Annotated in this window: 52 protein-coding genes; 35 read left to right on the plus strand and 17 right to left on the minus strand. The window is 62.4% G+C overall.

Annotated features, from left to right (window positions below; all coding sequences use genetic code 11):
• Positions 1-118 precede the first annotated feature (118 nt).
• Both FRC98_RS06995 and FRC98_RS07000 read left to right on the plus strand, forming a co-directional pair.
• Positions 119-352, plus strand: a complete 234-nt coding sequence (locus tag FRC98_RS06995; RefSeq protein ID WP_146980593.1) for a hypothetical protein — start codon at positions 119-121, stop codon at positions 350-352.
• The gene (locus tag FRC98_RS07000) at positions 337-1,017 is read left to right on the plus strand and encodes a hypothetical protein (RefSeq protein ID WP_146980594.1); all 681 of its coding nucleotides are present in this window, start codon (positions 337-339) and stop codon (positions 1,015-1,017) included. Before FRC98_RS06995 ends, FRC98_RS07000 begins: the two co-directional genes overlap by 16 nt.
• A 121-nt stretch (positions 1,018-1,138) precedes the next feature.
• Here the strand turns inward: FRC98_RS07000 and FRC98_RS07005 are convergent, their stop codons facing one another.
• A complete protein-coding gene (locus tag FRC98_RS07005) occupies positions 1,139-2,044 on the minus strand; it encodes a UDP-glucose/GDP-mannose dehydrogenase family protein (RefSeq protein WP_146980595.1) in 906 nt (301 codons plus the stop codon).
• 481 nt (positions 2,045-2,525) lie between these two features.
• Between FRC98_RS07005 and FRC98_RS07010 the strand changes: the two genes are divergently transcribed.
• The 3 genes from FRC98_RS07010 (at position 2,526) to FRC98_RS07020 (ending at position 4,492) form a co-directional block, all read left to right on the plus strand.
• Positions 2,526-2,864, plus strand: coding sequence for an ArsR/SmtB family transcription factor (locus tag FRC98_RS07010; RefSeq protein WP_146980596.1), 339 nt, complete (start codon positions 2,526-2,528; stop codon positions 2,862-2,864).
• Between the two features lie 157 nt (positions 2,865-3,021).
• The gene (gene arsB / locus FRC98_RS07015) at positions 3,022-4,041 is read left to right on the plus strand and encodes an ACR3 family arsenite efflux transporter (protein WP_146980597.1); all 1,020 of its coding nucleotides are present in this window, start codon (positions 3,022-3,024) and stop codon (positions 4,039-4,041) included.
• A 10-nt stretch (positions 4,042-4,051) separates the two neighbouring features.
• Positions 4,052-4,492, plus strand: coding sequence for an arsenate reductase ArsC (locus FRC98_RS07020; RefSeq protein ID WP_146980598.1), 441 nt, complete (start codon positions 4,052-4,054; stop codon positions 4,490-4,492).
• A gap of 72 nt (positions 4,493-4,564) precedes the next feature.
• Here FRC98_RS07020 and FRC98_RS07025 read toward each other — a convergent pair whose 3' ends face one another.
• Positions 4,565-6,073, minus strand: coding sequence for a hypothetical protein (locus FRC98_RS07025; RefSeq protein ID WP_146980599.1), 1,509 nt, complete (start codon positions 6,071-6,073; stop codon positions 4,565-4,567).
• A 469-nt stretch (positions 6,074-6,542) separates the two neighbouring features.
• On the opposite strand from FRC98_RS07025, the gene FRC98_RS07030 reads away from it, so the two are divergent.
• From FRC98_RS07030 to FRC98_RS07070, 9 genes are all read left to right on the plus strand, one after another.
• Positions 6,543-7,112 (plus strand): TetR/AcrR family transcriptional regulator, encoded by a 570-nt coding sequence (locus tag FRC98_RS07030; protein WP_230467373.1) that lies wholly within the window; start codon positions 6,543-6,545, stop codon positions 7,110-7,112.
• A gap of 77 nt (positions 7,113-7,189) precedes the next feature.
• Positions 7,190-8,281, plus strand: a complete 1,092-nt coding sequence (locus tag FRC98_RS07035; RefSeq protein ID WP_230467374.1) for an SDR family oxidoreductase — start codon at positions 7,190-7,192, stop codon at positions 8,279-8,281.
• 616 nt (positions 8,282-8,897) lie between these two features.
• Entirely contained in the window at positions 8,898-10,223 is a 1,326-nt protein-coding gene (locus FRC98_RS07040) for a hypothetical protein (protein WP_146980602.1), read from the plus strand.
• 226 nt (positions 10,224-10,449) lie between these two features.
• Positions 10,450-11,679, plus strand: a complete 1,230-nt coding sequence (locus FRC98_RS07045) for a hypothetical protein (RefSeq protein WP_146980603.1) — start codon at positions 10,450-10,452, stop codon at positions 11,677-11,679.
• Positions 11,672-12,781 (plus strand): phospholipase D-like domain-containing protein, encoded by a 1,110-nt coding sequence (locus FRC98_RS07050; protein WP_146980604.1) that lies wholly within the window; start codon positions 11,672-11,674, stop codon positions 12,779-12,781. The genes FRC98_RS07045 and FRC98_RS07050 overlap by 8 nt, the downstream gene beginning before the upstream one ends.
• Positions 12,775-13,554: a hypothetical protein gene (locus tag FRC98_RS07055; protein ID WP_146980605.1), complete on the plus strand. Its 780-nt coding sequence runs from the start codon at positions 12,775-12,777 to the stop codon at positions 13,552-13,554. The genes FRC98_RS07050 and FRC98_RS07055 overlap by 7 nt, the downstream gene beginning before the upstream one ends.
• Entirely contained in the window at positions 13,551-17,180 is a 3,630-nt protein-coding gene (locus FRC98_RS07060) for a DEAD/DEAH box helicase (RefSeq protein WP_146980606.1), read from the plus strand. The genes FRC98_RS07055 and FRC98_RS07060 overlap by 4 nt, the downstream gene beginning before the upstream one ends.
• Positions 17,181-17,631: 451 nt before the next feature.
• A complete protein-coding gene (locus FRC98_RS07065; RefSeq protein ID WP_146980607.1) occupies positions 17,632-20,535 on the plus strand; it encodes a TolB-like translocation protein in 2,904 nt (967 codons plus the stop codon).
• 92 nt (positions 20,536-20,627) lie between these two features.
• The gene (locus tag FRC98_RS07070) at positions 20,628-20,987 is read left to right on the plus strand and encodes a DUF6122 family protein (RefSeq protein ID WP_230467375.1); all 360 of its coding nucleotides are present in this window, start codon (positions 20,628-20,630) and stop codon (positions 20,985-20,987) included.
• Between the two features lie 70 nt (positions 20,988-21,057).
• Here FRC98_RS07070 and FRC98_RS07075 read toward each other — a convergent pair whose 3' ends face one another.
• A complete protein-coding gene (locus tag FRC98_RS07075; protein ID WP_230467376.1) occupies positions 21,058-21,411 on the minus strand; it encodes a cupin domain-containing protein in 354 nt (117 codons plus the stop codon).
• A gap of 148 nt (positions 21,412-21,559) precedes the next feature.
• Here FRC98_RS07075 and FRC98_RS07080 point away from each other — a divergent pair, with 148 nt between their 5' ends.
• Positions 21,560-21,982, plus strand: a complete 423-nt coding sequence (locus FRC98_RS07080) for a group III truncated hemoglobin (protein ID WP_146980608.1) — start codon at positions 21,560-21,562, stop codon at positions 21,980-21,982.
• Positions 21,979-22,653 carry a helix-turn-helix transcriptional regulator gene (locus FRC98_RS21385; protein WP_230467377.1) on the plus strand — a complete coding sequence of 225 codons (675 nt, stop codon included), beginning with the start codon at positions 21,979-21,981 and terminating at the stop codon, positions 22,651-22,653. The genes FRC98_RS07080 and FRC98_RS21385 overlap by 4 nt, the downstream gene beginning before the upstream one ends.
• Before the next feature lie 7 nt (positions 22,654-22,660).
• Here the strand turns inward: FRC98_RS21385 and FRC98_RS07090 are convergent, their stop codons facing one another.
• Both FRC98_RS07090 and FRC98_RS07095 read right to left on the minus strand, forming a co-directional pair.
• The gene (locus FRC98_RS07090; protein ID WP_146980609.1) at positions 22,661-22,930 is read right to left on the minus strand and encodes a hypothetical protein; all 270 of its coding nucleotides are present in this window, start codon (positions 22,928-22,930) and stop codon (positions 22,661-22,663) included.
• Between the two features lie 156 nt (positions 22,931-23,086).
• Positions 23,087-23,689 carry a type 1 glutamine amidotransferase domain-containing protein gene (locus tag FRC98_RS07095; protein ID WP_146980610.1) on the minus strand — a complete coding sequence of 201 codons (603 nt, stop codon included), beginning with the start codon at positions 23,687-23,689 and terminating at the stop codon, positions 23,087-23,089.
• Positions 23,690-23,895: 206 nt separating this feature from the next.
• Between FRC98_RS07095 and FRC98_RS07100 the strand changes: the two genes are divergently transcribed.
• The 7 genes from FRC98_RS07100 to FRC98_RS07130 all read left to right on the plus strand — a co-directional run bounded on the left by FRC98_RS07100 (position 23,896) and on the right by FRC98_RS07130 (position 31,040).
• Entirely contained in the window at positions 23,896-24,516 is a 621-nt protein-coding gene (locus tag FRC98_RS07100; protein ID WP_230467378.1) for a YdeI/OmpD-associated family protein, read from the plus strand.
• Positions 24,517-24,654: 138 nt separating this feature from the next.
• On the plus strand, positions 24,655-25,311 hold the full coding sequence (locus FRC98_RS07105; protein ID WP_146980612.1) for an ArsR/SmtB family transcription factor: 657 nt from the start codon (positions 24,655-24,657) through the stop codon (positions 25,309-25,311).
• 2 nt (positions 25,312-25,313) lie between these two features.
• The gene (locus FRC98_RS07110) at positions 25,314-26,612 is read left to right on the plus strand and encodes an MFS transporter (protein ID WP_146980613.1); all 1,299 of its coding nucleotides are present in this window, start codon (positions 25,314-25,316) and stop codon (positions 26,610-26,612) included.
• Positions 26,613-26,692: 80 nt separating this feature from the next.
• Entirely contained in the window at positions 26,693-27,637 is a 945-nt protein-coding gene (locus tag FRC98_RS07115; RefSeq protein ID WP_146980614.1) for a PLP-dependent cysteine synthase family protein, read from the plus strand.
• Positions 27,638-27,737: 100 nt separating this feature from the next.
• Positions 27,738-28,877, plus strand: coding sequence for a cysteine desulfurase family protein (locus FRC98_RS07120; RefSeq protein ID WP_146980615.1), 1,140 nt, complete (start codon positions 27,738-27,740; stop codon positions 28,875-28,877).
• A 36-nt stretch (positions 28,878-28,913) separates the two neighbouring features.
• On the plus strand, positions 28,914-29,423 hold the full coding sequence (locus FRC98_RS07125) for a class I SAM-dependent methyltransferase (protein ID WP_230467379.1): 510 nt from the start codon (positions 28,914-28,916) through the stop codon (positions 29,421-29,423).
• Between the two features lie 276 nt (positions 29,424-29,699).
• On the plus strand, positions 29,700-31,040 hold the full coding sequence (locus tag FRC98_RS07130; protein WP_146980616.1) for an APC family permease: 1,341 nt from the start codon (positions 29,700-29,702) through the stop codon (positions 31,038-31,040).
• Here FRC98_RS07130 and alkB read toward each other — a convergent pair.
• The gene (gene alkB, locus FRC98_RS07135; protein WP_146980617.1) at positions 31,037-31,690 is read right to left on the minus strand and encodes a DNA oxidative demethylase AlkB; all 654 of its coding nucleotides are present in this window, start codon (positions 31,688-31,690) and stop codon (positions 31,037-31,039) included. The genes FRC98_RS07130 and alkB overlap by 4 nt on opposite strands.
• A gap of 91 nt (positions 31,691-31,781) precedes the next feature.
• Positions 31,782-32,771, minus strand: coding sequence for an NAD(P)-dependent alcohol dehydrogenase (locus FRC98_RS07140; protein WP_146980618.1), 990 nt, complete (start codon positions 32,769-32,771; stop codon positions 31,782-31,784).
• A gap of 291 nt (positions 32,772-33,062) precedes the next feature.
• Here FRC98_RS07140 and FRC98_RS07145 point away from each other — a divergent pair, with 291 nt between their 5' ends.
• Both FRC98_RS07145 and FRC98_RS07150 read left to right on the plus strand, forming a co-directional pair.
• Positions 33,063-33,875, plus strand: coding sequence for an SDR family NAD(P)-dependent oxidoreductase (locus FRC98_RS07145; protein ID WP_146980619.1), 813 nt, complete (start codon positions 33,063-33,065; stop codon positions 33,873-33,875).
• Between the two features lie 124 nt (positions 33,876-33,999).
• Complete coding sequence (locus tag FRC98_RS07150) at positions 34,000-34,590, plus strand: hypothetical protein (protein ID WP_146980620.1); 591 nt, start codon at positions 34,000-34,002, stop codon at positions 34,588-34,590.
• 136 nt (positions 34,591-34,726) lie between these two features.
• Here FRC98_RS07150 and FRC98_RS07155 read toward each other — a convergent pair whose 3' ends face one another.
• Positions 34,727-35,518 (minus strand): hypothetical protein, encoded by a 792-nt coding sequence (locus FRC98_RS07155; protein ID WP_146980621.1) that lies wholly within the window; start codon positions 35,516-35,518, stop codon positions 34,727-34,729.
• Positions 35,519-36,298: 780 nt separating this feature from the next.
• On the opposite strand from FRC98_RS07155, the gene mnmH reads away from it, so the two are divergent.
• The 3 genes from mnmH to bla all read left to right on the plus strand — a co-directional run bounded on the left by mnmH (position 36,299) and on the right by bla (position 39,292).
• Positions 36,299-37,351, plus strand: a complete 1,053-nt coding sequence (mnmH, locus tag FRC98_RS07160) for a tRNA 2-selenouridine(34) synthase MnmH (RefSeq protein WP_146980622.1) — start codon at positions 36,299-36,301, stop codon at positions 37,349-37,351.
• Positions 37,348-38,409 (plus strand): selenide, water dikinase SelD, encoded by a 1,062-nt coding sequence (selD, locus tag FRC98_RS07165; RefSeq protein WP_146980623.1) that lies wholly within the window; start codon positions 37,348-37,350, stop codon positions 38,407-38,409. Before mnmH ends, selD begins: the two co-directional genes overlap by 4 nt.
• Positions 38,410-38,485: 76 nt before the next feature.
• Positions 38,486-39,292 (plus strand): subclass B1 metallo-beta-lactamase, encoded by an 807-nt coding sequence (bla, locus tag FRC98_RS07170; protein ID WP_230467380.1) that lies wholly within the window; start codon positions 38,486-38,488, stop codon positions 39,290-39,292.
• 24 nt (positions 39,293-39,316) lie between these two features.
• Here bla and FRC98_RS07175 read toward each other — a convergent pair whose 3' ends face one another.
• The 4 genes from FRC98_RS07175 to FRC98_RS07190 form a co-directional block, all read right to left on the minus strand.
• Positions 39,317-39,808 (minus strand): MOSC domain-containing protein, encoded by a 492-nt coding sequence (locus FRC98_RS07175; RefSeq protein WP_146980625.1) that lies wholly within the window; start codon positions 39,806-39,808, stop codon positions 39,317-39,319.
• A 43-nt stretch (positions 39,809-39,851) separates the two neighbouring features.
• On the minus strand, positions 39,852-40,736 hold the full coding sequence (yghU, locus tag FRC98_RS07180) for a glutathione-dependent disulfide-bond oxidoreductase (protein WP_146980626.1): 885 nt from the start codon (positions 40,734-40,736) through the stop codon (positions 39,852-39,854).
• A gap of 103 nt (positions 40,737-40,839) precedes the next feature.
• A complete protein-coding gene (locus FRC98_RS07185) occupies positions 40,840-41,760 on the minus strand; it encodes a hypothetical protein (RefSeq protein WP_146980627.1) in 921 nt (306 codons plus the stop codon).
• A gap of 118 nt (positions 41,761-41,878) precedes the next feature.
• On the minus strand, positions 41,879-43,801 hold the full coding sequence (locus tag FRC98_RS07190) for a hybrid sensor histidine kinase/response regulator (RefSeq protein ID WP_146980628.1): 1,923 nt from the start codon (positions 43,799-43,801) through the stop codon (positions 41,879-41,881).
• Positions 43,802-44,321: 520 nt separating this feature from the next.
• Here FRC98_RS07190 and FRC98_RS07195 point away from each other — a divergent pair.
• The 3 genes from FRC98_RS07195 to FRC98_RS07205 all read left to right on the plus strand — a co-directional run bounded on the left by FRC98_RS07195 (position 44,322) and on the right by FRC98_RS07205 (position 46,638).
• Positions 44,322-44,939 carry a glutathione S-transferase family protein gene (locus tag FRC98_RS07195; protein ID WP_146980629.1) on the plus strand — a complete coding sequence of 206 codons (618 nt, stop codon included), beginning with the start codon at positions 44,322-44,324 and terminating at the stop codon, positions 44,937-44,939.
• A 210-nt stretch (positions 44,940-45,149) separates the two neighbouring features.
• A complete protein-coding gene (locus FRC98_RS07200) occupies positions 45,150-45,758 on the plus strand; it encodes a TetR/AcrR family transcriptional regulator (protein ID WP_146980630.1) in 609 nt (202 codons plus the stop codon).
• Between the two features lies 1 nt (position 45,759).
• Entirely contained in the window at positions 45,760-46,638 is an 879-nt protein-coding gene (locus FRC98_RS07205; protein ID WP_146980631.1) for an alpha/beta fold hydrolase, read from the plus strand.
• Here FRC98_RS07205 and FRC98_RS07210 read toward each other — a convergent pair.
• A complete protein-coding gene (locus FRC98_RS07210; RefSeq protein WP_230467381.1) occupies positions 46,635-47,714 on the minus strand; it encodes a CE1 family esterase in 1,080 nt (359 codons plus the stop codon). The two genes, FRC98_RS07205 and FRC98_RS07210, sit on opposite strands and share 4 nt — an antisense overlap.
• Positions 47,715-47,886: 172 nt before the next feature.
• Here FRC98_RS07210 and FRC98_RS07215 point away from each other — a divergent pair, with 172 nt between their 5' ends.
• The 4 genes from FRC98_RS07215 to FRC98_RS07230 all read left to right on the plus strand — a co-directional run bounded on the left by FRC98_RS07215 (position 47,887) and on the right by FRC98_RS07230 (position 51,289).
• The gene (locus FRC98_RS07215; protein WP_146980633.1) at positions 47,887-48,390 is read left to right on the plus strand and encodes a GNAT family N-acetyltransferase; all 504 of its coding nucleotides are present in this window, start codon (positions 47,887-47,889) and stop codon (positions 48,388-48,390) included.
• A gap of 153 nt (positions 48,391-48,543) precedes the next feature.
• Positions 48,544-49,914, plus strand: a complete 1,371-nt coding sequence (locus FRC98_RS07220; protein ID WP_230467382.1) for an FAD-binding oxidoreductase — start codon at positions 48,544-48,546, stop codon at positions 49,912-49,914.
• Positions 49,915-49,945: 31 nt separating this feature from the next.
• Positions 49,946-50,683 carry an SDR family oxidoreductase gene (locus tag FRC98_RS07225; RefSeq protein WP_146980635.1) on the plus strand — a complete coding sequence of 246 codons (738 nt, stop codon included), beginning with the start codon at positions 49,946-49,948 and terminating at the stop codon, positions 50,681-50,683.
• Positions 50,684-50,728: 45 nt separating this feature from the next.
• Positions 50,729-51,289, plus strand: a complete 561-nt coding sequence (locus FRC98_RS07230) for a DUF1697 domain-containing protein (RefSeq protein WP_146980636.1) — start codon at positions 50,729-50,731, stop codon at positions 51,287-51,289.
• Positions 51,290-51,296: 7 nt separating this feature from the next.
• On the opposite strand, the gene FRC98_RS21390 is transcribed toward FRC98_RS07230, so the two are convergent.
• The 4 genes from FRC98_RS21390 to FRC98_RS07250 form a co-directional block, all read right to left on the minus strand.
• Positions 51,297-52,403 carry a TPM domain-containing protein gene (locus FRC98_RS21390; protein WP_230467383.1) on the minus strand — a complete coding sequence of 369 codons (1,107 nt, stop codon included), beginning with the start codon at positions 52,401-52,403 and terminating at the stop codon, positions 51,297-51,299.
• Between the two features lie 81 nt (positions 52,404-52,484).
• Complete coding sequence (locus FRC98_RS07240; protein ID WP_146980637.1) at positions 52,485-53,594, minus strand: TPM domain-containing protein; 1,110 nt, start codon at positions 53,592-53,594, stop codon at positions 52,485-52,487.
• Positions 53,595-53,673: 79 nt separating this feature from the next.
• A complete protein-coding gene (locus FRC98_RS21395; protein WP_230467384.1) occupies positions 53,674-54,723 on the minus strand; it encodes a TPM domain-containing protein in 1,050 nt (349 codons plus the stop codon).
• Positions 54,724-54,807: 84 nt separating this feature from the next.
• A complete protein-coding gene (locus tag FRC98_RS07250) occupies positions 54,808-55,404 on the minus strand; it encodes a hypothetical protein (protein WP_230467385.1) in 597 nt (198 codons plus the stop codon).
• Between the last annotated feature and the right edge of the window lie 52 nt (positions 55,405-55,456).

Consider the following 55,456-nt stretch of genomic DNA (forward strand, 5'->3'; position numbering starts at 1 on the left):
CGAGCACAACTTGCCCGTGAATGGCTGGTCGATCGTCTACGTTTCAAGCGGTTTCTGGGTGAACTGATCAAGTAGTATTATTCACCCACTCACGCTCGAATCAGTGCGGCGGCGGGAGGTGCGGTTACTCAAACCGTTGGTCAACTGGAAGTACGCCCTCACTACGCTTGAGCGGATGCGCCGCTACGCCGAGGAGCTGTCGTTCTCTGTGCCTTTCGACGAGGAGGCCGAGGTCTGGCGCGTGTTTGAGTCTCAGAATCCTGAGCTTCGCGCAGGGCTGATTGAGCGCTACCAACGCACGGGCTCGGGCGGCTACGGTATTCTGGAGGAGGTTGCATGTCGGTTCCCATGATTGCCGGGCTCTATCCGTACACCCGCGGTGGGATCACGCACCCGCCCAGGTTCACGCTGCGGGAGATCCCGGCCAGCCTCCGCGTTAACCCGGGTTACCTGGAAGATCTATTGATCCTCGCCGGCGATCGCCTCGCGGCTGAACAACTCTCGTCCTTTGGTCTGCAGGTGCATCGCGTGTTCGATGATGCGCCGGCCGAAATACAACGGGACACGGCTCATAAGATGAAGCACTGGATGTGTCTCTGGGCGCTCCGTGAATTCGGGGAATTCCTGTGGGTCGACTGGGACACTGTTCTTCTGCGTCACCCGGACGAGGACTTCTGGTCCTATTGCCGAACTGCAGGCACGCCGAAGTTCCTTCGTATCCCGAACTACTGGGCAACAGTCAACTGCGGCGTGTACTACGCTTCGCAGGCTTGGCTGCCTGATATGGAGCGAAGCTTCGGGGCCGATATGGCCGAGCCTAACGACGAGCTTTTGTGGATGAGCGTTCTTCCAAAAGACGTCGACGAGCGAGGCGAATTCTGGTGGGGCGACCGGGTGGCCCAGATATGGAATAGAGATGACTTCGAGTCGGTGACAAAGCAGACCTACTTCGCGCACGTCAAGCATCTGGATTGGGCGGACGATCTGCGAACTATCCATCGGTCGAAGGAAGCCTGATTGGTCGACCGTCAGTAACGCACGGGCTGTATCGGTGAAGAACCGCTTTGCGCACGTGATCGCACTACAGCACCACACGTTGGGGTTGGTCGAACGTCGGTTTCGCTGACGGTCCGAATCTTTAAGATTCTACGAGAACCTCCCGAGGTTTAGTCGATGGCGCGTCGTCGGGGTAACCCGCGCCCCGGATACGCTCATTCGATGCCACCACCGCCTCCAGTATAGAGAGATTCGCGCCGACATCACGAGCCAGTGCGAGCAACGCGCGCGTGTCCTTCGGGAAGCAGCTCCCGCCAAACCCTCGAAGCCCATCCGGGCCGGGCACTTGCAAGTGTGACGAACCAATACGTTGATCCAACGCCAGGATGGCTTGGACCTCGTCGTAATCCACGTCGATGCGCTCGGCCAATTCGTAGAGTTCGTTGGCAAAGGCTACGCGACTCGCCAGCAGAGCGTTCGACGCGTACTTCGTCAGCTCGGCGGTGCGGGCGGTAGTGACCACTACGCGCGCGTCGGGCAACGCTCGACGAAATAAAGCGAGAGCCACGGCAAGACACGGATGGTTGGCGCTGACCTCTGTGGTGCCCACAATGACGCGTTCCGTACATCGCAAGTCGTCGATGACGCATCGCTCGCGTAGAAACTCTGGGTTCGCTAGTAACGGAACCTTTGGGTAGATGCGTTGAAGTTCATCGAGGGATCCGGGAGGGACGGTGCTTTTAACGATCACGCCGGGCGCGCGCGATTCGTTCCATACATCCCATACATCGGAAAGCTCGGAGAGCACTGCGTGGACGATGCGAAGGTCGGCGTGACCGTCGTCGCCTTTAGGAGTTGGAACGCAGACGAAGATCAAATTGGCGTTGGTGGCGAGCTCAGCGAGCGTCGTTGATTCATGAATTGCCGGGTCGTTGATTAGCGTCAAAATATCGGCAGCAATAACCTCGTGGACTGCACGGCCAACAAAGCCATAGCCACAGATGCCGACCTTTATGGTTTCGATATCAATATGAGTCGTATCGATCAAAATTCGTTCTCTAGCTTGGGCATGAGTGTCGAGGTGAAGACCTTATAGTCGATGATATAGGACCACGGGAAAGCAAAAAATCTGCCATCCACGAACTCTCTGAAGCTGCGCGCCGCTGCTCAATGTCGGTGTTTCTCACCTCCCTAAAGTGCCATCAGCACCTTTAGCTCTGGAGGGGCTAGGCTGGCATGTCACGCGAGCGCTGCGGTGAAGATGATGACCTAAGGAAGGTACCAACGGAGGCCGTGTGAGCTTATGGAACGCGCTTCATGGAGTTCAGTGGCGGTGTCTTGCTGAACGCAACGAAGAGATTCCGCGTGGCGCTGCACTCCCTCCCCACATTCCCCCGAGTTGTCTCGACGTATTCGGCAGTCGTGCAATCGTATCACTCATTCACGGAACGTCTTCAATAGTGTGTGCGTTGACGAGTAGAGATCTATCGTTTAATTGCGATAAGGTCTAGTTCTTCAGAGAGCCCTCTATGACACGATACGCCTCAGAATGCTGCCCACCCTCCGAAACCTCCAGCGAGCCTCTGCGCGATGAAGATGCCGCAAACGCCCAGCTCGCTCGCCTGGCCAAAGCGCTGGGGCACCCGGCTCGGGTGGCGATCATTCGACTGCTCTTACGGCGCGACGCGTGCATTTGCGGCGAGATTGTCGAGGAGCTTCCGCTGGCCCAGTCGACGGTGTCGCAGCATCTGAAGCAGCTTAAAGAAGCCGGGCTTATCCGCGGCGAAGTGGACGGGCCGCGAGTCTGTTATTGCGTCGATGAAGGAGCGATTGCGTTGCTCCGGGCATTGATTGAGGGGTTGGGCTGAGCTGCAAGGGATACCGGGTTCGGTGCCAGATCGTCATAAAGCTACGGATCGCAAATCGTAATTCGACGATGGGCGATGGTGTCGGTGAGGAAACATCCACGGTTGCATTGACGCGGTGGTAACGACCGCTCACGGTCTACAAACTACGCAGGACATCATGGGAATCTTTGAGCGTTTTTTGTCCATCTGGGTCGCGTTGGCCATCGCTGCCGGTGTGGGGCTTGGCTTGCTCTTTCCGGGAGGGTTCGAGCTGATCTCTCAATTGGAGATCTTTCGGGTGAATCTGGTCGTAGCGCTGCTCATCTGGCTGATGATCTACCCGATGATGCTTAAGGTGGAGCCCTCGTGTTTGAAGGATGTGGGCAAGAAGCCAAAGGGGTTGGCGCTAACGCTGACGGTCAACTGGCTGATCAAACCCTTTACGATGGCCGCGCTGGGCGTGCTCTTCTTCAAGGTCGTGTTCGCGGGCATGGTGCCGGCCGATGATGCCTCGCAGATCATTGCGGGCATGATTTTGCTGGGGGTTGCGCCGTGTACGGCGATGGTTTTTGTGTGGAGTCATCTCACCGATGGGGATGCCAATTACACGCTGGTGCAGGTCTCTGTGAACGACATCATCATGGTGTTTGCGTTTGCGCCGATCGCCGGGCTTTTGCTGGGCGTCACCGACATCACAGTGCCCTGGGGCACGCTCTTGATCTCGGTACTTCTCTTCATTGTGGTGCCGCTGGCGGCGGGCATTGTGACGCAGCGCGCGCTCACACGGGAGCGGGTCGAGGGGCTGGCACACCGGCTCAAACCCACTTCCATTCTGGGGTTGCTCCTGACCGTCGTGCTGCTCTTCGGCTTCCAGGCCGAGACGATCATCGCACGTCCGCTGCTGGTGGTGCTCATCGCTGTGCCGCTCCTGATTCAGAGCTACGGGATCTTCGCCATCGCTTACGGGATGGCGCGGGTGCTCAAACTTCCTTTCAACGTCGCCGCACCGGCCGCAATGATCGGCACCTCCAACTTCTTCGAGCTCGCCGTCGCCGTGGCGATCAGTGTTTTCGGACTCTCGTCGGCGGCCGCCCTGGCCACGGTGGTGGGGGTTCTGATTGAGGTGCCGGTGATGCTCTCGCTCGTCGCTTTTGCCAACCGTACCAAGCAGTGGTTCCCGACCACCGCTTCAGCCTGAGATTTTTTCAATGAGTGGACTTTACTTCGAGAGCGTTCTCTTTCTCTGCGTCGCCAACTCGGCGCGCTCCCAGATGGCCGAGGGCCTGGCGCGCCAGATCTTTGGCGACAAGGTGCGGGTGCAGTCGGCGGGCTCAGAGCCCTCGAGGGTCAATCCTCTTGCGATAAAGGCGATGGCTGAGCTCGATGTCGCTCTGGAAACTCACAGCTCCAAGTCGGTGGACACCATCGACCCGGAGAGCGTGGATCTTGTGATCACGCTCTGCGCCGAGGAGGTCTGCCCGGTGTTTTTGAGCGAGGCGCAGCGGATGCACTGGCCGCTTCAGGACCCGGACCGCAAGAACGAAGATCTGAGCGATGAGGAGCGGTTGCAGTATTTTCGCATCGCACGAGAGCAGATTCGGGAGCGTCTTGAAGCGTTGGCGGCGATGCGGGAGGTGGGAGATCTCTGAACTCTCTGAACCTCCGAGACGAGCCGGGCGCGTTATCTGGCAGGTGTTTTAGGGCGCAGGGTACGCCGGGGGCTACGTGTTCGGCGCAGCGTGCAAGCGCGCGCGTTGCACCTCGAACTCGTCGATGAGCATGCCGTGCGCGTCGATAAGCCATGTGCGCCAGCCGGAGTCATCGCGAATCACCGAGACGGTCCGGGCCGTCGACCAGGGATCATCGTCCCAGGAGGGGGCCTGACCTACGACCACTTCGAGCCATGTATTTGTCTTGAGCGCGATATCCTTGAGATGAAAGAGCACGTATTCGTCGCGATAGACCCAGGGAGCCGCAATGAGCTGATCGTGTGAGCCTTTTCGAACGCGCACAACCCCGTGCACCTTCCCATACATGTAGAGCGCGAAGAGCGACTTGATGTCTGCTTCAAGGCTGGTGCGAAGTTTGTCCCAGGACTTCTCGGCGACGTAGGACTCGAGCTTCTTCGGATCCGTAAAGGGTTTGCGAATCCCACATGAGCTGCGCACCAAAAGCTCGGTCGTAAGTGTCAGTGGGCGCCCGCGCTCGCTGAGTTTCAGCGTTTGTCGAGGGGGGCCGAGCTCGGCCAGACGCATGGGGGTGGGGTCGAGATCCAGTGAACGAAGAAGCGTGCGGACGTCTTGCGCGCCGATATAGTCGTACCCTGCGATCTGCTGACGCAGGGCATCGAAGTTTTTGGCAACGTAGGTGTCGATACGCAGCTCGCGGACATCGAGTAATGCCACGGCTTGAGGCGCTTCGGGCGGAAACGCCAGCAGAAGGGCGCGCGACAGGGACGCGAGTTTTTGAGCGCTTGCGTGCTGGAGTTGGGCGGCGGCCTTGCGGTTTGTCTCAATCACCTCGGCGCTCATGCGCGGGTATGGATTGCGTCGAGACGACTTGATGCGTTCTCGGACGTCAATTCTTGTCGCTTCAAGGGTGTCTTTAGCGTCTTCGGAGAAAGCCCAGCGTCCGTCGTCCGTGATGATGACGGCGCTGTTCTTGCGACGGAATTTGACCGGTTCGCTGTCGAGCGTGTGGTAAGGCGTGCGCCTGGAGACGACGTCAACGATGTCCTCAGGGGCCATGGGTTCGCCGCCATGGGCATCGAGGACCGCAAAAACCAGGCGTGTGGCAGACCACTGGTTTAAGATCGCGCCGCTCCAGGCCTCATCAAGCTCGGGGGGGCTCAGCGGGACTTGTGGGGCCGGAATCGGCTCGGGGTCGGGCTGGGGGGGCGGCGGGGAGGCGATCTTGGGTGGCCGCAGATCAAGTCGAAAGCACCAGAGATCGAGCTCGTCGTCGTAAGGATCCAGGGTGTAGCGGTCACCATCGCGGTAGATCGGCGGGCGAGCCGGCTTGCAGCGCTGCAACGAGAGCAAGGCGCGTGAGCGCGAGGCAATTCCGGCCTCCTCGAAGCGTTCGGCGACCTCGTCGAGTGTCATGGGCTCGCCGCGCTCCAGGAGGGCGACGATGAGGCGCGAATAGGTGTTTGCGTCGCGGTGATCCTTGACCTTCTCCAGGCTGGGGCGGTCCATGTTGAGAGCTTTGCACCAGACGTTTACGGCCATCGAGGGGTCCTCAAAAGAATGGGTATGAACGTCGAAGGGGGGCTGGGCAATCAGACGAACATCCGGGCCGCGTTTGACCGCGCTGGAAACGGCTTTCGGGCTGATGAGCGTGTGTATGCGCCCCTGGCGAGGCAACCTCAACAGGAGTTTGGTCCTTGTGCGCGTTTCTTTCAACCGTGTCGACGGCATCGCTCTCAACTCCGGCCTTATTGCGCCGTGAGCTATCGTTGACGCCGTAGCTGCTGCGTTGAGAACTCCTCGGGCAGCGGTCCCAAGCCTCGACGATGCGAAAGCATCGCCTGTGTTTTGCGCCTTGCCCGAGAAGCTCTCGACTTCGCAGCTATCGACGTCAACTTCTGCTCGCGGCGTAGTACCAAAAAATCGGGACGACGAACTTGATCTTAATATGATGACCGGTCTACATTGTGGCCGAGCATGCCACAGATATTCGATCGACAGGGAGATCCGTATGAGCAAAGGCGACGAAACGCGCGAGAAAATGATCGAGACGGCAACTCGCCTCTTTCAGTCCCAGGGGTATGCGGCGACGGGCCTCAAGCAGATCCTCACGGAGAGCGGCACGCCCCGCGGTTCGCTCTATTTTCATTTTCCCGAGGGCAAAGAAGAGCTCGCTGCGGAAGTCGTGGCGCGGCATGGCGAGGTCTTCGGGCAGGCTCTGGAAGAGGTGATGAACGCGTCGCCAGATGCCGCCCAGGCCGCTCAGCAGATCGTCGATCTTCTGGCCAGGCAGTGCGAGGCCACCGGCTGTCAGACGGGCTGCCCGGTGGGGGCGATTGCGTTTGAGATGGCCAACACCTCGGAGCGTCTTCAACGCGCCACGCGCGAGGTTTTTGAGCGCTGGAGCGCTATTTTCGCCAGGTGCTTGAGCAATGAGGGCATGTCTTCTGCGGAGGCTCGCCAGCGGGCGCACGCCGTGATCTGCGCGATTGAGGGGGCGCTGATACTCAGCCGGGCCTACGGTGATATCGGCATTTTCTATGACGTGCGTGAGCGACTTCCGGCGCTGCTTTCCGACTAAATTCACGACATCGTTTCGGTCCGTGTCAGGGGCCATCACATGACCTGCCATGCAGGTCCAATCTTATGGTATATAATATGACGACCAGTCTACAGATCAATGCGGCCATCGTTACCGGCGCTAACGGATTCATCGGGCGCTGGTTGCTGCTTGAACTCACAGCACACGGGGTCGAGGTGTGCGCCTTGATTCGCAACCCCCGGGTGCGACTTGCAGAGCTGCGCGCCTGGGTGAACGCGCGGGGAGGGGATGGCGAGAAGTTGCACGCGTCTGCGTTCGACTTGAGCCACCCCGATCTTGGTCTTGATGATGAAGGCCGCGCCTGGCTTGCGCGCGCAGACGCCGTCTACCACCTCGCCGCACGCTTCGACTTCGGAATGCCGCTCGAAGCCACTCGCCGCGACAACGTCGAGGCGTCGGTGCGCCTGGTGAAGATGCTCGCCAGCAGCAAGCGGCTGCGCCGGCTGGTGCACCTGAGTGGCTACCGGACCGAAGGGCAGGAGGCACGCGATCTGGACGTGCATGACGCCGCGGCGCTCGCCAGCTTTTACCGCGTGCACGGCCCTTACGAGGGGTCGAAAATCGAGGCGCATTACCGCGTGGCGGAGGCTGCGGCGGCTTTTGATGTGCCGCTGACCCGCATCAGCCCTGCCTCAGTGATTGGTGACAGTCGCAGCGGTGAGACCACGCAGCTAATCGGTCTGGCGGAGACCGTGCAGCGCTTGCACGCGCGCAAACTTCCGGCGCTTCCGGGCAATCGCGCGAGTTGGTTGCCGGTCATCTCCGTCGACACGCTGGCTGCATTGCTCGCCAGGGTGCCTGGAGATTCCGAGTCCCTCGGCGGGCATGTTGTGGTGTTGGACGAGCACACGCCGAGCTTACGAGACCTCATGGGTCTGGCCGCGCAACATCTGGACGTGCCTGCACCGCGTTTTTCGGTGCCGGTGGGGATCTTGCGATGGTTGCCGATGGCGCTGACCGGCGTGCATCCGGAGGCGCTGACCTTTGTGAGCAGCGATCGTTATGACGCGCGGCCGGTTGCCGAACTCGCGGCGCGCGTGGGCGTGGAGCTGCCGGAGATTGAGACGAGTCTGAAGCGGTGGATCGACTTCCTTGTAGCGCACAACTTTAGGCCGGGAGCGAGCGTCGTGAAGGCAGAAGCAGCGTAAGAGGCGACGACGTCGGGTAACGCGGTGCGTCAAACGAATGAATAAAAGAGGCCACGGTAGCATGAAAGTGCGAGGGAGGTGGCCGGTAGGTCGGGCGCTTTCCCCTGTATTTCTAAGCTGTGGCGCCTCTTTTTGACAGAGCGTCCGCAGATTCTAAATGGTCTGAGCTTTTCCAGAATAGGGTGCGAAGCTATGCGCTGTTGGAATAGTGTTGTGTGGATGGTGGGCGGTTTGGCGTTATGCCTGGGGTGTTCGGGGGATTCAGAGACTGAGGGGCCCGTTGAGGAGGATCCGCAGGGCTTTGAGGTCGTGGACTGGCGCGACGTGCGGAGGGAAGTTGAAGCCCAGGAACTCTTTACCCGGCGAGGGCGCTTGTTTAGTGCAGCCGGTGAGCATCTGGTCTTTGCGGAGGGTGAGGCGTGCCAGTTTGATGAAGATCCCCGGGGGTGCACGTTGCGCTGGGTGGACCGGCAGGGGGCAAGTACGGCGGCTTATGAGTCTGTGATCGCGAGGCCGGGCCGGGGGTATACGGCCGTGAACCACGGACTGCAGGCGGCCTGTACGCATTGTCCCTGAGAGTGCGTTCGATGGCGACATAACCCGATGGGAGGGCTCGATGTCGCTGGTCGGCCCGGATGGAAGTGCAGTCTGGCAGAAGGAGTCGGGATATTTTCGAAACTGGGGGCTGGCGCCGGATTGGAGCTCGCGCTCCAGGACGGCCTTCTTTGATTACGCCACCAGGGAGCATTGCGACGAAGATTCGATGGAAGACCCAGACCACGATGTCGACGGTGAGGTTATCGATCCTCAGACCGGCGAGGTTTTAGAGCGATTCGACGGGATCGTTCGCTATTTCAAACACGACTTCGAGAATGGCTCGGCGCTGGTCGATCGGCAGGATTCATTCAATGACGACACGCTGGAGATTGTCGGTCCCGATCACGCTGCTGAACATGTGCTCGTCGAAGGCTCTGTGATGGTACTACGCGACCACGACGATCGCTGGATCCATTACGTCAGCAGCGCCGCTGGCGAAGGGCAGTTTAGCTACGATCGCACCGAGGACGCGCTCTATCAGACGGATTTGATTGAGCTTGCCGATGGCTCCCTCAATGTCCACGGCCGGACAGGGCGGTGGATCTGGGCGACAGTTGATCGGGATGCCTATGAGCGCGAGTTCTACGAGGTGGTTCCCGTAGATGGGACATCTGAGCCTGTCGAGTTGGAGGGGTCGAGCTTTAGCGCCCACGGTTTTCTTGGCCACAACGATCATGGTGTTCTGATCGACACGGATAGGGGGCGCGCATCGGTGATTGATCTGCGAAGCGGTGAGGCTGTCGTGACGGCGGAACGCGCCGCACGTGAACATTTCGACGGGATTCTCGTGGATGGAGAGGTGGGCCTTCTGCACGTGACCTCTGGTGGTGAGCTCGTTGTGCATCGACGCTCGGGGAGTGAGACCGTCTTTGAGCGTGCCGGCAGCATGGACCAGGTGTTCATGGGGTACCCGAGCCACGTGCAAGCGCCGCAGTTGATGCGCACGCTTGCTCCAGAAGGGGCGCCTACCGGGGGCATCGCGCTCCTGCTCCGAGAAGAAGCCCGGATGGCCGAGGTTGCGCATCGCTACACCAAGCCCTCTACAGGTGGGGGTCAATGCGACTCCGTGGCGTTCGTTTCCGGCACGAAAGACTTCGACGTGCCGTGGATCTACTTTGCGGAGATTCCCGATGATAGGGATCCCGACACGATCACGCTGACGATTGTGCCTTCTGATCTTTCTGCCCCGCCGGTGGAGCTTGGGACGATGTCGCGCGAGGCCTGCCAGCGGCCGGTAATCGACGCGGACGGCGCGCGGGTCTACTGGACGGAGATTCTAAGCGGGGATGGCACACGATACGGGACCGACGCCGAGGTGAGGGTGTATTCGGCGGATCTTCCCTGAGGGGACGCGTTAAAGGTGATGGCCGATAGCTCCGCCTCTGGTGGTGGGGCTATCGGTCGGGTAGGTTTGCGAAAGGTATTCAGGATTGGGGGGGGCACGTTCAGACCGTGGTGATCGCGATCTCAGGCCGGGCGGGGAGCGGAGGTCTTCGAGCATCGACGTAGTGCGACTTTGGCGAGGCTCGCCGTCGCGATGCGTTGGAAAAAGATGCAGTCAGGATTTTGATGTGCTCTCCCCACTGATGATCAGCCAGAAAGACGACGAGCTACTCGGCGTGGCCAATCGCGCTGATGCGATGGGTGTGCTGGCGGTGTGGTCGCGGCGGGCGCGCGATCTGGTGCCGCATCTGAGCGCGCAAACCCACGAGGTGCGGGGCTTTCAGATGCTTGTGGAGGCCTATCGCCTCTGGGAGAGCTTTGAGGCGGAGCATCCCCGGTATGCCGGGCGCCTGGAGGACTTTTTTCTGCTCGTGGAGCAGGTCTTTGCGCGCACGGCGGGAGCGCAGGATGGAGGATGGCCGCTGCCGGGTTCGCGGCGAGTGATGCGGCAGCATGGTGGGGCGGTCTGGGTGTCGGTAGTGGATCCGGACTGGCATCTGCTCGATGCGCAGAAGGCCAACGGCGTGTGGGGGTTGTATCGGGGATCGGCGCAGCGTGCGGGGCTGCTCAGTGAGGATACGCGTCGGCTCTCCGAGGCGACGCTTAAGGCGGCGACGCGGGCACCGGGGCTTGGTCTGCGCGCTCAAAACGCACTTTTCAAGATGGCGGCCAGGGCGATGGAGGGTGAGTCGGTGCGCTACTCGCCAGCTCGGACGGCGCCGCTGGCGGCCGATGTGTATCGAACCTTTCGCGAGGTTCCGCTGGCCGCTCATCTTCGTGAAGCGTTGATTGAGAGGCATGCCCTGAACAGGGCGCTGGCGCGTCGGTTGGTCGGCGTGGCGCACCTCGAGCACCGAACTTTTCTGACGCAGGCTGCCGAGGCGTTGCCGGAGCATCGGGAGGCCATTTTAGGGGTGGTGCGCTGCGAGAATCTGCTCGGAATCGTCGAGTCGATCTTCATGTGGCTATGCGCCTGCAACGGACAGATCCTGGCCGCGGCGGTGGCGGAGCTCCCTGTCGACCTGGCGGCGCTGGAAGATGCGCGTGCGGGGTTTGCGAGGTCGGGGAACTATGCGGGTGAGACGGCGCTGGCTCGCTATACGCGATTGCATGAATGCCTGGAGACGTCTACGAAGATGGCGCTTACGCGTTCGGTGCTGGAGCTGCATCGCAGGGTCAATGAGGAGCGGGGGCGCGCGCCCTGGGTCTGGGAGGAGGCCGGAGTGGTGCGCAGTGATGTGGAGGTGGGCAGGCCCAGAGCCCGGGAGCTTGAGGTCGGGGTGGTGTGGCGAAATAGCTACTACCTCAACGCCTTGCACAGCATCACGAACCAGCTTGCGGGGCTGCTCGATGGGTGAAGTTTTGACGATTCGCGAGCGGGTGGAGCGAGCCGCAGCTTTCTTTCATCGGCAGGAGGGGGTGGTCCTGACGACCTTCAACCTCAACGCGCCATTTCTGGAGGCGCAGGTGTTGCCGACGGTGCTCGGGGTGGAGGCAAAGACCGAGGCTGCCCGGCGCGCGCAGACCCATCAGCGGCTTGCGATGACGCCTTGCACGGTCTTCTACGACCCGGGCGTCTCGCCGAGGCTCTCGGGGCATTATCGGGTGGTGGCGCGCCCGGTGCCGTTGCAGCGGCGCTTCTTTCACCCGAAGCTCATCGTGATGGCGGGGCGCTGCGAGGAGGGCGTCACCTGGGTGTACCTGGCGGTCTCCTCGGCGAACCTCTCGATGTCGGGCTGGGGACGAAACGCGGAGTGTTTTGGGGAGACGTGGATTCATACAAAACATCAGCAGACCTGGGGGGCGTTGGATGCCTTATTAGAATGGTTGCAGGAGTATGCGCCGCTCGACGAGGGCGCCGGGGGTGATGCGGTGGCGCGAGTTCTGGAGGCGTTGAGGCGCATGCCGGCGCGAAAACGCTTTCAAAACGACCCGTCACAGCCCTGGGCGGGCACCTTGCGCGCCAGGTTTTATACCTCGGTGATGCACCCGGCCGGGTTTGCGGATTTTATGCAGCTCGGGCGCTCACGCGCACCGAAGGAGCTGCGGGTCTACAGCCCTTACTGGAGTGAGGTGGCCGAGGGCCTGGCGAGTTTCGGGGCGAAGCGAAACGTTGTGGTGCCGGCGCGCCGGGTGGATGGGGTGTCGTTGGGGCTCTCGCGTGAGCAGGCCGCGGAGCTGTCGGAAGATGTGGCGATTCTGAAAAACACCGAAGATCGGGGCACGCGCTTCTGGCATATGAAGTTGTATCGGATCGTGCACGGCAAGCATGTCTATACGGCGGTGGGAAGTTGCAACTTCACGCGGGCCGGATTTGCGGGGGCGTCGGGCAATGTGGAGGCGGCGCTTGTTTACAGGTCAAATCCAGGCTGGTTTCCAGAGGGTGAACCTGCTGACGATGCCGACTTTGCCGATGAGGCGGCTCCGGAGGAGGGGGGCCTGAGCCGACGCCGGTGGTGATTGTGGTGGCGTACGACTGGCGCTCGCGAAGTTGGCGGTGGTGGCTGGAGCCGGGGGGCGGGCAGAGCGACTTTGTTTTGCATCTTCCCGGGGGTGCGCCTTTTGCGATCGAGAAGGGGACGCATCAGCGCGGCGGAGAGCCGCCGGGGCGCGGGGCGATGTATGTGGTGACGTTTCGCGAGGGAGGGGAGGAGCGGCGATGGGAGGGGCACGTTGTGGAGTTGAACCTCGACCACAGCGAGCGGGTTTACGGGCGAGCGTTGAGCGCCGATGAGATTCTGGGGAGCTGGCGCGGGCGAGCGCTTCCGGTGGATTCGGAGAGCAACGAGCGAGGTCCTGGCGAGGGAGATGGCGAGGAGGTGCAGCGAGAGCTTGCGGCGGCCTTCGATGCGGTCAACCTCTACGACCTCTATCGTTCGATGCGGGCGTTGCGAGCGAAGCTTCAGCGGTTGAACGATCATCCGGAGCGTCAGCGCGCGCTTCTGGTGGGGAGGCCGGACAGTGTGATGGCGCTCGCCAGGCTGGCGAGCGGAGATGGCGCGGTGCCGGTGGTTCGCTATCTGGTGTTGAGGGAGCTCTGCGGCGTGATGCGGGCGTGGGACGCGTTGCTGGACGAGGCGTTGGTCGGGCGTGTGGAGGAGCTGGCCTCGGACGCGCGGGCGCGCACCCGGGGGCGGCTCAGCGAAGAGCTCGGCGCGGAGCGCGGGGCAGCGGACGCGATGCTGGGGTGGTTTGAAGATCGGCTCTCGGAGATCGATGGGGTGAAGCGATGAGGCCTTTTCAACATCCCATTCGGCCAGAAGATGTAGGTGCGCTCATCGATTTGCGGGTGGAGGGTGTGCCCGAGACCGGCTCCATGGCGACATTGCAGCTCGAAGGGGTTGCCGCACTCTACAACATCCTCTGCGAACGCTCCTTCGCTTACCTGGCCGACGAGGTCGGGATGGGCAAGACCTACCAGGCGCTCTCGCTCGCTGCGCTGGTCTGGAACGAGAATCCCCGCGCGCGAGTGCTCTTTTTGAGTCCCCGCGAAAATGTGCAGACGAAGTGGTTGGGTGATTATTGGCGCTTCTTTGCCTCAAATTTTCGCAGATCTCAGGGTGTGGGCGATGACCGCGTGACATCGGTGCTCTTTGAAGATCCACTGCACCGGCCCCAGCGCTATGAGAATCTGCGCGACTGGGCCGCATCCATAGGACGGCCCTGGCGCGAGGCGGCGTTTTTGAGGCATTCGAGCTTCACTCGCCCGATCTATGTAACCCGGGCGGATCGGCGAGATATTGAATCGCTCTGGAGGCGCACAGAGAGCAGCCTTCGGAGGTGCGGGCTGATGTCGGATGCGGAGCGGCCTGAGGAGTTCGGTAGAGACAACGCTTCCGAGCAGTTGAACCTTGCGTTTGCAAAGGCGCTCAACCGGAAGTTCGCGCGCGAGGCCGGGTCAAAGCCATATTTTGATCTGGTGATTGTGGATGAGGCGCAGTGCCTGCGACATCCGGACAATCAGACCAACCGCGTGCTCTTTGAAACCCTGCGCGGGCAGGTAGGTAAGTGGCTATTTATGAGCGCCACACCAGCGCACAGCGGGCCGGAAAATATCCCGAGAATTCTCAATCATTATCCCGATGCGGGCACCGTTCTGGACCCCGCGCTGGTGCAGGATCTTCGGGCGATGCAGCGGGAACTTCAGACCTTTATGGTGCGGCGTCAGCGCAAGTATTGGTCCACGCCAGCCAACGCGATGGTGGAGAAAAAGGACTATCGCCACCACGACCGGGAAGGGTGGGGCGTGCAGGACGCCGACATGAGCGCGCTGGAAACCCTGGCGGTGGGCCTTGTGCAGAAGGGGCTGGTCGAGGTTTTAGAGGGGCAGAACAACCGCTACCGTATCGGGTTTTTATCGTCCTTTGAGAGTCTTCAGAGCTCGCTTGGTCGCACGCTCCGAAACGAGGACGAAGACGGTGATGACGAGGTTGAGCAGGCCGGCGACTGGCATCGCGACAGGGCCGAGGGGAGTCGGGAGGCCAACGCTCCCGATAGCGACTTTGTGGGGGAGCTCGCCCGCGACTTTGAGCGGCATTTCGGTATGGCGCTGCCGCATCCGAAGATCGACGCGGTGGTGCGTCAGGTTTCGACTCCGGCGTTTGGCGATGATGAAGTTGAGGGTGGCGAGAAGTTTTTGATCTTCACCCGGCGGGTAAGCACGGTGGCCGCGCTCCGTGAGCGTTTGATGGCGCGCTATTTGAGTTCTGTCGAGGCGCGTGTGCGGCGCTGCTGGGACGATGATTTTGATTGGAGCGGGGCCAGCGCTGAGGTGGAGCAGGTCGATGCTGGCGAGGATTTTGAAGCGCTGGAGGTTGAGCCTGGCGACGATCCTCTACGCGAGGCGATGTCGGAGAAGGGCTGGCTCTACCGATACCGGCAGACCTTTCGTGCCAGCGGGCGAAACGCGTTGTTTTTTGAAGATGGGTGGTTGGAGCGCCTGTGTCAGGCCGGGGGCGTGGACCCGCTGGATGCGGCAGCCGCGCTTTCCGACGCGATCTGGGCGGAGAGTTGGACGCATGCCTCGCGCACGTCGGGGGTAAAGAGTCAGCAGCATCGCGCCGCCAGGTTGCGTTATCTGGCGGTGCAGAGTGTGCGTCGCGAGCCCCGGGTTTTTGGTCTGGATGAAGCGCGCGCCGCCCCCTGGCGAGCGGCGTATGAGGCGGCGCTTCATGAGCATATTGAGCGGGCGCAGCCTGCCGACGAGCCTCATCGCGCGCCGGAGCTTTTTGCTTCCTCAACACTATGGACGGCCTGGGACCGGCGATTTCCAACCGGGCCGCTGGCGTTGCCCGGCGCAAGTGCCGCAGAGGTTGATGGCCAGGGAGGGGCGGCTGAACTCTGCAAAAGGCAGGTCGCGCGCACCTTGCTCGGGCAGACCTTTCGGCTCACCGATACCTTGCTCGACCTCTACTTTGCGGATGAGGCGGCGAGGAGGGAGGGGGGCGATGTTGCCGAGGGATTTGTAGATTGGCTGGTCTGTGATGATCCGGCGACGCGACGCTTACGCCGGGAGTGCGGGCAGTGGCTTGCGCATCTGCGCCTCATTGTCGATGGGAGCCTCGATGGGGCGGGGCGCTCCTGGCGCGAGCTTGCGGCGCGGGAGACCTGGCCAAACCTGTATAATCCGGTGGCGGTGATGGGCGTCACCGGCGGCGCGAAGGGGCATCTGAGTGCGACACGTCAGTTTCGCACGCCCTCGATGCCGCGGGTCATCGTGTGCACCGACACGTTGAAAGAGGGTGTGGATCTGCATCTTTTCTGCGACCGCGTGCTGCATTACGGCGTGGCCTGGACCTCCGGCGACCTGGAGCAACGCGTGGGGCGCGTGGACCGGTATTTTTCGCAGATCGAGCGGAGGTTGATGGAGGGAGCATCTCCCGAGGTGCGGCTTGAAGTGGGGTATCCGCACGTCGTTTCCTCGTTGGAGCAGGGGCAGGTTGAGCGTGTCATCGCGCGCCAGCGACTCGCCGAGCGGCTGATGGATTCTCCGATCGCCGGCAGCGCGCAGGAGGCGCGCGAGGTTGTTGTGGGCGCAGCTTACGCGCCCGAAATCCACCCGCACCTGGAGCCCTATCGCCCCCGGGAGTTTCCCGAGAAAGGGCGCGATCTCGAGGTGGTGTCGGCGCACGATGCCGCGCCTGTCGTGAGGCATTATCACGCGTGGTACGGGGTGTTTCTCCAGGCGCTGACCCGACAAGGCTGGCAGGTCTTACCGGGGGATGCGCGCCCTCGTCGTCGCATAAAGATCATCGGTCATGGGCAGCACTTCGGGGTCGAGTGGGCGTTTGACGCGGAGCTTCGGCGCTACGTTCTTACGGTGTGCGTGGAGGTGGTGCCTGGCGAGCACGTACAAGAGGGCGCGATGCGCCGGCGTAAGGTGGGGCGAAGGTGGCGTGTTGAGCGTTTTGTACGGATGCTCGTGCCCTCGCCATCGGAGGGTGTCGACAGCACGGTGGTGGATGCGCTTCTGGCGCACCTCAGCGGCACATCGCCTTTGTGGTGTGAGCAGGATGCGCAGCGCTGGGACTTGTCCGCGGCCGAGGGGAGGTTGCCTGACGAACGCTGGAGCAACTTTGAATGCCGTGCGAGCAACGCGCGATTTTGCCTGCGGACTGTTATCGGTGCAGGCAAGGGATGGGATGCGCAGGGGAATGGTGGTGAAGATGTTTTGAGCGAGCGGTTCCAGGCGCGGGTGCTGAATCTCAATCGGAAGCTGACTCTGGGGTCTTTTGATGTGGATGCTCAGGGCCGACTGCGCTTTGGCGTGGATGTGCTGCACGGTGCGTTGAGTGACGACGTTCGCCGAGGGTTGGTGAGTGAGGTCGTCGAGCGCGCGCGAAGGTGGAGGTTTTCGTAGGTCTCTGGCCAAGGGGAAGGCGGAGAACGACGATCAGACGTCTCGATCAAAGCGGCAGGATGTAGAGGCAGATTTTCAATCGCGACGTAGCCTTGCAGTGAGTTCAAAGGGCGGCGACGTCGCTCCCGGATCGTTGTATTCGCCGCGACATGGGAGTACATTACGTTACGCTTTTTAGTCGCCTGTTTCGCACACAGCGCGTTGTTCTCACCTGGCGTGTCTCCGACCCGTCGGATGCCCACTTCGTTGTAAAAAGGAAGTCATGTTTTGGTCGCACGCGTGTCATTCGTTCTGCTCGCTACTCGTCGTCGCGGGTGTGTCAGTGAGTGTCGTCTCAGGCTGCTCAGGCGATGCGTCTGACCCCGGGGAGGTCGTCACTTCGGTGGAGACGACGCCGACCGACGGGCTATTGCTGCTGTCTTTTGGCAATGTAAATCAGCAGATCGCTCTGATGGACCCGTCAACAGGCAAGCTCTCGCCCATGTACGCCACGCGTTCTGCGGCGGGCGTCGCCATCTCGCCAGACAGCTCGCGGGTGGCGTATCTCACTGACTACGGCATAACGATCGCGCGCGTCGTGGTAAATGGAAGTGGTCCCGCGCTGGTTGAGGAGAAGCAGTTCGCGCAGACGCGGGATATCATGTCGCAATGGACCCTGCGTTGGACCCCCGATGGACGAAGGCTTTCCTTCGACGACGGCTATATTGATCCCGACCAGGAGATCGTTTACCGGTGCCCCGATATCGACTTTCTCCGAGTTCGTTACGCGACGCTGATTCCCGGCAGCCATGATGTTGTCTGTGAGACCGATTACACGTTGCGGCGTGACGATCAGATCATCACCTCGGGGGCCTTTGGCTTTCCAACTTCCGATGGGCAGCTGCTTCAAAACGGAACCGTCGTCGCCCATGGTGCACAGCCGGAGCCGCCGGTTGGGGTCGGGGCCGGCACAGTCCCGGCCTTGCCGGAGGGCTCCTTCGCCAACTTCCCGTCCGGGGTTCATGGCGAGTACGTCGTCGCGGAGGCTGCCGGGTTCGTGACGCTCTATAGGGTTGAGGAGAACCTGGGGGAACCGGCCGCCGGCAGCATCATCTACACCGGGGTCGAAGACTCCGGGGCATCCGCAGGCAGTGCATCGGAGGCCTGGCCTCTGGCCGAGGCGTTGATGCCCTGGTTCACCGACGGCGTTGGCCGGCGTTACGCGCATCTGGGAACCTCGCCAGATGGGGAAGAAGCCTTTTACGGGATCGTCTCGTACGTCATTGAGTCCGACAGCCTCACCAACGTGCTGCGGACGATTTCGGTGGAAGGGGCGCTCGTCGGGGTTCGTCGCGACGGCACCTCGCGCGGCTTTCGGACATCGACCCTGGGGCGAGGGACCATCGCCGGCGGTGGTTTGCCCGATCCCGGTGAGAGGCTGAATCACATTCCGCCACATTTGATGCCTGGTCTGGTGATTTCGTTTAAGAATGGCGACACGCTTGTTCCCATCGATATTGATATCAACGGGCGTCCGGACTCCTGGATTGGATGGCGCGATGGCGACCCCTGGCTTGGCGATCGCATCGGCATGATGTCCCCCGATGGCCGTGACTTTGCGACGGTCATCGGAGATGGCACGACGGAGCCACGCAAACTCTGTGTCTCCCGGATCTCCGAGGGGCTGCGCACGGAGTGCCTGGATGTTCCCTACGACTTCACGCATGCCCGTGTGCTCGGCATCGTGGGCGCTGATACCGACGCGCGTTATGCCGATGATGCCCCGCGTATTCTGCATACCTCACGGGCCGCGGCGTATCCCGGAGCCACGGTGGAGATCTCTGGCGTGCGCTTTGGTGAGAGCGGAGAGTTGTTCATCGGGGATATGGCGGTCCCGCAGTCGGCGATCGTCGAATGGTCCGATCGCCGCGTTGCGTTTGTGATGGATGCATCGATGCCCCTGGCGGGTCCGCTGATGGTGCGCACTGACGCGGGCGACACGGCTGCCCAACGCGAGTTCTGGCTCCATCGAACCAGGCAGGTGCAGACGCCCTTTGATGACGTTCCGATCGGGCGCATTGAGCTGGGTCAGGGGCTTAATGCGCTTGATCTGGGATCGCTCACGGAGTTTGAGTTTCAAACCGAAGGCGGCCATCGACGCTGGGTGTTTTCGCAAGAAATGTACGACGACGAAGGCGACTTCTACGCGTTTGCCGAGGGCAGTGCGACGGTCTACCAGGATAGCGCACGGCTTGTGGCCGGCGATTACAGCCGCGAGATCTACTTCGAACATGGCACGGGTTTGAGCGATGATTCGCGCTGGCAGCCGGTGGCACTGCAGTACCGCCAGCCCGGACAGCAGACGATCATCGCCCGCGAACTCGGAGAACTGCGCGCGCTCGGCCCCAACGGTCGCTTTATGGTGCCCCAGGATGAGCGCGTTCTGCTGGTGGAGCCCTCGACCCAGGACCGCTGGTCCTTCTCGTGCCCCGTGGAGGATGGCAGCGGCATCTGGCGAGTGCGTGAAAATCGCGGCTACCCGTCGCGTCTCTTGCGTCAGACCGGGTGGAACAGAATTGAGCAGCCTCCGGAGATGCGCGCCGTGTACGCGCAGGAGGTCACGTCCTTGCCGATCGGAATGTCGGCCGTGGAACAGGCCGGTGATATCATGATCGCGACCGGGAGCGTCGATGGCGTGGGCGCCTACGCGATGAGCACCGACCGGGGGGCAACGTTTGGGGAGCCGGTCGTCGTGCCGACGGTCGAGGGGAAGCTGCGAGAGCCGATTCGCGTGCAGGCTTCAAGCGGCACGTTCTTTCTCGTCTTCAGCAGCCCGGCGAACGCCCCGGGGTTGACCGGCGTCTATGCGGTGACGCTCGAGGGGACATTCGTTGAGCTCGTCGGTGATCTTCCCAACGGACGGCTCGGTGGCGGGCTTGCGCCTGATGTTCTACCCCTGACCTACGCCGAGCGCGACGGGGAGGTGCTCGTCTACTTCCCGCAAACGAAGGTCCTGGTTCGGGCCGACCTTTCCGGATTTTCGCCCACAGGTAACACCATCTCCTGGGAGGTCGTGCCGAGCGCTGCGGCCGAGGAGCAGGTGGCGAGTGTGCACTACGATGAGGATAGCGAAACGTTCTACGCGCTTTTGGACGATGGAACGGTCATGAGCGCAAGCGACGACTGGGGTGTCTGGTCTGTTGAGGACCTGGGGATCGATCTGGCGTTGCCGACGCAGGTCGCCCCGAGCGGCCTGGGCCGAATGAGTGATGGCCGCTGGTTGATCCAGGCCAGCCTCTTTGACGCGCGGGCTGGCGTGGCGCCGCAGACACCGAGTCCGCTGCGCCAGGAGGCGTTTCTGGTTTCTCCTCGCTGATCCAGTGTGGGGGGGAGATGCACGCAGCGTCTTAGGGTTTTCTAGCTCCCCCCTGGTGTTGGACCGACAGGTTTGCGTCATAGGCATCGACCATGCAGGACATGATGCTCGAATACCTCCACCTCGCGCAGTCCCTTGTGCATTACAGCTTGCACTTTCTTGCACCGGGCCTCCTCGCCTGGCTCTTCTTCCGGGAGCAGTGGAAGAAGGCCTGGCTGATCATGCTCGCCACGATGCTGGTCGATCTCGACCATCTTTTGGCGTGGCCCGATGTGTTTGTGCCGGACCGCTGCGGCATCGGGTTTCATCCGCTGCACTCCTATCCAGCGATAGGTGTGTACGCGGTGGGGTGTTTCATTCGCCCGCTGCGCATCGTCGCGGTCGGGCTTCTCTTTCACATGTTCACGGACTTTCAGGATTGCGTGTGGATGACGTGCTCGAGTGGGGTGTGAGAGCACTCGATCTGCCGGAGTTGAGTTGTCATAATTAATAATATCACCGATCCATGACTTTCAGAGGCACTCAGGACGCGCCCAGGGTCAGCACAAACACACTGTCTTGGAGCGCGTGCACGTCGTGGGAGAGATCTGCACCCAGCGCCAGAAGGTTGCCCGCCACAAGCTCGACCTGACGATCGGGGAGCTGCAGACGGAGATGACCGCTGAGGCAGTGGATGGTGACCGTGGCGCTGGCGTGGTGTTCGGCGATGGTGCGGTCCCGGGCCAGGGCGATGATGACCACGCGAAGATCCGGGGTATGCACCAGGGTGCGGGCGAGCTGCCCTTTTCGCTGATAGCGGTCATCGGTGATGAGCTCATCGTAGAGAGCGTTGAGGTCGATGAGGTGTCCGTGCTCCGGGGAGTTGAGGCTGCTCATGGGGTTCTCCATTGAAGGTGGATGATAAAATCTACTTGTATAGATTAAATTCGAGGCTAGTCTGGGCAAGGGGGGGCAACGTTTCGCCGCGTCGGAGGCCAGACCGGCTTCCGTCATGTGTTGGAGAACCTGAGCGCAGGTAGTGAGCATGCTACGACCCGTTACCCCGAAAGTTGAAGAGCGCCGCGAGCGCTTTTCCATCGCCGATATCAACCTGATGGTGCAGACCTTCTACGCGCAGGTGCGCGACGATGAGGAGTTGGGGCCGATCTTTGAGCGGCGCATCGACAGTTGGCCCGAGCACCTGGAGCGGATGGTGTTTTTCTGGCGCGCGGTGCTGCGCTCCGAGCCCACATTTACGATGTCGGAGCGCGGGGCGCCGCCGGTGTTGCATTGGGGGATGGAGGAGGTTGAGCGCCATCATTACCAGCGCTGGCTCTCACTCTTCTCGGAGGTGGTCGAGGGCATCTTTGAGCCTGACGATGCCGAACAGGTGTTCGAAGCGGCCAGCCGCATCGCCGAGGCATTCTCGCGTTATCTGCCCGCAGATTCGACCGAAGGTGAGCGATGACCACCGAGGCGTTGAGCGATTCGCGGCGAGTGATTCTGGGGGTGTTGCGTCGCCAGAGGGTGTGCACGATTGACGCGCTTGTGGAGGCGACGGAGCTCTCGAAGACGGCGGTGCGGGCGCATCTGGTGCGTCTGGAGCGGGACGGGGCCGTGGAGCGAGCGGACGTGGGGCATGAGGGGCCGGGGCGGCCGCCGGCGGCATTTTCGCTCACCGAGCAGGGCGCCGAGCTCTTTCCGAGCAGTGATGCGGCGATGCTCTCCGGGTTGGTGCGCTATCTGGACGGGCAGGGGGCAGGGGAGCTTGTGGATGGGTATTTTGCCGATGTGTGGGCGGAGCGTGCAGTCGATGTGTTGAAGGAGCTCGGCGCTTCGGATTTTCGCGCGTCAACGCTGGCCGAGAGGTTGCGGGCGCTGGAGGCGGTGCTCACGCGCACCGACTTTATGCCGCGCATTGAGCGCGGCGAAGATCAGGATGGCGAAAAGGTGGTGCGGGTCTGTGAGTGCAACTGCCCCTTGCCGGCCGCCGCGCGGGCCAGCCGCGCGCCGTGCCGGCTGGAGGTGCAGTTTCTCTCAGAAGTCATCGGCGCGAGGCCCTCCTCGGTGAGGATTTGCACCGAGCGTCGGGAGCCCTGTGTGTTTGAGTTTCGGGTCGCCGGAAGCGCTGCCGAGTGAGGGGGCACTAAGGGGAAGTCATCGCCTGGAGGCGTGCGAGCGCCTGGCGAAGTTCGTGGCGAAGAGCCTCGGGGCGCTGCGCGGCGCAGAGCTGAAAATGCATCATCTCCAGACGCGTAATGAGCGTCTGGAGGGTCTCTGTGAGCTCGCCACCGTCCTCGCTTAACCCGGGAACAAGGGCTTGAAGCCGCGACAGCAGCTCCTCCTCGTCAACGTCATCAAAGCGCTCAACCTCTCGCAGGATGGCGATGGCTCGCGCTCGGATGTTAACTACCATGGGTGTGTCGGGGGCAGGCGAAGAGGTCACGGGCTCGTCCGGTGAAGAGAGGGAAGGACGCTGCGAGGATCGTGGCGCGCCGAGCGGCATCGCGCAAGCCCCGGTCGCCGATGCCCCTCCGGCTGTGCGCCGCTATACCCTCAGGCTGACGACGGCTTATATCGACCCGGGCGAAGCCGAGCGTCCCCCCGACTCCGAGGCGGTCTGACCCTCATGCTTGCCCTCGCCGAACTCTTCGATCGTTTTCGCGATGAAGGCTTTGAGGTCGCCGGGGTTGCGGCTTGTCACAAGTCCCTCATCGACGACGACTTCTTCGTCGACCCAGTTGGCACCGGCGTTTTTCAGGTCGGTTTTGATCGAGGGGTAGGAGGTGAGCTTGCGGCCGCGCACCACGTCGGCCTCCACCAGCATCCAGGGGCCGTGGCAGATAGAGGCCACCGGTTTGTGCTGCTCAAAGAAGTCGCGTACGAAGCTCACGGCGTCGTCGTTCTGGCGTAAGAAGTCGGGATTCATCACGCCACCGGGGATGAGCAGGGCGTGGTAGTCGTCCGCGTTGGCGTCGGAGACGGCGACGTCGACCTTTATGTGCTTACCCCATTGATCCTGATCCCAGGCTTTGATCTGCCCCTCTTCCGGGCTGACGATATGCACGGTGGCGCCCTCGTTGCGCAGGGCGTCGACGGGCTCTGTGAGCTCCACCTGCTCGAATCCAGTGGTGGCGAGTACGGCGATGGTTTTGTCGTTGAGTCTCCTGCTCATGGTCGAAACTCCTCTTGAAAAAGACAACTCAGGTGCCCTGTGTGGGCAGCCCTGAATGTGAGTGCGAACATCGAGAAGTCCAGTATTTGAGCCGTGATCGCGGTGTGCGATGAGCGGGGAGGCTGTGGTAGGTTGAGGGATAGAGCGTGCGCCGGGGGATGATTTCCTGGCGAGCAGAATCAGAGGGTTGGGAAGGGAGGTTTGTGGTGAATACCGGTGATGTGGATTCCTATCTGGAAGATGGTTGCGGGCGTTGTAAGCATTATCAGACGCCGGAGTGCAAAGTGCATCAGTGGGCCGAGGGGCTTCGGGCGCTTCGGGAGGTGGTGCGCGCCACCGAGCTCGAAGAGCAGCTCAAGTGGGGCTCTCCCTGCTACTCGCTGGAGGGGCAAAACGTGGCGATGATCGGTGCGTACCGCGATAACTTCGTGCTGAGCTTACTGAAAGGTGCCGCGCTGCCAGATCCGGCGAAGATTCTGGAGAAGCCGGGGCCGAACACCCGTTACGCGCGGGTGGTGCGGTTTCGCTCGGTGGACGAGGTCGTGGAGCGGCGCGACGCGCTGGCGCAGCTTCTTCACGAGGCGCTTGTTTTTGAGCGTTCCGGTAAGGAGGTGGAGGTCGATGCCGACGACGCATTGCCCGCGGAGTTGGAGGAGCGCCTGGAGGCCGACGCCGACTTCAAAGAGGCCTTTGAGGCGCTGACGCCCGGGCGCCAGCGCAGCTACCAGATCTACATCGGAGGGGCGAAGAAGCGGGAGACACGCGAGGCGCGCGTGGAGCGCGCCGTGCCGAAGATCATGGAAGGCAAGGGCTGGAACGAGCGCTGAGAGCGAGGGGCCAGCAGGGGGCGCGTCGCCACGTGACGCTGGCCGGGGGGAGTTATTCAAGAGGTTGTTTGAATAACTGCCTGTGCGCATTGTTCAAGTGTTTGTTTGAACGCTTAATCTTTGCGCGCGGAGTTTTATATGGCCTCATCCTCTTCTCGACACTTTAAAGACACGGCCTACGCCCATCTGGCACAGGTGGGTAAGGCGCTCTCCAGCCCGGCGCGGCTGGAGATTCTTGAGCTTCTGGCTCAGGCCCCGCGCACCGTGGAGGTGTTGGCCGGCGAGATCCATCAGTCGGTGGCCAACACCTCGCACCATCTTCAGTCGTTGAAGCGCGCCGAGCTGGTGCGCTCTCAGCGTGATGGGCTGCACGTGCACTACTCGCTGGCCGGCGATGATGTGGCCGCCCTGCTGGTGCGGCTTCAGGCCGTCGCTCAGCATCATATTGCGGGGTTGGAGAAGTTAACGCGGGAGTTTTTCGACGAGCCGCAGGGACTGGAGTCGCTGGACGCGGCCATGCTTCGCGCGCGCATGGATGCGGGAGAGGTCGTGTTGATCGACGTGCGGCCCCGGGTGGAGTTTGAGGAGGGGCATCTTCCGGGGGCGTTGTCGATTCCGCTCTCCGAGCTTGAGGCTCACCTCGATGAGTTGCCCTGTGATCGGTCGATTGTGGCGTACTGTCGCGGACCCTTCTGCACCTTCTCGGCCGAGGCCGCGCGTCGGTTGCGGGAGCTTGGGTTTGACGCTCATCGCTCGGACATCTCCGTGCACAGCCTTCCTGAATCCGGGGCGTGAGCATGAAGAAGTCATCGAGGAATGCTCCCGAGGTGCGATTGGGCCTGCGCGAAAATCTCGCGCAGTTCTCATTGCTGGTGCTCGTCAACGCCTTTGTGGGCGCGATGGTGGGTATGGAGCGCAGCATTCTGCCCGCCATCGCCGAAGAGGAGTTCGAGCTGGCGGCGCGCACTGCGATCCTCTCGTTCATCATCGTTTTTGGAGTGACCAAGGCGCTGACGAACTACATGGCCGGGCGCTGGTCGGACCGGTTTGGGCGAAAGGCGGTGCTGATTGCCGGGTGGCTTGTGGCCGCGCCGGTCCCCTTTTTGCTGATGTGGGCACCCTCGTGGTCATGGATTCTGGGGGCCAACGTGCTGCTGGGCGTTAGCCAGGGGCTGACGTGGTCGACGACCGTGATCATGAAGATCGACCTGGCGGGCCCCAAAAACCGCGGCCTGGCGATGGGGCTCAACGAGTTCGCCGGTTATTTCGCGGTGGCCATCAGCGCGCTGGCCACCGGGTTCATCGCTGCGGAGTATGGGCTGCGACCGCAACCTTTCTACCCGGGTATTGTGTTTGTGGTGCTGGGCACCTTGCTCTCGATTTTTGCGGTGCGGGAGACGAAGCATCACGTGACCCTGGAGTCGTCTCAGACCACGACGACAGACGCCGACACGCTATCGGCCTCGGAGGTCATCAAGCGCACGAGCTTGAGCGACCCGGATCTTTCGTCGGTGAGTCAGGCCGGGTTGGTCAATAACCTCAATGATGGGATGGCCTGGGGGCTCTTTCCGCTGGTGTTTGCGGCGGCCTCGATGTCGCTCGGTGAGATTGGCACCCTGGCGGCGATTTACCCGGCGGTCTGGGGACTGGGGCAGCTCTTTACCGGCGCGTGGAGCGATAAAGTGGGCCGAAAGGGGCTGATTGTGGCCGGGATGTGGACGCAGGCCGCCGGCATCGTGGTCATCGCTTTGGGCTCGACGTTCTGGGTGTTTGCGGCCGGGGCGGTGCTGCTGGGGCTGGGCACTTCAATGGTCTACCCGACGCTGCTGGCCGCCATCGGTGATGTGGCCCACCCGAGCTGGCGGGCATCTTCTGTCGGCGTTTATCGCCTCTGGCGAGATATGGGTTACGCCGTCGGTGCGCTGCTGGCGGGCATCGTGGCTGATGCGTTTGGGCTTTCCGTGGCGACGCTGACGATCGCGGCTTTGACCTTTGCGTCAGGTGTTGTGGTGGCGGTGCGGATGCGGGAGACATTGAAGCACGACGCTCAATCTTCAAGTGGCGCTGAACCCACGTCGCCTAACCGACGTCGATGAGCGGCGATGTTCACAATGTTCCAAGGGAGTGATGACATGACGAGTCCTGGTGATCGGCCCCCTTTTACTAAGGTATTTGCATGAAAAGCCTGCTCGATAGCATCGGCAACACGCCACTTATTCGCCTGAGCCGCATTGGCCGCGAGCTCCCCGTGCCCGTCTTTGTAAAATGCGAACACATGAACCCGGGAGGTTCAATCAAGGACCGCATCGCGTTGGCGATTATCGACGAGGCCGAGCGGCGCGGCGAGCTTCGGCCGGGAATGACGATCATCGAGGCCACTGCCGGTAATACCGGCATCGGGCTCGCGTTGGTCGCCGCCGCACGAGGTTACCGGATCGTGTGTGTGATGCCGGAGAAGATGTCGGAAGATAAACGCGCGTCGCTGCGTGCGATGGGAGCCAGGGTCATCGTCACGGCCAACGCGCCACCGTCGAGCCCGGAGAATTTTCAGAATGTGGCGCGGCGATTGGCCGAGGACGAAGGTTGGTTTTTGAGCGACCAGTTCAACAACCCCGCCAATATTAGCGCGCATGAGGAGGGAACCGGCCCGGAGGTCGTCGAACAACTCGGAGCTCCGGTCGGAGCTTTTGTCTCCGGTGCGGGCACCGGTGGCACGATCACCGGGGTTGGGCGGTACCTGAAATCCGTCGATACGCGTACGCGCGTCGTGCTGGCGGACCCCATCGGATCTGGGCTTGCCGACTGGGTCGAGACGGGGACGCTCGGAGCGGATGGACCCTATGAGGTGGAGGGCATCGGCTCGAGCAAAGTTCCCAAAAACCTGGATAGGAGCGTCATCGATGCCGCCGAACGCGTCAGCGACGCGGAGAGTTTTGCGATGGTGCGCAGGCTTGTGCGCGACGAAGGTCTTTACGTGGGCGGCTCGGCCGGGGCGAACCTCGTGGCGGCGCTGCGGGTTGCGTCTCGGGGGGACGTGCACGGTCCGGTGGTCACGGTGATGTGCGACAGTTGGGACCGCTACCGGGGCAAAGCCTGGATGCAGGGCTGGGAGGATGCGTGAGTTCGTCGACTCAGCGTTTTCCAAATCGTTTGCTCTCTAGACCTCTCGTTATCAGGGCGGCGTTTTTCGTCGCCTCTGCCCTTAAAGTCTCGGAGCCAGGATGACGCCCCACGAACATATTTACCTTGATCATAATGCCACGACGCCGCTGCTCCCGGAGGTGGTGGAGGCGATGTTGCCCTATCTCACCGAGCATTTTGGCAACCCCTCCAGTGGTCATGTTTTTGGTCAGCGTGCGGCGCGGGCGGTGGAGGCTGCGCGCGAGCAGGTTGCAGAGTTGTTGGGCTCCGACCCCGAGGAGATCGTGTTTACGTCAGGGGGGACGGAGGCCAACAACCTGGCGATTCGCGGTGTGATGGAAGAGGTCGGCTACCGGGGCGGTGTGTTGACCTCGGTGATCGAGCATCCCGCCACGCGCGAGCCCTGCACCTGGTTGGAAGAGCGGGGGACGAGGGTGATTCGACAGGGTGTGGATGGGGAGGGACGCGTATCACTGACGGGGCTGGGCGAAGTGCGGGACGATGACGTGCGGCTGGTCACGGTGATGCATAGCAACAATGAGACGGGTGTGTTGCAGCCCATCGAAGAGCTGGCGCGTTGGGGGCACGAGGTCGGGGCGCTGGTGCACACGGATGCGGCGCAGAGTGTGGGGAAGGTGCCCGTAAATGTGCGCGCACTTGGCGTCGATCTTCTCTCGGTGGCAGGACATAAACTCTACGCACCCAAGGGCGTGGGGGCGCTTTATGTGCGGCGCGGTGCCGGGTTGGCTCCGCAGATGCTCGGAGCGAGCCATGAAGGGGGGATGCGCGCGGGGACGGAGAACGTGGCGTCGATCGTGGGGCTGGGGGCGGCGTGTGCGGTGGCGCTGCGCGACCTGGAAGATGCTGGCGCACGTATGCAGCGGCTGCGCGACAGCCTGTGGGAGCGGCTGGCCGAGGACGTTGCGGGACTCAAGCTCACTGGCGAGTTGGCGCCGCGGCTTCCGAACACGCTGCACGTGCGTTTTCCAGGTGTCAGTGGGGATGCGCTGCTGGCGGCGGCTCCTGAGGTCGCGGCGTCGACGGGCTCGGCCTGCCATGTGGGACACACGCAGGCTTCGGCGGTGGTGCGGGCGATGGGGGTGGAGGAGGCCGACGCGCTGGGGTCGGTGCGCCTGAGCCTTGGCCGCGGCAGCTCGGCAACCGATGTGGAGCGAGCGGCTGTCGCGCTGGGTCGCGCGTGGCGCCGGCTGATGGGCTGAAACGATAAGGAGGAGATGATGCGAAAAGGAGAGCCGATGGGTACCCATCAACACTGGGACGACGTGTATACCAGGAGGCCTGCGGAGTCGGTGACCTGGTACCAGCCTCATCTGCAGCAGTCGCTGGCCTGGATTGAGCGTCATGCACCGGAGCAAGCTGCGCGTATCGTCGATGCTGGAGCAGGTGCGTCGACACTGGTCGATGATCTTCTGGCGCGCGGTTATAGCAACCTCGCGCTCGTGGATCTCTCGCAGGAGGCGCTGGCGCAGAGCCGGGCGCGCCTGGGCGCGCGGGCCGAGGAGGTGGACTGGGTCGTCGATGATGTGCGGGAGGCGCACTTTGAGGCGCAGAGTGTGGATGTGTCGCATGACCGCGCCGTGTTTCACTTTTTTGGCCGACCCGGACGCACAGAACGCCTATGTGGACGCGATGCACAGGAGCGTGCGGCCAGGCGGGCTTGTGATCATCGCGACGTTTGCCCCCAACAAACCCCAGCGTTGCAGTGGCTTGCCTACGCTGCGCTGCTCGCCCGAAGACATCGGTGAGGCGATGGGCGCCGGCTTTACGCTCGTGGATCGCGCTGCCGAGGAGCACATGACTCCCACGGGTGCGACGCAGAAGTTCTCGTACGCGTTACTACGCCGCAGCTCCCGGGTGTGAGCCGCGCCTGTGATGCTGCATGACGCGTGCGCATTGGCGGGCGCCTTCTTTACCACCCACCATGGGAGGGGGGATGTGTGGCTAAGTTGGCGTCGGTGCTCAGGATTTGAGCGTAAACACAGGAGTGGCCAGAGGTTGACGTCCCCGGATGATGAGGTGCAATGAGCGATCGCAGCGCGAACTACGAGCAGGACAGTCTGGGGCTGTGGCAGACCGTGGCCATGGGGACCGGCGTGATGATCGGGGCGGGGATCTTTGCGCTGACCGGTCAGATCGGGGAGTTGGCCGGCGGGCTCTTTCCGGTGGCCTTCATCGTGGCGGCCATCGTCAGCGGGTTCAGCGCTTACAGTTATATCAAGGTGGCCAGCGCGTACCCCTCGGCCGGGGGGATCGCAATGATTCTCAAAAAGGCCTACGGGAGTTCTACGGTGACCGGGGCTGCGTCGCTTTTGATGGCGCTCTCGATGGTCATCAACGAAAGTCTCGTCGCACGTACCTTCGGTACGTACACCCTGCAGCTCTTCGAGGGGGAGGTTTCGCAGATCTGGGTGCCGGTGCTGGCGGTGGGGCTGATTGTGCTGGCGTTCGTGGTAAACTTGGCGGGAAACAAAGTGATCGGCACCGTCTCCAATGTGAGCGCGGTGTTGAAGATCGGGGGGCTGCTGGTTTTTGCGGCCATTGCGGTGGTGGCCTCCGGGGTGGAGTTGCAGGTTGCGGTGTGGCCGCCCGCAGGGGAGTCCGGCCCTGCGGGGTTCGTGGGTGGGGTCGCGCTGGGTATTCTGGCCTTTAAGGGGTTTACCACGATCACCAACAGCGGCGATGAGGTCAGCGACCCGGAGAAGAACGTGGGGCGAGCGATTGTGATCTCGTTGCTGATCTGCCTGGTGGTGTACCTGGCGGTGACCTATGCGGTGTCGTCGAGCTTAAGCCTGGACGAGCTGCTCGCGGCCCGGGATTACGCGCTGGCCGAGGCGGCGCGTCCGGCGATCGGGGGCTACGGGACGCTGTTCACCGTGACTATCGCGATCATCGCGACGGCCTCGGGCTTGCTCGCGAGCACCTTCGCGGTCTCGCGAATGCTGGCGATGCTCACCGATATGGACCTGATTCCGCACCGGCATTTCGGGATGCCGGGCGACATTCAAAAGCATACGCTGGTTTACACGGTGGTCGTCGCGGCGCTGCTGGCGGCGATTTTCGATCTGTCGCGCATCGCGTCGATGGGGGCGATCTTCTATCTGGTGATGGATATCGCCATCCACGTGGGGGTGTACCGCCACCTGCGCGGCGATGTGGGCGCGCGTGCGTCGGTGCTCCTGGCAGCCGTCGTCCTCGATGCGGTGGTACTCGCCGGATTTTTATGGGTGAAGATCGAGAGCGACCCGTTGATCGTGGTGATCAGCGTTGTGGGGGTAGGTGCCGTCTTTGCCTTTGAGCGCTTTTATCTGAGACGACTTCGAGAAGGCGATGACGCGTCGGAGTTGGAAGCCGCTGAGGCCTAACCGGCACGCCGAAAGGTCAGGTTGATGCGTCGCGGGCCTACCAGTCGATGGTCGTTGTGTTTGAGGGGAAGGATGCCATGGAAGCGCAGGCGATCTTCGCCGCCCCAGACGACGACATCGCCGTGGCGAAGGTGAACGCGCTCGGTGGGATCGCTGCGCTGCATGCCGCCGAAGAGAAAGGTCGCCGGGATGCCAAGAGAGACTGAGACGATCGGGGCGCCGAGATTGCGCTCGTCGCGGTCCTGGTGCAGCGACATGCGCGCTCCCGGCAGGTACCGGTTGATCAGACAGGCGTCAGGCGTGAAGTCGGCAAACCCCGCGGCGAGGGCGGCTTCTTGCGCCAGGTTCAACAGAAGATCGGGCATCGCCGGCCAGGGCTTGCCGCTTAAGGGATCGAGGGCGCTGTAGCGGTAGCCGCGCGCATCGGAGATCCACCCCAGAGATCCGCAGCTTGTCATCGCGACCGACATTGTGTGGCCGCCCGGCGTTCGCATGTTGCGAAAGGGGGAGAGCGTCTCCACACGGTCGATGGCCTCCAGAAGCGCGGAGGCCCGGTCGCGCGCGAAGGCGCGTAACACGAAGGAGGCCGGGCCAAGCTGCTCGGTGGTGGGGCCGCCGAGGGCGTCGTCGTCGAAGAGGGAGAAGGTCATGAGTAAGCGTAGCGAGGTGGCGGGGAGGGAAAGAAGCCTTTCGTACGGTCGGGGGCGATCGTTGTCGTGAACAAAGCCCCCGACCGAAGATCTACTCGGCGATTGAAAGGACAGTCTTTCCAGCCACCGAGCCTCGCTCCACAATGTCGTGTGCTTGTGCGACTTGAGCAAGGGGGAAGACCTTGCCGACGATCGGCCGCATCAGCCCATCTTCAAGAAGGTCTGCAATTTCCTGAAGATCTTCACCGCGCGGCTCGACCCAGACCTGTTCAAAACGTTTCTTGTAGCCGAAGAAGCTCGCGGCCGGATGAAGCAGGGGGAAACAGAAGCCGGCCAGCGTGGCGACGTTTCGGACGTAGACGCCCTGCGGAGTGAGCACGTGACAGCACTGCCCAAAGGTGCGGTTGGCGACGACGTCGTAGATCACGTCGTAACGCTCTTCCTGATCGCAGAAGTCGACGCGCGTGTAGTCGATGACCTCTGCTGCCCCCAGAGCCGTCATCAGATCCGCGTTGGAAGGACCGCATACTGCGCTGACCTCCGCGCCAAGGGCGACGGCAAGTTGAAGCGCGAAGGTGCCAACACCCCCGGAAGCGCCGTTGATTAAGACACGGTCGCCCGAGCGAACCTGAGCTTTGTGCACGAGCGCCTGATAGGCGGTGAGGGCGGCCAGCGGGACGGCGGCCGCCTCGGTATGCGAGATGTTTTCGGGCTTGAGGCTCAGCGTGTCGGCGCGCGTGACTACGTATTCAGCGTGGCTGCCGCTGAGCGCAAAGCCGTTGCATGCCGGTGACGCGTTGGCGTCGACCATGCAGAAGACCTCGTCCCCAACTTCAAAGTCAGTGACCTCCGAGCCCACGCGTACGATGGTCCCTGAGGCGTCGTTGCCCAGGATGAGCGGAAAGTTACGCGGTGCAAGCCAGCGCAACTCCCCGTTGCGCGTCTTCGTATCGAGCGGGTTCAGCGAGGCTGCAGCGACTTTGATCACCACCTGGTTCGGGGCACATGCCGGTTCGGGGGCGTCGTCCACGAGCATAAGTTTTGACACGTCGCCGTAACCCTGAAGCGTGACTGCTTTCACGTTGGAGTCCTGGAGTTCATCGGGGGAAGTGAGGTCTGGCGCCAAACCATGCGATGAGCGCCAGCTCGCGAGCCCCAAGAGTTAAGCGCGCGCCGGGCGGAGTCAAACCAGTCGCGTTTTGTTGGCTTGATGGAGCCCAGGGGTGTTGCGGGGAACGCCAGGGCGTCGGAGGGAGCACCCTATGATGAGGAGGTCTCGGACTTACACTCTTTTCATATCGCGAGTAGCCCCCCGACGCCGTGAGGTTGTTCGGGACCGTTCATTTATAGGAAGCAGACGAAAGGAGCAGGCATGAGGGTGTCAGGTAAGGTCGTGGTCGTGACCGGTGCGGGCAGCGGGATAGGACGAGAGTTGGTCGTGGCGTTGCTTGCGCAGGGGGCGCGGGTAGCGGCGGTCGATCTCAAGGAGGAGGGGCTTGAGGGACTTGTGGCGTCGAGTCAGGGAGGCGAAGGGTTGTCCACCCACCAGCTTGATGTCACGGACCGGCGTGCGGTGCGGGCACTGCCTGAAGAGGTTATCGCGCATCACGGGGCGGTGGACGTGGTGATCAACAACGCCGGAATTATTCAGCCCTTTGAGCGTGTGCATGAGTTGAGCGATGAGGTGATCGAGCGCACCATGGACGTGAATTTCTATGGCACGTTGTGGATGGTGCGAGCGTTTTTGCCGCACTTGTTGGAGCGCCCGGAGGCCTATCTCGTGAATGTCGCGAGCATGGGGGCCTTTTTGCCGGTACCGGGCCAGGCGATCTACGGGGCGTCGAAGGCGGCGGTGAAGCTGATGACCGAGGGGCTCTACGCTGAATTGATGGAGACCTCCGTTCGCGTCTCGTTGGTGATGCCTGGCGCTGTGGCTACGGACATCGCCGCGAACTCGGGTGTCTCGATGAACGACGCTGACGGCGGGAGTGAGCCCGACGAGGGCTATCACGCCCTCGCTGCGGATAAGGCCGCCGCGATTATTCTGGAGGGGATCGAGGATGAAGACCTCCACATTCTGGTGGGGTCTGACGCCAGGCTCATGCAGCTCGCGAATCGCATCGCTCCGAAGAGCTCTATTCGTTTGATCCAGAGGAAGATGCGCGATCTGCTCGGGGATGCATGAACACGACGCGTTGCGGAAGGCGGTCGTTGAATACTATGAGTGACTGGTGCGTCATTCGCGCGTGGATGGTCTCGAAGAGTGGCTTCGAGCTGTCAATGAGGACACCGGTTTGAATGGAGTATGTATGAAGTGGAAGACGCTGTTGCTGATGATGTGTGTGGGCCTGGCTTGCGCGTGTGGCGAAGCCGAGGGTGATGATACGACGAACGATCAGCCCGATGCTGGCAATGAGGAACAGGACACTTCCGATGACGAGAACCCGGCCAACGCCGGTACGTTCGACCTGACGGTTCAGGAGACGAATATCGGTACGCCGCCGGCCGTGGAGCTTGAGGGGCAGACGAATGAAGCCAGCGCGGAGTTCGGGGCGAGTGTGTCGGAGGGGCGGCTTCGGGTGGTTGCGAGCGATGATCGCTTTAAGCTGACGATTGGTATCGACACCTCGGAGAACAACACTCTTCCGGGGGAGAAAGCGACCACCTCAGGGTTTGCGGTTGATACCTTCGCTATTCTCGAGATCGATAACATCTACCACGGTATGCAGGGCGGAGGGTCGGTGAACTTTGACGCCTGCCCGCAGGAGGTGGGGGATCGTGTGACGCTCACCCTCAACGAGGTGCGTTTGGCCTCGGATACGAGTGACCACATCAAGAACACCTCGGGAACCGTGGAGGTGGAGGTCTATGAGAGTGATGGATCGCTCTATTGTGAGTGAGCGGGAATGAAGGGACCGAGGGGGTACGGGCATATGGTCCTTTCAAAGAGCCAAAAGCCCGGGGGGACCGACGCGGCACGTCGGTCCCCCCGGGCTTTTGCGTGCGAAGGTTGCCGGTAAAGGCAACGTATCGCGTTTAATGCGCCGAGGGCTGGGGGGAGCCAACTTCGTCGGACGCCGGGAGGGTGCCGTCGGTCGTGGTGATCTGCGCAGGTGCGTTGTCTTCAGGGACTTCCTGGCCGGACGACCTGGAGACGGTAGGGCGTACGCGCTCCGCAAGCTCGTGAGCGTCGGCCATGCGGAAGACGTTCTCCAGAGTACTGGCGGCGATCTTGTAGGTCATCGCCCAGTCGTCGAGCGCGCGGTTGCGGCGAGTGAGGAGCGCTTCGGCCTTACGCTGCTCGTGAACGACACAGGCGGAGAGCTCTTTGTAGCGCTTGTGAAGCGCGGCGATCTCGCGGGCGAGGTTTCGGGTGTGGATCTCATTGCCGATGACGGTGAAGGTTTCGTCGGCGTCGGCGAGGCTGCGGGCGACGTTGTCGGCGAAAGCCTCAAGTTCGACACCGGAGCGAGGAGTTCTCCCGTCCAGACCAAAGCGTTTTGGAAGTTCGGAGTCGACCAACGCCAGGGAAGCGCGCGAGGTCGCCAGCGTTCCGGCGAGTTCGGCGCCGCAATCGTCGCGCTGGGAGCGTAGTTCTTTGTCTCCCGAGCGTTCGCGGGCCAACTCAATGGCTGCCTCGTAGAGTCTGGCCGTCTTCTCTTCCAGCGTGTCTCTCTGGAGAAGGATCCACCAGCGCCAGTCCTCCTCTCGGTAGCCGGTGAGGGCAACCAGCGCCGCCAGGATGGTCTTGAGGTTGGAGTCAACCGCAGAGATGACGTAACGAGCGCATTTGACGCGGTTTTCGGTCGTCTTACCCACTTTGTTCATCACAGCCTCCTGTAAGGAAAAGGTCGATGTCGCGGTGAGGCTGCAGGCACACCGGTGCGTGCAGCAACAGCGTGTTGCGACATCAGAAATCCCCGTACGACAGGACTGCTCGGGTTGAGTGCGCTACGCTAACAAAGACGAGGAGCGGCTGCCAGACAAATCGAGCGTCTTGATGGGGGAGCGTGCAGGAAACAGGGGTGTACGCGCGTACACCCGTGATTTTGGCGCGTGAGTAGTTGATGTTCGCAGGAGCACCTGCGTTCATCGTCATCAAAGTCGCGGAGGTTTCGCGTTGGGAGGCGTTTCTGGGCTCAGACAACCTGATTGGCGCAGTGACGAGTGGAATATGGCAGAAGCAGGTTGAGACGAACGCGGGTTCAAGGAGCCTGGTTTGTGGGAGAGGCAAGGATGTGCCTGGGAGCGGCGCGGTGGTGCGTTGGCATTGAAGGGATGAACGCGCGCGGATGTTGGCAAGGAGCGGCTGTGCTTGCAGGGGACGCGCGGGAGAAGGGGGCGCTGCGGGGGAGCGTCGTTATGTGCGCCGCTCAGGGCCGATGCCTGGTGAGCGAAAGGGCAAGGCGTCCGGACGAGGAGGGCATCCGTCAGCGGCCAGAAGGCCGACAGGCGGCGATGCGAGGGATGAGTGGGGCTGGCGAAAGACACGGCGACGTGGGATGGATGGCGTGGCGCGCGCCAGGGAAGGTGAGGCGCTTGCCGGAGGTTTGAAGTTGGACCGTATCGGCGATGGGTGTGATGCGGTGAGTCTGGTGTGAGGTTGTGATGAGAGAGCTTGGGATAGAGGCGTTTCTGGGGGCGATGGAAGATGGTGCAACGGCCTTCGATGTGCGCACCCTGGCGGAGTTCGAGAAGGGGCGTATCCCGGGCGTACTCAACTTACCCTTGTTTGAGGACGAGGAGCGCGTGGTGGTGGGCACGCTCTATAAAGAAGAGGGGCGTCAGCGCGCGATTCTAGAGGGCCTAGGATATGTGGGGCCGCGAATGCGCGAGCTTGTGGAGCGGGTGGAGGCTGAGGTCGGTGCCGCCTCTGGTCCGGTGCTGGTACATTGCTGGCGCGGAGGCATGCGCAGCCAGAGCGTGGCGTGGTTGTTGGAGTTGTACGGCTTTGATGTTTGCGTACTAAAAGGTGGATATAAGTCGTACCGGCATTGGGCCATTGCGCAGATGGAGGAAATCCCACCGCTGCTTGTAGTGGGAGGGCGCACGGGGGTGGGCAAGACCGAGATTTTGTGGGCTCTTCGGGACATGGGGGAAGAGGTCGTGGACCTGGAGGGGCTGGCGAACCATCGAGGCTCGGCCTTTGGTGGGCTTTTGCTCGGAGAGCAGCCGACCCAGGAGCATTTTGAGAATATGTTGGGAATGGCGCTGGCGCGTGCGCGGCGCTCCGGTCGGCCGGTGTGGGTTGAGGATGAGAGCCGGATGATCGGTTTTCGACATCTTCCCAACACGCTGATCAAGGCGATTCATGACTCGGTTTGTGTGGTGGTGGATGCGCCGCTGGAGCAACGTCTTAATCGCCTCGTTGATGTCTACGGTGATGCAGCGAACACGTTGCTTGCCGACGCATTTGAGCGCATTAAGAAGAGCCTTGGTGGTCTGCGGACTGCGCAAGCGAGAGGGGCGCTCGAAGGGGGAGATGTTCGCAAGGCGGCGGCGCTGGCGTTGGAGTATTACGATAAGGCCTATGCCAAGGGCATTGCGCGTCGCGCCAGCGACCGAGTTATTGAACTTGATGTGCAGGGAGCGCCGCATGAGGTTGCGCGCGGCCTGATCGAACTGCGCGACGCGATCGCGCTTACGGGAGAGGCGGTATGAGTGAACGTTCTGAAGGGATTCGACTGACCCAGTACAGCCACGGGGCCGGCTGCGGATGCAAGCTCTCTCCGGCGGTGCTCGATCGGATTCTTGCCAACCGGGTGACCACCCCTGATGCGATGAGCAAGCTGCTGGTCGGTAACAGCTCGCGCGACGATGCCGGGGCGATGGATCTGGGCGATGGCCGTGTGCTTTTGAGTACGACGGACTTTTTTATGCCGATCGTGGATGATCCCTATCAGTTCGGGCGTATCGCATCGGCCAATGCCATCAGTGATATCTATGCGATGGGTGGTGATCCTGTGATGGCGATTGCGATCCTGGGGTGGCCCATCAACGTGCTCTCGGCTGAAGTTGCCGGGGAGGTGATGGAAGGAGCGCGTTCGATTTGTGCGGAGGCAGGGGTCGCGCTGGCGGGAGGGCACAGCATTGACAGCCCGGAGCCGATCTTCGGGTTGGCGGTCAACGGGCTGGTGGAGCTTGAGCACCTTCAGCGTAACGACGCCGGTCTGGCGGGTGATGTGCTCTTTCTGACGAAGGCGCTGGGTGTGGGGATTCTGTCGACGGCCGAGAAGAAGGGCGTATTGCGAGAGGATGACCGCGGGCTGGCTGCAGAGTCGATGATGCGGCTGAACTCGGTGGGGGCGGCCCTGGCCAGGATCGAGGGCGTGCACGCGATGACGGATGTCACCGGCTTCGGGCTCCTGGGGCATCTCTCCGAGATGTGTGCCGGGGCCGGTGTGAATGCGCGGGTTGAGTTGGGGGCGGTGCGTCAGCTCACCGATTTATCGTATTACCTCGATGCCGGGGCCGTACCCGGTGGCACCGGTCGCAACTGGGAGAGCTACGGCCATCACGTGGTCGATCCGGGAGAGCGGGTACGCCAGATTCTGTGTGATCCTCAGACCAGCGGCGGGTTGCTTGTGGCGGTGGCACCGCAGGCGGTCGAGGCGGTGCAGCGCGTGTTGGTTGAGGCCGGGTTGGAGTTGCACGCCGAACCCATCGGTGAGCTTGTGGCACGCCAGGGTGAGGGGGCGCACATCCGGGTTGAGATGTAGTGCTGGGCCGGGGGGGCGGAGTGCCTGCGTAAGAACGAGGGCCAGAAAAAATGGCTGGGCGATGGTGAGGTTCGAGATGCCGGGGCGATGGAAGCGTGGCCTGGCCATGTTCATCATGGTGGGGCTGGGGAGTTCGGTGGGCGCCTGTGCAAACCCAGGGAAGGCAGCGCCCGATACTCAGGCTGTCGGGCGTGTGCCCGGGGGGGAGCGCGCGGAGGTTGTGTTTGAGGAGCTTGTGCCGGGCGTGTGGCTGCATTTGAGTCACCGCCGAGTGGAGCCCTGGGGGGACGTGCCCTCGTATGGCCTTGTTGTGGAGCGCGAGGATGGGGCTCTGTTGATCGACAGTGCGTGGACCGATGCGCAGACGGCGGAGATCCTGGCGTGGACTGAGGATGTATTGGATTCGCGTGTGACCGATGCGGTCTTTACCCACGCGCATGCGGATAAGATGGGTGGGGTGGGGATGTTGCGCGAGCGGGGCGTGAAAACCTATGCGGCGTACGACTCCAACCAGCTGGCCGTGGAGCGAGGGTTGGTGCCGGCGGAGCATGCTATTGCGTTTGGCGCGGAGGGGGAGTTCAGGTTGGGACCGGCGGTGGTGTTCGACCCGGGGGCGGGTCATACGGAGGACAACATCGTGGTGGGGCTGCCGGAGCATGGCATTCTGTTTGGGGGATGTTTGATACGTCCGGCTGGCGCGACGGACGCCGGAAACACCGCAGACGCCGATCTGGAGCATTGGGATCGGGCGGTGGAGGCGGTCGCGCGTCGCTTTGAGGGGCTTGAGGTTGTGGTGCCAAGCCACGGGCCGCCGGGCGGTCGTGAGCTTCTCGCACTTACGATCCGTCTCGTCCGGGAGACTCGCGCCAGAGATAGTCGGTGAGGCGCTTTCCCTGGTCGTTTCTGCTTAGAGGGGCAGGCGGCCCTGCAGCGGTGGCACCGGGAGAATGGTGGTGCCGGGGGAGAGGTCGCCCCCGATGAGGATCTCGGCGTTGAGGCCACCGCGGTGTACGAATGCTTTGATGGCGTTTTTTTCGCCGGAGAGACGAGCCATGCGGCTGCAGGGCTCGCAAAGCTCGACACCTTTCAGGCGCACGCTGCCGACGAGAAACTCCTGTCCTACGAGGTCATTGAGGGGGACGCCGTTGACGACGAGTTGTCGGCGGTGTCGGCCATCGCGCAGATCGATTTTGTGATGGAGTGCGACCTCGTCGAGGACTTCGGAGGCGATGAGGGTGACCTGGCGGGCGGGGTCGCGTTGCAGGGAGGGGGAAAAGTAGCGATCGCCGCGCAGTCCGGTTCCGGCCACGGCCTGGGCCTGCTCGGTGGCCGCGGGAGTGCCACCGCGCTCAGCGCAGATCCAGATTTGTTGGAGGGTTCCCTGCCAGTGTTCAGACATCGTCATGCTCCATCCGGACATGCGCGTTGCGCGTGGGGTTGGGTTATTCAGCCGGTTCGTTTGTGGGGAGTTTGTCGGCGGTGCGCAGGTCGAAGTCGCTGGCGTCGTGGCGCTCGTGGAGCTGCTCTTCGGCCGGACCCCAGGTGCGGTTGACCATGACGCCACGTTGAACGGCGGGGCGAGCCTCGATGGCGTTCGCCCAGCGCAGGACGTTTTTGTAGGTATCAACGCTCAAGAACTCGCCGGCGTCGTAGAGTTCTCCGAGCGCAAGTTTGCCGTACCAGGGCCAGGTGGCGATGTCGGCGATGGTGTACTCGTCGCCAGCGAGGAAGGTGGACTCGGCCAGGCGTCGATCGAGGACGTCGAGTTGGCGTTTGGCCTCCATCGCGAAGCGGTTGATGGGGTACTCCATTTTTGTGGGGGCGTAGGCGTAGAAGTGGCCAAAGCCACCGCCGAGGTAGGGGGCGGAGCCCATCTGCCAGAAGAGCCAGGAGAGGCATTCGGCGCGGGCTGCGGCGTCGGTGGGGATAAAGGCACCGAAGCGATCGGCCAGGTAGAGCAAGATTGCTCCCGACTCGAAGACGCGGGTAGGCGGGGAGGTGGAGCGGTCGAGGAGGGCGGGGATCTTTGAGTTGGGGTTTATGTCGACAAAGCCCGAGGAGAACTGGTCGCCTTCGAGGATGTTGATCAGAAAGGCGTCGTATTCGGCGTCGGAGACGCCTTTTTCGAGGAGTTCTTCGAGGAGGATCGTGACTTTCTGACCGTTGGGGGTGCCGAGAGAGTAGAGTTGAAAGGGGTGGCGGCCTAGGGGGAGTTCTTTGTCGTGGGTGGGGCCGGCGATGGGGCGGTTGATGCTGGCGAAGCTGCCGCCGCTTTCTTGAGCCCAGGTCCAGACGGCGGGCGGGGTGTAGGATGAAGACTCGGACATGGTGGTACTCCGGGGCAAAAAGAAAAGGGGCGCCATAGAAGCGCCCCGGAATATGTTATGCAGAAGGAAAAGGCATAAGCGCGAGCGCGCATTCCTCGTGAGCTCAGAACTCATCCCAGTGGAGATCTACACCGATCATCGCCTCCCATCCGGCATGGGTGGCAGTGCGTCCGTCCCAGTAGAAGCGGTTATGGCGCCAGCCCACCTGTACTGAGGGCGTCACGTAGGTGAAGTTCCAACGCCAGCTGGCCTGTGCGCCGTAGTCGAAGTTGTCGAAGAAGCTGTCTTTTTCTTCGCCGTAGTTGGCGAGGGCAGACGCGCCATCGGCTCCGCCCCAGAGGGTGAGACCGAGTCCGAAGAGGTACCAGGGGTTAAACGTGATACCGGTGGCGATGGGGATGACGAAGAAGCCACTCTTCTCGTCGATGCGCTCGGGGGAGGGGGAGGCCGGGGCGATGGGCGCGCTGATGGTCATGCTTCCCAGCGAGAGGCGGAAGCTGAAGAGCCATCCCAGGCCGGAGCCCTCGAAGATGGGGCCGCGACCGCCGATGTGGAGGCCGCCTTCGGTGATGCTGTGGTCTGCCCCGGTGTGGGTGAAGAGGCCGTAGCCGCGGTTGTCGTAAGGAGGCTGTACCTGCGAGTAGTCGGTGAGGCCGGTGTCGACACCGGAGCCCCAGCGGAAAAATCCCCCGCATTCGATTCCGGCGTACTCGCTGGCGTGGCGCTCTCGCCAGGAGTATTCGCCGCGCATACGCCCCTCTTCGGCCATCTCACGCTCCTCGGCGATGCGGGAGGACGCGCGATCGCCGGCCTCAAGCATGCCGGCGCAGAACGCGCCGCTGCGGTCGTAGAGGTTGAGTTCATTGAGGACGAGGTTGTACTCGTGGCGAGGTTCGGTGGGCTCGAAGTCGGAGTATTCGGTGGTGGAGCCGCTGACTTCGGCGCGTTGGTAGGAGAGGTGGGAGCAGGCGGTAGATGCCAGGACGGTGAGGAGGAGCAGGGCTCGCGAAAGGCTGGAGACCATCGACACACTCCGATTTAAGAGGGGCACAGGCCGGTGGGACAAGGATGGACGTCGCAGGGATACATGGCGTTACATGTTGGCGGCGGTGGATGGGCTCGTCAATGATTAAACCGAACGATTAGTTTTCTTCGGAAGGGGGAGCGAAGCGTTGCACAAGCTCGCAAAGGGCGTTGAGATCGAAAGGTTTATCCAGGGCGAGGTTGGGGACGTGCTCCAGGAAGTTGCGGGCTCGTTCGGTGAAGGCGCCGCCGGAGATGAAGACAACGCGAGGGGCCAGGTGCGGGTGGTGGTGTTGGATGTGTTCAAAGAGATCGATGCCTGACATCTCGGGCATCATGAGGTCGGAGAAGATAAGATCGACGTTCGAGTCCTGTTCCAGTAGCGAGATGGCCTGTTCACCTGAGGTCACCACACGTACCTCGTGCGGGCTCAACGCGCGTTGAAGTGCTCTTCCCACGGCAGGCTCATCGTCCACGACGAGTATGGCGATGCGCGACGTTGTCGGGGCCGGGGTCTTGGATGCTGGCGATGGCGCGACGAGGGTAGCGGGTTTGTTTGTGGCGGGCAGGGTGAGGGTGAAGGTGGAGCCGCTGCCTGGCGAACTCTCGGCGGTGAGGGAGCCACCGTGGGCGGTGGCGATGCTGTGACCTATGGAGAGGCCCAGACCGGTGCCACCGGCGTGGGGGCGGGTGGTGAAGAAGGGATCGAAGACGCGGGAGAGGTGTTCGGAGGCAATGCCAACGCCGGTGTCGCGGATGGAGATGTATGCGGCGCCTGAGGAGGTGGTGCCGGCGGTGAGGGAAATCGAATGGGAGGCTGCGCCGACCTCAGGGATAGCCTGTGCGGCGTTGAGCAAAAGGTTGACGAGCACCTGTCCGATGCGCGCCGGGTTGCCTTCAATGAGAGGGATGGGGCCGATGTTGGAGGAGAGGCGGGCGCGATGACGGACCTGGTTGGCGGTCATGGCGATGGCGCGCTTAATGACCGCAGCGAGGTCGACGATTTCGAGGTGATCGTCTTCTGCGCGCGAAAAGGTTTTGAGTCCACCGACAATCGAGCGGATTCGGTGGGCTCCGTCGCGAGCTTCGGTGAGCATTTCTTGAATTTCTTGCCGTTCCATGTCGCGGAGCGTGGAGGTGTCGGGGGCTAAGTTGGACACCATCAGCGCGATCATGTCGATGTTGGTGAGGATGTAGGTCAGGGGGGTGTTGATCTCATGGGCGACGCCGGCGGCCAGTGTTCCGACGCTGGCCATTCGGTCTGCGAAGATCAGCTGACGTTGAAGCTCGTGTTGAGCATCGCGAGCGTCGCGGAGGCGTTCTTCGTTGAGCTTCTGTTCGGTGATGTCGCGCGCGACTGCGTAGACGAGGCGGCGGTCGAGGTGGGAGACCGACTTCCACTGCATCCATCTGTAGCTGCCGTCTTTGCAGCGGTAGCGGTTGACCAGGTGTTGGAGGTGCGTGCCGCTGTAGAGGTCCTGGCGAGCACGTATGATCGCTTCCCTGTCCTCAGGATGCACAAAGTCGAGGATAGGGCGTTGCATCAGCTCCTCGACGGACCAGCCCAGGGCTTGAATCCAGGAGAGGTTGACGCGTTTGAAGTAGCCGTCGAAGCCGGCGACGCAAACGCTGTCGAGGATTTGCTCGAAGATATCTTCAGCGAAGGGACAGGTTGCCTCACGAGGGATTTTGGCAGTGTGGCGGGCGATGGCCGCGAGTCCCACGGGAGCTCCCATGTCATCGAAGCGCTGCGTGAAGGTGAAGCGCCATGTATGGACATGCCCATCGGAGGAGAGGACGCGCGCTTGAGCGTCGGAGGGCATTGAGCTTCGGAGCACCTGACGAAGGACTTGCAGCAGGGCGTCTCGGTCGTCGGCATGAATGCTGGCGATCCAGCCGTCGCCAAGGTGTGCGTCGCGCGGGCGTCCGGTGAGGGCGATCCAGCCATCGTCGACGTGGGTGCAGGAGCCGTTGATGTCGCCGATCCAGCCGAAGGTGGATTGGGGGGAGGCCAGGGCTACGTCGGGTGCCACAGCAGGCATACAACCTCAGGGGGGCGTCGAAGGATGAGCGATGACTTCTTGGGGAGTATACCACCTGTTGTTGTGCCGTACCTGCTCAATGAGCAGAGGGGAAAGTGGGCGGACTCGGAGTGGGCCCGGTGATTTCAGTCGCCGGCGACGGGAAAACGCAGGCGCGTGGGCTGACTTGGAGGCGAAATGGTGTCGGTGCGCCTCAGGTCGGGGAGAGGGGGACGGACCCGAGGAACAAGACACCGGGTGCGCAGTCTGGCTATAAGCTCCAGAGGGATTCTGGCCACGGTGTCGTTGCGGCACCGATGGTGACCGGGGGCAAGAACTAGCTGGTTTACGGGGCGGGCAGCGTGCGTTGTTTGCCGGTTACTCAGTTGAGGCGTTAAGCGGAAAGAGCAAGCTGGTGGTGACCGGGAGATGGTACGCGATTGAATGCGGGAAGTCAGACTGTGATACTGCGGAGCCTTGTGTGTGGCGGCGTATTGGGCGCGACAGCCACAGTGAGATGACTGCGAATGAGGAGAGCGCGATGACGAAGTCCCTGAAACTCTATACCAACCCGATGTCCCGAGGGCGCATCGCGCGCTGGATGCTTGAGGAGGTGGGCCAGCCTTATGAGGTTGAAGTGCGGGAGTACGGCACCACGATGAAGTCGCCGGACTATCTGAAGGTCAATCCGATGGGGAAGGTGCCGGCGTTGGTGCATGGGGATGATGTGATCACCGAGTGTGCGGCGATTTGTGCGTACCTGGCCGAGGCGTTTCCCGAGGCGAAGCTGAGCCCGGACGCCAGCGAGCGCGCGTCGTATTTCCGCTGGTTGTTCTTTGCAGCGGGGCCGCTGGATTCGGCCGTTACGAACAGGTCCGCCGGTTTCGAGGTGGCGCCGGAGCTTCAGAGGCGATTTGGCTATGGGAGCTATGAAAACGCAGTCGACACACTCGCCTATGCCGTGAGTCAGCACGACTACATCGCCGGCGACCGCTTTACAGCGGCCGATGTGTATGTGGGGATGCAGGTCGGGTGGGGGCTGGAGTTTGGCACGTTGGATGCGCGGCCGGAGTTTGATGCGTACTGGGGGCGCTTGAAGGGGCGTGAGGCGCTTCAGCGTGCGAGCGCGCTGGATGACGCGCTGGTGAAGTCGGCGTGATGCGTCGTTGATTATCGGGAAATGTGCGTGCCGCCCGACCTCAATGAGGTCGGGCAGTTGCGCTCTGGGGTGGTGCGTGCGTGTGGTCAGGAGGTGTTTTGCGGTTGGTTGAACATGTTTCGTGTTTTTGTTGAACATGTTTAGTGAGTTGTGGCACTGTCCTTCGGGGCGGCGAACGCGCGTATTTCAACCTTCTGGCGGAGTGCAGGGATGGCAGTATCGCGAGACGAACAAAAGCGAGCCACACGCGAGGCGATCCTCGAGGCCGCTCGGCAGTGTTTTGATGCAGAAGGCTACGAGCAGACTAGCGTGCGCGACATTGCGTCGGTGGCTGCTGTGAGTGCGGGCAGCGTGATTCACCATTTCGGGAGCAAGCGCGAGCTTCTCTACGCCGCGCTCTTCGAAGACCTCGAGGCCTCCATGCGGGAAGCACTTGTCCTGCCGAAATCTCCGCCCTTCGGTGCGGAGCTCGATGCGATGACGCGGATTATCTTTTCGTACTACCAGCGTCGTCCGCGACTTTCGCGCGTCTTGCTCAAGGAGTCGCTCTTTGCCGAAGAGCCGTGGGCGAGTCGTTTTCGTGAGCAGACCGCGCGACTGCACGGGGCAGTGGAGGCGATGGCGGAGCGCGCGAAGCAGCGTGGGGAGGTGTCGCGGGAGGTCGATGTTCGCGTGCTGGCGATGTCCTATGTGTCTTTTTACTACTTCGCGCTGCTGGCCTGGGCGCAGGGTGGGCATGAGGAACCGGCACGTCTGGTGTCGGTGCAAATGGCTCAACACATGCGGGGCACAGGCCCTGCCAACGTTTCAGGAGGGTGAGATGGGTTCGCTATTCAAGAGCGAGGAGGCGAAAGCGCGTCTGAGCGGGTGGCATACTCGCTTTCGCGAGCACATCAGCGCTGCGACAGAGGCGCGGAGCGTGGAAACGAGCTTTGGCAAGACGCATCTTCTGGTCGGGGGAGCTGAGGATGCGCCGGCGTTGGTGTTGTTGCACGGCGCGCTGGCGAGCTCCGCACATGCGTTGCGAGAGCTTGAAGGGTTGTTGGAGCACTACCGCGTGTACGCGGTCGATATCATCGGTCAGTCGGTGATGAGCGCCGATGTGCGCCTTCCGGTGGACGACTCATCTTACGGTCGCTGGCTGGCCGAGGTCTTTGATCGGCTGGGCCTGGAGCGGGCCCTGGTGGTGGGGGTGAGTTGGGGAGGGTTTGTGGCGATACGCCTGGCGGCCTACTCGCCAGAGCGCGTCGAAAAGCTCGCGCTGCTGGTGCCAGCGGGCATGGTGAAGAGCCCGATCTCGAGCAGCTGGAAGATGGGCTGGCCCATGACGAAGTTTATGCTGGCGCCGTCTGAGAAGCGACTGCGGGGCTTTTGGAAAAAGTTGCTCACGACGATGGACGAGGAGTGGGTCGGGTATCTCGGCGAGGCGTTTACCGGGTTCAATCTGAACATGAAGGTGCCTGCGCTGGCGCGGGCGGAGGAGTTGCAACGCCTGGAGGCACCCGTATTCGTGTTGGGGGCGGATGAAGACTTGAGTTTTCCCGGTGAGGCGGTGGTGGCGCGGGCTGCGGAGATATTTCCGAATTTGCAAAAGACGCGGGTGGTGGAGGGCTGTCGGCATTGTCCGCCGACCACCGAGGCGTTCCGGACCTCACTGGCGAGCGAGCTTCGGGAGTTTTTCGAAGGTAGCGCCGCCTAGCGGGACTGCCCCTCAAAAAACCTCCAGATCACCTCGCTGGCCGGGAAGGTGATGCTGTGGGAGCCGCCGTCGCAGCGGCGCAGGTTGAGGGCCGGAGGGTGGCCGCCGGGCCAGGAGTGTCCGCCACCCTCAATAAGACATCGGAGCACGGGGCTTTCGCAGGCGCCCATGGTTTCGCAGGTGCCATCAGCGATGGTCGTAAGTGGCGAGGGGGAGCCTTCGCAGGCGTTGGCGTCGCGCCACAGGTCGATACCGTCCATGGTTGGGGGGAATGTGAAGTTGGCAAAACCGCAGCCCTCGCCGCCTTCAAAAGGGGCGTTGGGGTCGTCGGTGCCGTGGATGTGCAGCAGGGGGACGGGATGGCTGGGGTCGCAGGGGGGGAAAGCCTGAGGGGCGGCTACCGGGGCAATCGCGGCGATGCGATCGGATGCTTCGCAGGCCAGGCGATAGCTCATGATCGCGCCGTTGGACATGCCCGTGCTGTAGACGCGGGCGGTGTCCACGCAGAGCTCGGATTGGAGCTCATCGAGGAGGGTTGTCAGGAAGCCGACATCGTCGATGTTGGCCTCGGCGGCGTAGCCGCAGCAGTCGCCGCCGTTCCAGGTGCGAGCTTTGAGCAGGCCGTCGGACGCGACGCCGTCGGGGTAGACGACGATAAAGCCTTCGCGCTCGGCGATGGGGTTAAACTCTGCGGAGTTTGTTTCGATCTGCTCCCCGCTACCGAACCCCCCGTGCAGCACAAAAACTACGGGCATGGTCTGTCCCGGAGCGTAACTTGCGGGGATGAAGACGCGGGAGGTGCGCTCAATGCCGTCGTGGGTGAGTGAGCGCGCGTGGGACTCTCCTGTGGGGTAGGGGAGAGCGTCGGACGTGCACCCGGTAGAGGCGACCTCCGGGGCGGCCTGTGGCGCGTCGGCTTCGCCAAACGCGGTGTCGATCTGCTGTAGTGTTTCGGGAAGCGCTGAAGGTGGTGACGCATCGGGCGCGCGCAGCGCGCGGCAGGCGCTCAGCACGGGAGGTAACATCAGGAGTGCCAGAATCAGCAGGCGTCGCGTGGAAGCATACGTCAGAGCCATGATGTTCCTGTGAGGATGCGTGGGAGGCGCTCCCGTCACGATCATCGAGGCGCTTTGAAGAGGGTGATGGTTGATAGGACGTCTTTACGCGCAAAGTTCTTCATAAAGTCTACCATAACTCGTCGTCGGCGTAGGTTAGTGCCGGCCCGGGTATGCGCATGAAGGAGAGACGATGTCCGAGCTAAGGTTTCGAGAAGCGACCCCCGACGACGTCGCGCTGCTGCGCGCCTGGGATGAAGAGCCCCATGTGCAGGCCGCCGATCCCAACGACGACTGGCAGTGGGAGGAAGAGCTTGAGCGCAATCCGGACTGGCGCGAGCAGCGGATCGCCGAGGCCGATGGGCGCCCCATCGGCTTTATGCAGATCATCGATCCGGCCCGGGAAGACTCCCATTACTGGGGGGAGTGTGAGCCGGATCTTCGCGCGCTGGATATCTGGATCGGGCCGGCAGATGCGCTGGGTAAGGGGTATGGAACGCGCATGATGACGCTGGCCATCGACCATTGTTTTGCGACGCCCGGGGTGCGCGCGATCCTTATCGATCCGCTGGCCAGCAATCACCGGACGCGTCGTTTCTATGAGCGTCTGAGGTTCATCTTTGTGGAGGAGCGCGATTTCGGGGAGGATCACTGCGCGGTCTATCGGTTGGAGCGCGAGCGCTGGGAGGCGCGGTGAGCGCAGCCGGGAGAGGGGAGGGGAGGAGCCGCGTGGGTCTGGCCGCTGGCCAGCGCTTGACTTCAGGTGGCAGCGCGTCGAATCTGTCGCGCGTTGTCGATGCCGAGTTCACGCATGCGTGAACACCCACCCGAACCCTTCGGAAACCACCTCATGTCCACCACTACATGGGCTTCAAAATCACTCGCCGGATGGGGTCGCTATCCCATTGTTGATACGTTGTGCGCACGGCCGGAGTCGCAGTCGCAGACGTTGAAAGCGTTTCATGATCGTCAGGGCGACGCGCTGCTCGCGCACGGCTTTGGCAGAAGTTACGGCGACGCTGCGCTCTTGAGCCAGGGGCGAGTGGTGCTGACGCGGCGGTTAAAGAAGATGTTGGAGTTCGATGAGGCCAGTGGACTGCTGCGGGTCGAAGCCGGTGTGACCATCGGGGAGCTCATCGAGGTGTTTTTGCCCCGGGGATGGTTTGTGCCCGTGGTGCCGGGCACGCAGTTCGTGAGCATGGGCGGGGCGATTGGCTGCAATATCCACGGAAAGAATCACGGGCACGCCGGCTGCTTTGGTGACCACGTGCGTTCGATGGAGATGCTTCTGGCCAGCGGGGAGGTGGTGCGCTGCAGCCGGGAGGAGCACGAGGATCTTTTCTGGGCGACCATAGGGGGGATGGGGCTCACCGGCATCATTTTAAACGCCGAGATCCAGTTGCAGGCCGTCGAGAGCGGGGCGATCGAGATGGAGTCGATTCGCTTCAATAACCTCGATGAGTTTTTTCAGATCAGCGCGGAGAGCAGCGACTACTTTCATACCGTCTCCTGGATCGACTGCGTGAAGTCGGGCGCTCAGATGGGGCGAGGCATCTTTATGCGCGGGCGACATGCCTCGGCGGCGCAAGCGCGTACACTTTCGGAGGGGCCGCTGGAGCGGGTCGTGGAGCTTGCGCAGCGTGTGCTCGACGGGCGAGCGTTCGAGTCGAATGTGCTGCTGAACCGGGCGACGATTCGCCTCTTTAATGAGGCGTACTATCACAAACATCCGGCCGGGGAGCATCACTCGGTGGTGGGCTATGAGCCCTTCTTCTTTCCGCTCGATGCGGTGGAGAATTGGAACTACGTCTACGGCAAGCGCGGGTTCTTGCAGTACCAGATGGTGGTGCCCGAGCGCGAAGCGGTGCGCGACATCCTCAAGGTGATCTCGGAGAGCAAGATGGCGTCGTTTCTGGCGGTCATCAAGGAGTTCGGGGATCAGGATCACGGTGGGCTGTCCTTTCCGTGCGGCGGCACGACCCTGGCGCTGGACTTTCCGAACTTCGGTGAGCCCCTTTTGACGATGATGGATCGCCTTGATGAGCTGGTGGCCGAGGTCGGGGGGCGCGTGTACCTGGGCAAAGACTCGCGGCTGAGCGCGGAGATGTTCCGGCGCATGTATCCGACGTGGGAGCGCTGGCGCGAGGTGCGCGACCGGTGGGACCCGCAGGGTGTGTTTCAGTCGGATTTAAGCCGTCGCCTGGGCCTGACGCCTGCTTGAAGTACCCATTCCCAATGCCTCTGGAGTTGTTATGACTGTTCTTATCCTCGGGGCGACCTCGCCCATCGCTCAGGCCGTGGCCGATGTGTACGCCGCGGCGGGGTTCTCGGTGGCGCTGGCCGCGCGCGATGTGGAGGAGGCCGGCCGAGCGGCGCGAGATCTGCAGATTCGTCATGGTGTCGAGGCGCGCGGCTTTGCGTTTGATGCCTGCGAGGACTTTGAGCGTCACGCAGCACTGGTGTCGGAAGTTGAGGCGACGCTCGGGCCGGTCGATGTGGCGCTTGTGGCCTTTGGGTTTATGGGCGACCAGCAGGCCTCCGAAGAGGATTTTGAGAAGGCGCGTCGGGTCATTGAGGTGAATTACACCGGCGCGGTCAGCGTTTGTGAGGCGGTGGCGCGGGCCATGGAGAGCCGGGGAGCAGGGAGCATCATCGGGCTCTCATCGGTTGCCGGGGAGCGGGGACGCGCGTCGAATTACTTTTACGGGAGCGCCAAGGGGGCGTTGACGCTGTACTTGCAGGGGCTGCGTAGTCGCCTGGCGTCGAAGAACGTGCACGTGATGACGGTGAAGCTCGGCTTTGTGGACACGCCGATGACCTTTGAGCTGGAGACGGGAATCCCGGTGGCGAGTCCGCAGAAGGCGGCCCAGGCGATCTTTAACGCGCAGGGGCGCGGGGTGGAGACCTTTTATTATCCGCGTTTCTGGGGAGGGATTATGGGGGTGATCAAGTCGATCCCGGAGAAGGTGTTTAAGCGGCTGTCGCTCTGAGCCGGGTTGTGGCTCCATGATGACGTGTCAGGCCCGGGAGGCTCGATGAGCGGCGCTGAGAAGATCGACGTGTTCGAACATTGCGTGTTGTTGCGTGGTATCAACGTGGGGGGCGTGCGCATGAAGATGGGGGATCTGCGCGATGTCCTGGAGGGGGCCGGGTTTGGACGAGTGCGCACCGTTCTGGCCAGCGGCAATGTGGTGCTGGAGAGCAGCGAGGCTGATGCCGAGCGCGTAAAAGCACAGGTCGAAGCGGCGCTTCGCGATGGTTTTGATTATGAGGCCTGGGTGGTCGTCATCTCGGGGGCCGAGCTGCGCGCGGTGGTCGAGGGGTATCCCTTCGATGGAGATGCGGAGGGGATTCAACCCTATGTGATGTTCGCCTCGGATCCGGCGTCGCTGGATGCGCTCGGAGCGCTTGAGTGTGAGCTCGACTCGGAGGTCGAGCGCGTGGAGCGCGGACCTTCCGTGCTTTACTGGGAGGTGGTGCGGGGGAAGACGACGAAGAGCCGCTTTGGCAAAGAGGCGTCGAAAGCGCGCTATAAGGCGACGACGACCACGCGAAACATGCGCACCCTGCGAAAGATCCTGGCGCTTACGCGTTAGGTCGGCATTACCAGCTGGAGCCGGCGCCGCCTCCCCCGGAGCGTCCGCCGCCGAAACTTCCCCCGCCTCCACCTCCGCCGCCACCCCCTCCGCCGGAGAAGCCCCCGCCGGTGTAGTTTGACGAAGAGCGGGTGAGCCGCGGCAGCGTCACCTTGAGGAGACCGTGATGGTCGCAATGGGCGCAGGTTACCGTGACTTCTTGGATGCCCGTCGAGGTGTACGTGGGTTCTTGGATGATGTCCCGGTACGTCTTAAGGGTGCGATTTGAGCAATCGGGGCATTTCGCGAAGCCGCTAAACCAGTGCGAGAGAGCCTGAATGCGCTGAACGCCGCAGGACGGACACTCGTAGACATCGTAGCTGATCGAGCCGATGGACTCCTCGGTTTGCTTGCCAGCGTCGAGGTGGTCGTCCTCTTCATGCTCTTGGAGCACTCGCATGGTGTCTTTGCACTTGGGGCAGGTACGCAGCCACTTGTAGCGCGCGGCAGCGGCAACCCCGACGCCGCCGGGTCCCAAGAGCCAGACCCACCAGGGGATCTTCGGAGCGGCGGGGGAGTGGGAGCCGGTCGGGGAGGAGTGGCGAGTAACGTCGTCTTCGCTGGCGCTAAACTCGAGAGGGTTGTTTCGAAGTCTGCGATCAACGGCGAAGATGCCGGCTGTGAGCCCCGCGGCGAAGTCGCCTTTGCGAAAGAGGGGCACCATGGCGCGCTCTTGCATGACCTTGAGCCAGCCGTCGGTGAGCACAGCTTCGAGGCCGTAACCGGTCTCGATCTCCAGGCGACGCTCTCCGGTGACGAGTACGATCAAGAGTCCGTTATCCTCGCCAGCTTTGCCGACGCCCCAGAGGTTGAAAAGCTCGGTGGTGAAGTCTTTGGGCGTTGGCGAGTCGACAGACTCAACGGTGACCACCGCGATCTCAATGCCGGTATCGGCCTCAAGTTGGGTAAGCGCCCGGTTGATCGACTCGCGGTGAAAGGCGTCCAGGAGGTTCGCTTCATCGGCGACCCGTTCCCTCCGTTCTTGAGGGTTGGGCACCTCTTCGGGGCTCATGGCGCTGGCCAGAGCCGGAAACATCAGCGTGATGACGAGGGGCAAGAGTCGCAGCGCGAGCATGGACATCCAAAACCTGAAGGGGAAAGTGCGCAGCGCTTATCATGTGGAGGTACGCGCTGCGTTTGAGAGGTTTGGGGCATATCACCAGCTCGAGCCGGCACCACCGCCGCCGGAGCTGCCGCCCCCGAAACTTCCTCCGCCACCACCGCCGGAGAAACCTCCGCCACCTCCGCCGGAGATACCCCCGCCGGAAGAGCTTGATGAAGCGTGGGTGAGTCGCGGTAACGTGACCCTCGTGCGACTGAGATGGTCGCAATGGGCGCATCTTACTATGACTTCTTTGATGCCCGTCGATGTGTAGGTGGGTTTTTGGATCACGTCGTGGTGCGACTTGAGTGTGCGATGTGAGCAGTCCGGGCACGCTGCGAAGCCGCTAAACCAGTGCGAGATACCCTGGATTCGAAGATCGCCGCAGGACTGACACTCGTAGACGTCATAGCTGATCGAACCGATGGACTCCTCGGTCTGCTTGCCACCTTCGAGGTGATCGTCCTCTTCGTGTTCTTCGAGAAGTCGCATGGTGCCTTTGCATTTCGGGCAGGTACGCATCCACTTGTAGCGCGCGGCTGCGGTGCAGCCGACGACGCCGAAGACTCCCAAGAGCCAACCCCACAATGGTATTTTTGGCAAGGAGGGGGATCGGGTCGAGGAAGCGCTGAGGTTGTCGTCACCCTCGCTGTCGATGAACTCGAGAGGATCTTCTCGAAGTCTTCGATCGACGGCGAAGATGCCGTCTTTCAGACCGCCGGCGAAGTCGCCCTCTCGGAAGCGGGGCACCATCTCGCGCTCTTGCATCGTCTTGAGCCAGCCGTCGGTGAGAACGCCTTCGAGGCCGTAGCCGGTCTCCATCTCCAGACGCCGTTCTCCGGTGACAAGCACGATCAAGAGTCCGTTGTCCAAGTCCGCTTTGCCGATGCCCCAGAGGTTAAAGAGTTCGGTGGTGAAGTCTTTGGGCGTTGGTGAGTCGACGGAGCGCACGGTGACTACAGCGATCTCAATGCCAGTGTGGGCCTCGAGATGAGTAAGCGCCCGGTTGATTGACTTGTGGTGAGAGGAGTCCAGAAGACCGGCTTCATCGGCGATCCACTCGCCGCGTTCTCGGGGGTTGGGCACCTCTTCGGGGCTCATGGCGCTGGCCATGGCCGGAAGCATCAGTGTGATGAGCAGGGGCAGTAGTCGCAGCGAGACCATGAAAGGACCAAAACGAGAGGAGGAGTGAATAGCGGCTATGGCGCTGCGTGAGGCGCTGCGCCTAAGTGATCGAGTTACGTTACCAGCTGGAGCCTGCGCCACCGCCCCCGGAGCTTCCGCCGCCAAAACTTCCCCCGCCACCGCCACCGATGGAGAAGCCCCCGCCCGACGACGATGAGGTGGAGCGGGTGCGTTTGGGGATCGTCACCGTGAAGGTGCGGGTGTGCGGGCAATGAGCGCAGGTGACGGTGACGCGTTTGCTGCCTGTGGAGGTGTAGGTCGGCTGGCGTGTGACGTTGGACTCCGAGGCCAGGGTTCGGTTTTTACACTCCGGGCAGTTTGCGTAGCCGCTGAACCAGCGCGTGTTGGCGTGCACGCGTTGCACGCCGCACGAGGCACACTCAAAGACCTCGTAATTGATCGATGCGACGGCCTCTTCGGTGAGTTGTCCGGGGTTGAGGTAGGCGTCATCTTCGTCTTCTTCGAGGACGCGCATGGTGTCTTTGCATTGGGGGCAGGTCTTTAGCCATTTGCGGCGCGCGACTGCGGCGGCGACACCGCCGGCGCCCAGGAGCCAGCCCCAGGGGGGAAGGGTGGGGGCCCCCGAAGAGCGACGGGATGAGGAGGGCGGAGAGGATGAAGGTGCGAGAGGCCTGGCCGGGGCGCGCAACTGCTGGTCGACGGCGAAGATGCCCGCGGAGAGGCCCTGGTCGAAGTCACCCTGGCGAAAATGAGGCACCATCTCGCGCTCTTGCATCACCTTAAGCCAGCCGTCGGTCAGGGTGGCTTCCAGGCCGTACCCGGTCTCCATCTCCAGGCGACGCTCACCGGTCACGAGCACAATCAGGAGTCCGTTGTCCGCGTCGGCTTTGCCCACACCCCAGAGGTTAAAGAGCTCGGTGGTGAAGTCTTTGGGCGTCGGCGAGCTGACGGAGGGCACGGTGACGACAGCGACCTCCGCGCCGGTTTGCGCCTCGAGCTCCGTAAGCACGCTGTTGATCTGGGAGATCTGGGCGTCATCCAGAAGACCCGCTTCGTCGGAGACCCAGCCGCCGGTGTGGCGGGGGTTGGGCACCTCCTCGGGGCTCATCGCGCTGGCGAGTGTCGGAAGGACAAGTGTGACGAACACAACAGCAAGTCGAAGCGCGAGCATGGGCAGGCCGGGGTCAAGAGCAGCGGGTCCGTGAAGGGGCAATTGAGGATGCGACCGCACCTAATTCGGCGGCGCGGTGTCGTGATCGAGCGGCACCATGATCGGCAGGCTCCCGCCGGTGAGCATGGAGGCCGGTGGCAGTCGCACCGCGCGGTTGTAGCGAGCCGCCGCCTCATTGAAGCGCTGGGTGGCCACGCGCACGCGATTCTCCGCGCCGATGAGCTCGGCCTGCTTGTCGAGGGAGTCGGGCAGGTCACGGTAATGCGCCTCAACGGAGGCCTGCCGCGCCTTCTGGTTGGCGACCTCGGCCTGGTGCTGCTCGACCTCCGCGTAGAGGTCGTTCAGACGCGAGGCGGTGGAGCTGTAGCTCACCGCCCCGGCCACCAGGATCAGGACCAGAATGCCACCGATGATCGTGAGCATGCGTTGCCTTCGGTTTTTCTGGCGGATGGCGGCGATGGTCTCGGCGCGTCGCTCTTCCTGTAGTTTCTGATGGGCGCGATCGATGAAGTCGGCCGGGATGCCGACCTCGGCGCCGACCTCGCGCATCTCCTCGAGCGTAAGCTCGTTTCGGGCCTTCTCGCGCAGGCGCTCGGCGGTGGCGATGATGTCGTCGACGTCGTCGTAATCGACGGTGGGATCGGGCGGGGAGCTCATCGAGGTCGGTCCTTTTCGGGGCATCGTGCGGGCGCCCGCGCGGCGCAGACGA

It is taken from the genome of Lujinxingia vulgaris (assembly GCF_007997015.1).
GTDB classification, from domain to species: Bacteria; Myxococcota_A; Bradymonadia; order Bradymonadales; family Bradymonadaceae; genus Lujinxingia; species Lujinxingia vulgaris.

Excerpts from the sequence above, each read along its gene's own strand:
- FRC98_RS07175 (WP_146980625.1), bottom strand. The coding sequence starts at position 39,808 with ATGTCTGAACACTGGCAGGGAACCCTCCAACAAATCTGGATCTGCGCT.
- FRC98_RS07195 (WP_146980629.1), top strand. The coding sequence starts at position 44,322 with ATGACGAAGTCCCTGAAACTCTATACCAACCCGATGTCCCGAGGGCGC.
- FRC98_RS07000 (WP_146980594.1), top strand. The coding sequence starts at position 337 with ATGTCGGTTCCCATGATTGCCGGGCTCTATCCGTACACCCGCGGTGGG.
- FRC98_RS07075 (WP_230467376.1), bottom strand. The coding sequence starts at position 21,411 with ATGAGCAGCCTCAACTCCCCGGAGCACGGACACCTCATCGACCTCAAC.
- FRC98_RS07185 (WP_146980627.1), bottom strand. The coding sequence starts at position 41,760 with ATGGTCTCCAGCCTTTCGCGAGCCCTGCTCCTCCTCACCGTCCTGGCA.
- FRC98_RS07010 (WP_146980596.1), top strand. The coding sequence starts at position 2,526 with ATGACACGATACGCCTCAGAATGCTGCCCACCCTCCGAAACCTCCAGC.
- FRC98_RS07090 (WP_146980609.1), bottom strand. The coding sequence starts at position 22,930 with ATGGTAGTTAACATCCGAGCGCGAGCCATCGCCATCCTGCGAGAGGTT.
- FRC98_RS21390 (WP_230467383.1), bottom strand. The coding sequence starts at position 52,403 with ATGCTCGCGCTGCGACTCTTGCCCCTCGTCATCACGCTGATGTTTCCG.
- FRC98_RS07040 (WP_146980602.1), top strand. The coding sequence starts at position 8,898 with ATGTCGCTGGTCGGCCCGGATGGAAGTGCAGTCTGGCAGAAGGAGTCG.
- FRC98_RS07095 (WP_146980610.1), bottom strand. The coding sequence starts at position 23,689 with ATGAGCAGGAGACTCAACGACAAAACCATCGCCGTACTCGCCACCACT.
- FRC98_RS07065 (WP_146980607.1), top strand. The coding sequence starts at position 17,632 with ATGGACCCGTCAACAGGCAAGCTCTCGCCCATGTACGCCACGCGTTCT.
- FRC98_RS07250 (WP_230467385.1), bottom strand. The coding sequence starts at position 55,404 with ATGAGCTCCCCGCCCGATCCCACCGTCGATTACGACGACGTCGACGAC.
- FRC98_RS07060 (WP_146980606.1), top strand. The coding sequence starts at position 13,551 with ATGAGGCCTTTTCAACATCCCATTCGGCCAGAAGATGTAGGTGCGCTC.
- FRC98_RS07105 (WP_146980612.1), top strand. The coding sequence starts at position 24,655 with ATGGCCTCATCCTCTTCTCGACACTTTAAAGACACGGCCTACGCCCAT.
- selD (WP_146980623.1), top strand. The coding sequence starts at position 37,348 with ATGAGTGAACGTTCTGAAGGGATTCGACTGACCCAGTACAGCCACGGG.
- FRC98_RS07155 (WP_146980621.1), bottom strand. The coding sequence starts at position 35,518 with ATGAACAAAGTGGGTAAGACGACCGAAAACCGCGTCAAATGCGCTCGT.
- FRC98_RS07240 (WP_146980637.1), bottom strand. The coding sequence starts at position 53,594 with ATGGTCTCGCTGCGACTACTGCCCCTGCTCATCACACTGATGCTTCCG.
- mnmH (WP_146980622.1), top strand. The coding sequence starts at position 36,299 with ATGAGAGAGCTTGGGATAGAGGCGTTTCTGGGGGCGATGGAAGATGGT.
- arsB (WP_146980597.1), top strand. The coding sequence starts at position 3,022 with ATGGGAATCTTTGAGCGTTTTTTGTCCATCTGGGTCGCGTTGGCCATC.
- FRC98_RS07205 (WP_146980631.1), top strand. The coding sequence starts at position 45,760 with ATGGGTTCGCTATTCAAGAGCGAGGAGGCGAAAGCGCGTCTGAGCGGG.
- FRC98_RS21385 (WP_230467377.1), top strand. The coding sequence starts at position 21,979 with ATGACCACCGAGGCGTTGAGCGATTCGCGGCGAGTGATTCTGGGGGTG.
- FRC98_RS07150 (WP_146980620.1), top strand. The coding sequence starts at position 34,000 with ATGAAGTGGAAGACGCTGTTGCTGATGATGTGTGTGGGCCTGGCTTGC.
- FRC98_RS07080 (WP_146980608.1), top strand. The coding sequence starts at position 21,560 with ATGCTACGACCCGTTACCCCGAAAGTTGAAGAGCGCCGCGAGCGCTTT.
- FRC98_RS07130 (WP_146980616.1), top strand. The coding sequence starts at position 29,700 with ATGAGCGATCGCAGCGCGAACTACGAGCAGGACAGTCTGGGGCTGTGG.
- FRC98_RS07025 (WP_146980599.1), bottom strand. The coding sequence starts at position 6,073 with ATGGCCGTAAACGTCTGGTGCAAAGCTCTCAACATGGACCGCCCCAGC.
- alkB (WP_146980617.1), bottom strand. The coding sequence starts at position 31,690 with ATGACCTTCTCCCTCTTCGACGACGACGCCCTCGGCGGCCCCACCACC.
- FRC98_RS07225 (WP_146980635.1), top strand. The coding sequence starts at position 49,946 with ATGACTGTTCTTATCCTCGGGGCGACCTCGCCCATCGCTCAGGCCGTG.
- FRC98_RS07210 (WP_230467381.1), bottom strand. The coding sequence starts at position 47,714 with ATGGCTCTGACGTATGCTTCCACGCGACGCCTGCTGATTCTGGCACTC.
- FRC98_RS07220 (WP_230467382.1), top strand. The coding sequence starts at position 48,544 with ATGTCCACCACTACATGGGCTTCAAAATCACTCGCCGGATGGGGTCGC.
- FRC98_RS07200 (WP_146980630.1), top strand. The coding sequence starts at position 45,150 with ATGGCAGTATCGCGAGACGAACAAAAGCGAGCCACACGCGAGGCGATC.
- FRC98_RS07215 (WP_146980633.1), top strand. The coding sequence starts at position 47,887 with ATGTCCGAGCTAAGGTTTCGAGAAGCGACCCCCGACGACGTCGCGCTG.
- FRC98_RS07070 (WP_230467375.1), top strand. The coding sequence starts at position 20,628 with ATGCAGGACATGATGCTCGAATACCTCCACCTCGCGCAGTCCCTTGTG.
- FRC98_RS07145 (WP_146980619.1), top strand. The coding sequence starts at position 33,063 with ATGAGGGTGTCAGGTAAGGTCGTGGTCGTGACCGGTGCGGGCAGCGGG.
- FRC98_RS07230 (WP_146980636.1), top strand. The coding sequence starts at position 50,729 with ATGAGCGGCGCTGAGAAGATCGACGTGTTCGAACATTGCGTGTTGTTG.
- FRC98_RS07190 (WP_146980628.1), bottom strand. The coding sequence starts at position 43,801 with ATGCCTGCTGTGGCACCCGACGTAGCCCTGGCCTCCCCCCAATCCACC.
- yghU (WP_146980626.1), bottom strand. The coding sequence starts at position 40,736 with ATGTCCGAGTCTTCATCCTACACCCCGCCCGCCGTCTGGACCTGGGCT.
- FRC98_RS07030 (WP_230467373.1), top strand. The coding sequence starts at position 6,543 with ATGAGCAAAGGCGACGAAACGCGCGAGAAAATGATCGAGACGGCAACT.
- FRC98_RS07110 (WP_146980613.1), top strand. The coding sequence starts at position 25,314 with ATGAAGAAGTCATCGAGGAATGCTCCCGAGGTGCGATTGGGCCTGCGC.
- FRC98_RS07035 (WP_230467374.1), top strand. The coding sequence starts at position 7,190 with ATGACGACCAGTCTACAGATCAATGCGGCCATCGTTACCGGCGCTAAC.
- FRC98_RS07120 (WP_146980615.1), top strand. The coding sequence starts at position 27,738 with ATGACGCCCCACGAACATATTTACCTTGATCATAATGCCACGACGCCG.
- bla (WP_230467380.1), top strand. The coding sequence starts at position 38,486 with ATGCCGGGGCGATGGAAGCGTGGCCTGGCCATGTTCATCATGGTGGGG.
- FRC98_RS07115 (WP_146980614.1), top strand. The coding sequence starts at position 26,693 with ATGAAAAGCCTGCTCGATAGCATCGGCAACACGCCACTTATTCGCCTG.
- FRC98_RS07125 (WP_230467379.1), top strand. The coding sequence starts at position 28,914 with ATGGGTACCCATCAACACTGGGACGACGTGTATACCAGGAGGCCTGCG.
- FRC98_RS07050 (WP_146980604.1), top strand. The coding sequence starts at position 11,672 with ATGGGTGAAGTTTTGACGATTCGCGAGCGGGTGGAGCGAGCCGCAGCT.
- FRC98_RS07020 (WP_146980598.1), top strand. The coding sequence starts at position 4,052 with ATGAGTGGACTTTACTTCGAGAGCGTTCTCTTTCTCTGCGTCGCCAAC.